The following is a 56739-nucleotide window of genomic DNA, read 5'->3' as shown; positions in this document are numbered from 1 at the left end:
AGGACGCCGCCGACGATGGCGCCGAGGAAGCCGGTGGCCGGGAGCCCGGTGGCCGGGTCGCCGCTGTCGGTGACGTTGAAGATGTTCATGGCGAGACCGCCGACGATGAAGCCGGGGGCGATGCCCGGGCGGTCGGCGATCGCGTAGGCGATGTAGCCGGCCAGCGCCGGGATGAAGAACATGAACGCCGTCTTGCCGATGATGAAGAGCAGCGCGCCGAGGTACGCCGCGAGGCCGGAGCCGAGCAGCACGTGGTCGAGCCCGTACGCCGCGGGGTCGGGCAGGTCCGCCAGGGAGTGGTCGACGGCGATGTCGCCGTACGCGTCCGTGATGTCGTAGCCGCCGAGCAGGAAGCCGAGCGCGATGAGCAGGCCGCCCGCCGCGACGAACGGGATCATGTAGGAGACGCCGGTCATGAGCACGCGCCGCGTGCGGCCGCCCCACGACTCGTTCTCGCTGCCCCGCTCGCCGGGCGACGCGCCCGGGCCGTCGCCGTCCACGCGGGCGGCGTTCGGGTCGCTGGCGGCCGCGAGGGCCTCGACGATCATCGCGTCCGCGTCGTCGATGGGGCGCTTGACCGAGGAACGGACGAGCGGCTTGCCGGCGAAGCGACCGCGGTCGCGCACCCCCACGTCGACGGCGAAGATCGCGGCGTCCGCCGCGGCGATGACGGACGGGTCGAGCGGCGTCGACCCGGCCGAGCCCTGGGTCTCCACGTGGAGCGTGACCCCGGCGCGGCGGGCCGCGGCCTCGAGGGCCTCGGCCGCCATGTAGGTGTGGGCGATGCCGGTCGGGCAGGCGGTGACCGCCACGAGCGACGGGGGGTTGCCGACGTGGCGGCCCGGGTCCGTCGCGGCGCCGCCGGCGGGGGTCGTGGCGGCGCTCGCGGCGGTGGCTCCCGTCGCGGCGGCGGGTGCCGTCGTACCGGCCGGGGTGGCGGCGGGCAGCGAGACGACCTCCTCGACGATCGTCACGACCTCCTCGGGGGTGGTCGCCGCGCGCAGCGCCTGGGTGAACGCGGGCTTGGCGAGCGCGCGGGCGAGCTGCTGCAGGATCTTCATGTGCAGCGCGCCGCCGCCGTCGGGGGCGGTGATGAGGAACGCGAGGTCGGCCCCGCCGTCCTTGGCGCCGAAGTCCACGCGCGGCGCGAGCCGCGCGAAGGTCAGCGTCGGGTGGGCGACGCCCGCGGTGCGGCAGTGGGGGATCGCGATGCCGCCGGCCAGTCCGGTGGCCGACTTCTCCTCGCGGTCGCGCACGTCGGCGAGCACCGTCTCGGGGGCGTCGGTGCGGCCGGCCTCGGCCAGCACGGCGACGAGGGCGCGGATCGCGTCGTCCTTCTCCGGCCCGAGGTCGGCGTCGAGCCGGACCAGGTCGGGGGTGATCAGCGCGGGGCTGGTGTCGTGGGTCATGAGTCACCTCGGGTGAACGGGACGGGGGAGACGGCGACCAGCTCGGGACGGACCTGGTCGGGGAGCGGAATGGTGGTGCCGGGGAGCCCGGCGGCGGCGCTGCCGTAGGCGACGCCGAGAGCGAGGCGCTGCTCGGCGGGGAGGCCCCGCCGGCAGCCGAGGAGGTAGCCGAAGAGGCTGGAGTCGCCCGCGCCCACCGTGCTGACCACGGTGGTGGGGGGCGGGGTGGCGTGCCAGGCGCCGACGGCGCCGGTCGCGTCGCGGTGCAGCAGGACGGCGCCGTTGCCGCCGAGGGTGGCGAGCACCGTGCCCACGCCCTGCTCGAGGAGCTGGTGCGCCGCCGCGGCGGTCGCGGCCGGGTCGGCCTCGAGGACGTCGGCGTCGGCGCCGGTGAAGGAGGCCAGCTCCTCGGCGTTGGGCTTCATCAGCTCGGGGGCCGAGCCGGGGAGCGCGGCCACGAGGGCCTTGAGCGGGGCGTCGCTCGTGTCCACCGCCACGCGCGTGCCGCGCGAGCGCAGCCGGGCGGTGAGGGCGGCGTACCACTCGGGCGGCGCACCGGGGGGCAGGGACCCGGCGAGCACGGTCCAGTCGGCCTGGCCGGCGTGGTGCAGCAGCACGTCGGTCAGCTCGTCCAGGACCCGGGCGTCGACCTCGGCCCCCGGGCTGTTCAGCTTGGTCGTCGTGCCGTCGGGCTCGGCGAGCGTGACGTTGACGCGCACGGGGCCGCTCGGGTGCACGGGGCGGCAGTCGACCCCGCCGGCGAGCAGCTCGAGGACGAAGGGGTCCTCCCGCAGCGCGGGGAGCACGGCGATCGAGGGCTCGCCGGCGGCGACGGCCGCGCGGGAGATGTTGACGCCCTTGCCGCCGGGCTGGGACGTCGTGGTGGCGACCCGGTGCACGGCACCGCGGGCCAGCCGCTCGGTGAGCGCGACGGTCTGGTCGACGCTCGGGTTCGGGGTGAGGGTGAGGATCATGCGAGGTCGACCTCCAGGCCGGTGGCGCGCAGGGCGGCGAGCTCGCCGGGGTCGGCGTCCGTGGTCGTGACCAGGGCGTCGACCTCGTCGAGCTCGGCGAACTTCCGGGTGTGCTCCTCGCCGACCTTCGTGCCGTCGGCGAGGGCGACGACGGAGCGGGCGGCGGCGACGAGCGAGCGCTTCACCGCGGCCTCCTCCGCGTCGGGGGTGGACAGGCCGTGCGCGGTCGAGATGCCGTTCGCGCCGACGAAGGCGACGTCGACGCGGAGCCGCTCGAGGTGGACGACGGTCTCGGGGCCCACGGCGGCCAGCGTCTGCGGGCGCACCCGACCGGGCAGCAGGTGCAGGTCCAGCTGGGGCAGGCCCGCGAGGCGGGCCGCGATCGGCACCGAGTGGGTGACCACCACGAGGCGGTGGGCCGGCGGGAGCGCGGCCGCCAGGGCCGCGGTGGTGGTGCCCGCGTCGAGCAGCACCGTGCTCCCCGGGCTCGGCAGGTAGCGGACCGCGAGGCGCGCGATGCGCTCCTTCTCGGCCGTGCGGGTGCGGCTGCGGTCCGCCACACCGGCCTCGATGACGTGGAGGGCGTCGGCGGGCACGACGCCGCCGTGCACCCGGCGCACGAGGCCCCGGCGCTCGAGGCCGGACAGGTCGCGGCGCACCGTCTCCGTCGTCACCGCGAACTCCGCGGCGAGCGCCGTCACGGACATGCGGCCCTCGGCCGCCACCCGTTGGGCGATCGCGTTCTGTCGTTCCTCGGCGTACATCTCCGCCTCCCTGGGCCGCCCGGTCGCGCCGGCGCTGATCCGGACGATCTGTGTTCGTGTTGTTCTATGCCCGTTCATGTTGACTGTCAAGGGGTCGGGGCGCAAACTCGGGGCATGGTCACCGCTGACTCCGCCGGCTCCGCTGCCGCCACCGGCCCCGCCGCTCCCGCCGCTCCCGCCGCCCCCGTCCGGACGCGCCGCGGGACGCCCGTCGTGCCCGGCGTCGCGCACGCCCCCGTGCTCCGGGTGGCGACGGAGGTCGACCCCGCGGCCGTCGCGGCCCTGCGCGCCTCGGCGCCGACCGAGGAGGAGCCCGCGCTCGCGGCGTACGACGCGGCTGCCGCAGCCGTCGCGGACGGGTACGTCGCCCGCGCCGCGCGGGTCGAGGGCGCGGCCGCCCAGGTGCTCACCGCGAGCGCCGGTCTCGCCCGCGACCGCGGGCTGCGCTCGGGCGTGCGCAAGCAGCTGCGGGGCGGGGCCGACCTGCTCGGCGCCGTCGAGTCGGCGGTCGACACCTTCGTCGCGCTGTTCGAGCAGCAGGGCGGCCTGATGGCCGAGCGCGTCACCGACCTGCGCGACATCGAGCGCCGCCTCGTCGCCCGCCTGGCCGGCGCCCCGGAGCCGGGCGTCGTGCTCCCGACCACGCCGGTCGTGCTCGTCGCCGCCGACCTGGCGCCCTCGGACACCGCCGGCCTCGACCCGGCCGTCGTGGTCGGCCTGGTGACCGAGCGCGGCGGCGCGACCAGCCACACCGCGATCATCGCCCGCCAGCTCGGGATCCCCTGCGTGGTCGGCGTCGCGGGGGCCCTCGAGCTGCCCGACGGCGAGCCCGTGCTCGTGGACGGTTCCGCCGGCACGGTCGAGCTCGCGCCCGACGCCGAGGAGGCGGGGTCCCGCGTCCGGGCCGACACCGAGCTGCGCGCCGCCACCGCGGCGTGGACCGGCCCGGCCGCCACCCGCGACGGCGTGCGGGTCAAGCTGCTCGCCAACGTCGCCGACCCCGCCTCCGCGCAGGCGGCGGCGAGCGAGCCGGTCGAGGGCGTCGGCCTGTTCCGCACCGAGCTGTCCTTCCTCGACCGCCCGACCGAGCCGACGGTGGCGGAGCAGGCGGACATCTACGCCGAGGTGCTCGCGCCGTACGCCGGCCGGGGCCAGCACGTCGTCGTGCGCACCCTCGACGCCGGTTCCGACAAGCCGATCGCCTTCGCGACCCACGAGGGGGAGGAGAACCCCGCCCTGGGCGTGCGCGGCCTGCGGCTCGCCGCCGACAACCCCGCGCTGCTGGCCCACCAGCTCGACGCGGTGGCGGAGGCCGCGCGGCGCACCGGCACCGAGGCGTGGGTCATGGCGCCCATGGTCGCCACGCGCGACGAGGCCGCGGCCTTCGCCGAGCAGGTGCACGCCCGGGGCCTGAGGGCGGGGGCGATGGTCGAGGTGCCGGCCGTCGCGGTGCTCGCCCACCGGGTGCTCGAGGTCGTCGACTTCCTGTCGATCGGCACCAACGACCTGACGCAGTACACGATGGCCGCCGACCGGCTCGCCAGCGACCTGGCCCACCTCACGGACCCGTGGCAGCCCGCGGTGCTCCACCTCGTCGCCATCACGGCGGCGGCGGGCCAGCAGGCCGGCAAGCCCGTCGGCGTCTGCGGCGAGGCCGCCGCCGACCCGCTGCTCGCCTGCGCGCTCGTCGGCATGGGCATCACGTCGCTGTCGATGGCGCCGAGCGCGGTCCGCGCCGTCGGCGCCATGCTCGCCCGCGTCACGGCCGACGAGTGCCACCAGGTCGCCGAGGCCGTGCTCGCCGCGTCCGACCCGACGGCGGCCCGCGCCGCCGCCCGGGCGGTGCTCGCCGCGGCCGAGGGCGGGCAGCCGGAGGCCTGAGCCCCGCCGTACCGCGCTGTTTTGGGGGCGTCGCGGCGCCGCTGGTACGTTTCTCCGGTTGCCGTCAGGACGGCCGCGGAACCCAGTGCCCGGGAGAACAGGCCCCGGCGCGCCGCGCAACGAGTCGAGAGGAGCCCGCATGTCGATCGGAACCGACGCGGAGACCAAGAAGAGGATCATCGCCGAGTACGGCACGACGCCGGGCGACACCGGCTCGCCGGAGGTGCAGGTCGCGCTGCTGAGCCACCGCATCGCGCACCTCACGGAGCACCTGAAGCAGCACAAGCACGACCACCACAGCCGTCGTGGCCTGCTGCTGCTGGTCGGCCAGCGCCGCCGCCTGCTCAACTACCTCAGCAAGACGGACATCAACCGGTACCGCTCGATCATCGAGCGCCTCGGCCTCCGTCGTTGATCGCGCCAGGAGCGGTCGCCCACCCGGGCGGCCGCTCCTGCTGCATCCGGCCTCCTTCGTCCAGCGGCGCCGAGCCGCTATCGTCGGAGCCGTGCGCGCCGCCCGACGGCGCGCCCCGCACCACCGGCACCACCCCGTAGGCACCACCCCGTAGGACCGCAGGACAACAGAACACCGGAACCATCCACCAGGAGCGACCCGCACCGTCCGGCCCGGTCCTCGGTAGTGGCCCTCGGATCCCCGCGTCGCACGTCGACCGGCCGGCTCCGCGGGCCTCGATCGAAGACCGGCACGCAAGCCGCGGGACCTCGACGAGGCCCCACCCGCGCGTGGACGGCCCCCGTGCATCGCGACAGGCGAGCACGCCGCGGTTCGCTCCGCACACAGAACAGGGATCTCCTTGACCGAGTCCACCCCCACCGGGCCCGTCATCTCCGCCGTCGAGACCGTCCTCGACAACGGACGCTTCGGCACCCGCACCGTCAAGTTCGAGACCGGGCTGCTCGCCCGGCAGGCCGCCGGCTCCGTGACGGCGTACCTCGACGACGACACGATGCTGCTGTCCGCCACGACGGCGGGCAAGCACCCCAAGGACCACTTCGACTTCTTCCCCCTGACGATCGACGTCGAGGAGCGGATGTACGCCGCGGGCCAGATCCCCGGCTCGTTCTTCCGCAGCGAGGGCCGCCCGGGCGAGGACGCGATCCTCGCCTGCCGCCTCATCGACCGCCCGCTGCGCCCGACCTTCAAGAAGGGCCTGCGCAACGAGGTCCAGGTCGTCATCACCGTGATGTCGCTCAACCCCGACACCCCGTACGACGTGCTGGCGATCAACGCCGCGTCCATGTCGACGCAGCTCTCCGGCCTGCCGTTCTCCGGCCCCATCGGTGGCGTCCGAGTGGCGCTCATCGAGGGTCAGTGGGTGGCGTTCCCGACCCACAGCCAGCTCGAGGACGCCGTCTTCGACATGGTCGTCGCGGGTCGCGTCACCGACTCGGGCGACGTCGCGATCATGATGGTCGAGGCCGAGGCCACCGAGCAGACCTGGACCCTGGTCCAGGGCGGCGTGCAGGCCCCCACCGAGGAGGTCGTCGCCGGCGGTCTCGACGCGGCCAAGCCGTTCATCAAGCAGCTGGTGGAGGCCCAGGCCGAGCTCGCCAAGGCCGCCGCCAAGCCGGTCGCCGACTTCCCGGTCTTCCTCGACTTCGAGGACGACGTGTACGCCGCCGTCGAGGCCGCCGTGAGCGGCGAGACCGCCGCGGCGCTGACGATCGCCGGCAAGCAGGAGCGCGAGGAGAAGCTCGACGAGGTCAAGGCCGCGCTGCTCGAGCGCATCGGCTCCGACTTCGAGGGCCGCGAGAAGGAGGTCGGCGCCGCCTACCGCGCGCTGACCAAGCAGCTCGTCCGCGAGCGCGTCCTGCGCGACAAGGTGCGCATGGACGGTCGCGGCCTCGCCGACATCCGCCCGCTGCACGCCGAGGTCGGCGTGATCCCGCGCGTCCACGGCTCGGCGCTGTTCGAGCGCGGCGAGACGCAGATCCTCGGCGTCACGACGCTCGGCATGCTCAAGATGGAGCAGCAGCTCGACACGCTGTCGCCGGAGAAGCACCGCCGCTACATGCACAAGTACGTGTTCCCGCCCTTCTCCACGGGCGAGACCGGTCGCGTCGGCTCGCCGAAGCGCCGCGAGGTCGGCCACGGCGCGCTCGCGCGCCGCGCCCTCCTGCCCGTGCTGCCCTCGCGCGAGGAGTTCCCCTACGCGATCCGTCAGCTCTCCGAGGCCATGGGCTCCAACGGCTCCACCTCGATGGGCTCGGTCTGCGCCTCCACGCTCGGTCTCCTGCACGCGGGCGTCCCGCTGAAGGCGCCGGTCGCGGGCATCGCGATGGGTCTCATCTCCGGCGAGGTCGACGGCCAGACGCAGTACGTCGCGCTGACCGACATCCTCGGCGCGGAGGACGCGTTCGGCGACATGGACTTCAAGGTCGCCGGCACGCGCGAGTTCGTCACCGCGCTGCAGCTCGACACCAAGCTCGACGGCATCCCGGCGCAGGTGCTGGCCGGCGCGCTGACCCAGGCCCGCGACGCGCGCCTGGCGATCCTCGACGTCATGGACGAGGCCATCTCCGTCCCCGGCGAGATGTCCGCCACGGCGCCGCGCATCATCACGGTGAAGATCCCCGTCGACAAGATCGGCGAGGTCATCGGCCCCAAGGGCAAGGTCATCAACCAGATCCAGGACGACACGGGCGCCCAGATCTCGATCGAGGACGACGGCACCATCTACATCGGTGCCCAAGAGGGCTCGGCCGCCGAGGCCGCCCGCTCCGCGATCAACGCCATCGCCAACCCGACGATGCCCGAGGTCGGCGAGCGCTACCTCGGCACCATCGTGAAGACGACGAACTTCGGTGCGTTCGTCTCGCTGATGCCGGGCAAGGACGGCCTGCTGCACATCACCAAGCTGCGGGCCCTCAACGACGGAAAGCGCGTCGAGTCCGTCGACGACGTCGTCTCCGTCGGCCAGAAGATCCAGGTCGAGATCGGCGAGATCGACGACCGCGGCAAGCTGTCGCTCGTCCCCGTGGTCGAGGAGGCCGGCGAGCCGGCCGCCGAGGCCGCCGAGGTCGAGGGCGACTCCGCGGAGTGACCTCCCCGCACACCACCGGTCCGGCCGGCCAGCAGTCCGCTGCTGGCCGGCCGGCCCCGTTCCCGGCCCCCTCCCCGGCCCGCGCGGGGGGCGGCGTCGAGCCGACCCCGCTGCCGGCGGGCGTCCGCCGTACCGTCCTGCCCAGCGGCCTGCGCGTCGTGAGCGAGCACGTCGCCGGCGTGCGCTCGGCGAGCATCGGTGTCTGGATCGGCGTGGGCTCGCGCCACGAGGTGCCCGCGCTGCACGGCGGCTCGCACTTCCTCGAGCACGTGCTGTTCAAGGGCACGCGCGACCGCTCGGCGCTCGACATCTCCGTCGAGCTCGACGAGGTCGGCGCGGAGGTGAACGCGTTCACCGCGAAGGAGTACACGTGCTTCCACGCGCGGGTGCTCGACGCCGACGTCCCGCTCGTGCTCGACGTCATGGGCGACATGCTGACCTCCTCGCTCATCGCCGACGCGGACGTCGAGGCGGAGCGCGAGGTGATCCTCGACGAGATCGCCATGCACGACGACGACCCCGACGACGTCGTCCACAACCTCTTCGCCGCGCAGGCGTGGGGGGACTCGCCGTACGGCCGCCCGATCGCGGGCACCGAGGCCTCCATCGAGGCCATGTCGCCCGCGGCGGTGCGTCGCTTCCACCGTCGTCACTACCGGGCGCCGCGGATGGTGGTCTCGGCGGCGGGCAACGTCGACCACGACGCGCTGGTCGCCCTGGTGACCCGCGCCTTCGGCCGCCGTGGCTTCCTCGACACCGAGGCGGCCCCCGAGACCCCGCCGCTCGCCGACGCGGCGCCGCGCCCCACCGTGCGCCGGGTGCGCCCGGGACGGGCGAGCGCGACCCGCGGCTTCGAGCAGGTCAACGTCGTGCTGGGCACGGCGGGCCTCGCACGGGGCGACGAGCGCCGCTTCGCGATGGGCATCCTCACCACGGGCCTGGGCGGCGGCACGTCGTCGCGCCTCTTCCAGGAGGTGCGCGAACGGCGCGGCCTGGCGTACTCCGTCTACGCCTTCACCACGCAGCACGTCGGCGCCGGGCTCGTCGGCGTCGCGGTCGGGTGCCTGCCCGCGAAGCTCGACGCGACCCTCGAGGTGGTGCGGGCCGAGCTGGCCGCCGTGGCCCGCGGCGGCCTCGACGCCGACGAGGTACGCCGGGGCGCCGGCCAGCTGCGGGCCGGGCTCGTGCTCGGCATGGAGGACACGGCCTCGCGGATGCACCGCCTGGGCAAGGGCGAGCTGCTGGGGGAGCGGCTGCTCGGCGTCGACGAGGTCATCGAGCGCATCGACGCGGTCACCGTGGACGAGGTGGCCGAGCTGGCCGCGACCGTCCTGGGCGGCCCCGAGGTGCTCGCGGTGGTCGGCCCCTCCTGACGCGGGCCGGCCCGGGGCCGGCCGGGGCCGGTCAGATCTGGGCGGTGACCCGCTGCCCGACGATGCCGACGGAGCCCTGCTGCGGGTTCTGCACGACCGAGACGCGGAAGCCGCCCTCGGTGAGGGCCCGGCTCGCCGACTCGACGATGCGCTGCTTGCCCTCGGGACGCGTGGCCTCGTAGAAGAGGAACAGCTTGCCGCCGGGCAGCAGCTTCTCGTGCAGCAGCGCCACCTCGTCGGCGGCGCCGCGCACCCAGAACAGGTTGACGTTGAAGGCGAACGCCTTGTGGAGCCGCTTCACGGGCACGCGCAGGGTCGCGAGGTCGATCTGGCGCACCGTCAGCCGGCCCGCGTCGACGTATGCCGCGCAGCGCCGCTTCGTGCGGTCCACGCCCGACTCCGAGCGGTCGATGGCGAAGAGCTTGCCGGTCTCCAGGCGGGAGCAGACGAGCTCCGCCGCCGCGCCGGGCCCGCAACCGACCTCCAGGAGCTGGTCGCCGGGCTGGACGTCCATGACGTCGACTCCCCAACGGATCCGGGCCGGGATGGTCTGCTGCCTCATGCGGTACAGCCTGCCACCTGCGCCGAGCGGGTGCTGGCACCGCCACGGCCGGCGGACCCCTCGACCGGGTGGGCGACGGCGGCCGCGGCCCGCGTAGGTTGTCCTGCTGTGAGCGAGAACGGGACGCAGCGGACCCGGGTCGGCGTGCTGGGCGCGCGCGGCAAGGTCGGCCAGGAGATCTGCCGGGCGGTCGAGGCCGCCGACGACCTCGAGCTGGTGGCGCAGGTGGACGCCGGGGACGACGTCGCGGTGCTGCGCACCTCGGGCGCCGAGGTGGTCGTGGACTTCACCCACCCCGACGTGGTGATGGACAACCTCGAGGTGTGCGTCGCGGCCGGCATCCACGCCGTCGTCGGCACCACCGGGTTCGACGACGAGCGTCTCGACCGGCTCCGGTCGTGGCTCGCGGACTCGCCCGGCACGGGCGTGCTCATCGCCCCCAACTTCTCCATCGGCGCGGTGCTGATGATGCGGTTCGCGGCCGAGGCCGCCCGCTTCTACGAGTCGGTCGAGGTCGTGGAGCTGCACCACCCGACGAAGGCCGACGCCCCCTCGGGTACGGCGCGCCGCACCGCCGAGCTCGTCGCCGCGGCCCGGCGCGAGGCGGGCTGCCCGCCGATGCCGGACGCGACGTCGACGGCGCTCGACGGCGCCCGCGGCGCGGTCGTGGACGGCGTGCCCGTCCACGCCCTGCGCATCCGCGGGATGGTGGCCCACCAGGAGGTCGTGCTCGGTGGCCCGGGGGAGACCCTCACGATCCGCCACGACTCGATGGACCGCGCGTCGTTCGCGCCCGGCGTGCTCGTGGGCGTCCGCGAGATCGGCGCCCACCCCGGCCTCACGGTCGGGCTCGAGGCGTTCCTCGACCTCGACTGAGCGCTGGAGCGGACCGCGCGGGGCTCAGCCCACGCCCGCCGCGCGCAGCCCCGCGGCGGTGAGCGCGGCCAGCACCACGACGAGGAGGAAGTTCGCGCGCAGAGCGAGGGCGACGACCGCCACCGCGAGCCCGGCGACCCGGGCGTCGACGACCAGCCGCGACCCGTCCGCGACGGCCTGCACCGCCACCAGGGCGGACAGCAGGGCGATGGGCAGGGCCAGGGCCACCCGTCGTACGACGGGCCGTTCCAGCACCTCCGCGGGCAGGGACAGGCCCGCGAGCTTGAGCAGGTAGCTGCCGGCCGCGAGCACCAGCAGCGCGACCCACGTGGTGCTCACGACGCGCTCCCTTCGGCGGGGACCGGGCCTGGCGGCGAGCGCCGGGGCAGGAGCGCGGCCAGGAGGGCCACGGACGCGGACGCGAGCACGGGTACGCCGGCCGGCGTGGCGGGCACGAGCAGCAGGGCCAGCGCAGCCGCCACCACGGCGACGACGACGGCCGGCCGGTCGCCCAGCCGCGGCCACAGCAGGGCGAGGAACGCGGCGGCGACGGCCGCGTCGAGACCGTAGGTACGGGGGTCGCCGATGGCCGTGCCGGCGAGCGCGCCGACGAGGGTCATGAGGTTCCACAGCACGAAGACCGACCCGCCGGTGACGAGGAAGCCGAGGCGGGCGTGGTCGGTGCGGGTGGTGGCGGTCGCCACGGCGCTGGACTCGTCGATCACGAGCTGCGCGGCGCCGGCGCGCCGCAGTCCCCGCCAGCCGAGCAGACGCACCAGGCCGAGGCCGTAGAGCATGTTGCGCGCCCCGAGCATCAGGCCGGTGGCCGCGCCCGACCAGGGGGAGCCGCCGGCGGCGAGCACGCCGACGAAGGCGAACTGGGAGGCGCCGGAGAAGACCAGCAGCGACAGTGCGCAGGCCTGCCAGACGTCGAGCCCGCCCGCGACGGCGACGGCCCCGAAGGAGGTGCCGTAGAGGCCGGTCGCGACGCCGATGGCCAGGCCCTGGCGCACCAGGGCGCGCCGCCCGTCGACCTCCTCGGCCGGGCCGCTCACCCGGTCAGCGGTAGTCGTCGCCGAGGCGGGTGCCGATCTTGACGCGCGGCTTGGGCAGGCGCCACGGCTTGATCTGCAGCGAGCGGCTTACCGCGTAGAAGGTGAGGCCCTTGAAGGGCTCGTCGGGGAAGCGGCGGCGCACCTCGCGGCGCAGGCGGAAGCGCAGGTAGAGCACGTCGAGCACGACCAGCAGCAGCATCGTCGTCAGCACCAGGGTGCCCATGGCGACGAGGTCGGCGTTGCCCGAGTACTGCAGGACGAGCGAGAGCACCATGACCGGCAGCGTCAGCTCGGTGAAGGAGAAGCGCGAGTCCACGAAGTCGCGGGTGAAGCGGCGCACCGGCCCGCGGTCGCGCTTCGGCATGAAGGTCTCGTCGCCGGTCTTCATGGCCTGGCGGACCTTGTCCTGGCGGGCCTTGCGGTCGGCGCGCTCCTTGGCCGCCAGCTCCTTGCGGGAGCGGGCGGGCTTCGCGCGGGCCCGCGCCGCCGCCTCGGCCTCGCGCCGGCTCGGCGTGGGGCGACCCTTGGCGGCGGGGTTCCTCGAGGGGCGTCCGTCCACCTCGCCCGCGGGGTCGGGGGCCTCGGTGGTCGAGGGGCCCGGGTCGACGGGGGTGGAGCTACGACGGAACAACGCTGGCCTCACAGGACGGACGGTGGGGAGCGCACGGCACGGGGCCGGGACGCTCGCGGAGGTGCCAGGGTACCGGCCCGCCGCGGGCCGCACCCACCCTCGCCCGCCTTGAGGTTTGCGCCTAGTGTTGAGCGGGAAGCCGCAGCGGGCCCCGACCGCGGTCGGGAGCACCGGACGCACCGCCGCACGAGCACCGCCCGAGGAGAGGCCACCCGATGAGTCTGATGAAGCGCATGAGCCTGATCTTCAGGTCGAAGGCCAACACCGCCCTCGACCGGGCCGAGGACCCGCGGGAGACCCTGGACTACAGCTACCAGCGCCAGATCGAGCTGCTGAGCAAGGTGCGCCGCGGCGTCGCCGACGTCGCCACGAGCCGCAAGCGCGTCGAGCTGCAGGTGAACCAGCTCGAGCAGCAGGCCCAGAAGCTCACCGACCAGGCGCAGAAGGCGATCCAGGTCGGCCGCGAGGACCTGGCCCGCGAGGCCCTCACGCGCAAGTCGGGCCTGAGCCAGCAGATCGCCGACCTCCGCACGCAGCACGCGCAGCTGCAGGGCGAGGAGGAGAAGCTGGTGCTGGCGCAGCAGCGCCTGCAGGCCAAGGTCGAGTCCTTCCGCACGCGCAAGGAGACCATCAAGGCCACCTACACGGCGGCCGAGGCGCAGACGCGCATCAACGAGGCGATGTCCGGCATCGGCGAGGAGATGGGCGACGTCGGCCTGGCCATCCAGCGCGCCGAGGACAAGACGGCCCAGATGCAGGCCCGCGCCGGCGCGATCGACGAGCTGCTGGCCTCGGGTGCCCTCGAGGACGCCTCGTCGCTCAACCGCGGCGACGACATCGCCCGCGAGCTCGACGCGCTCAGCTCGGGTGCCGACGTCGAGGCCGAGCTCGCCGCCCTCAAGGGCCTCTCGGCCCCGTCCGCCCCCCAGGCCATCGAGGGTGCGCCGGCGAGCGGCGACATCCTCCAGCCGGAGGCGGTCAAGCGCACGGAGGGCGGTCAGCAGTGATCGTCCGCATCCTGGGTGAGGGCCAGTTCGACATCACCGACGCCTGCTTCGCGTCCCTGAACGCGCTCGACGACGCCGTGGAGAAGGCGGTCGAGGACGGCGACGAGGCGGCCTTCCGCCCCGCGCTGGCCGCGCTGCTCGCCGGCGTGCGCGCCGAGGGCGTGCCGCACGCCGCCGACGCGCTCGACGAGTCCGACCTGATCCTCCCGCCGGAGGACGCCTCCCTCGAGGAGGTCCGGGCGATGCTCGGCGACGACGGTCTCATCCCCGGCTGACGCCGGGCACCGCATGGCTCGGACCCGTTTCCTCCCCGATCGGGGCCTCACCGCCCGGATGACGCTCGTGCTCTTCCTCCTCGGCGCCCTGTTCGTGGCGCTGGTGGTGGGGATCATGTACGCCGTCCGCAGCCCCGGTCTCGCGGTGGTGGTGGGCCTCGTCGGTCTCGCCATCGCGTTCTTCCAGTGGTGGTCCTCGGACACGCTCGCGATGCGCGCGATGCGCGCCCGTGAGGTCTCCCCGCAGGAGGCGCCGGAGCTGCACGGCATGATCGACCGGCTCTGCGCGCTGGCCGACATGCCGAAGCCCCGGGTGGGGGTCGCCGACATGGACATCCCCAACGCGTTCGCCACCGGGCGCTCGCCGGACCGGGCGGTGGTCTGCGTGACGACCGGGATCCTGCGCCGCCTCGACGCCGAGGAGCTCGAGGGCGTGCTCGCCCACGAGCTGTCGCACGTCGCGCACCGCGACGTCATGGTCATGACCATCGCCTCGTCCGCGGGCATCGTGGCCGGCATGGTCACCCGGGGCGCGCAGTACGGCGCGTTCATGGGCGGCGGCCGGGACCGCAACGGCAAGGGCGGGGGCGCCGCGGCCCTGCTCCTCGCGCTGGTGATCTCGCTCGTGGTCTACGCCATCAGCTTCTTCCTCACCCGGCTGCTCTCGCGCTACCGCGAGCTGTGCGCCGACCGCTCGGGCGCCTACCTGACGCTCAAGCCGGCGGCGCTGGCGTCGGCGCTGCAGAAGATCACCGGGGAGATGGCCTCGATCCCGCAGCGGGACCTGCGCACGTCGCGGGCCATGAACGCGTTCTTCATCGCTCCCGCGATCAGCGGGGCGTCGCTGTCGACCATCACCTCCACGCACCCGTCGCTGGAGCAGCGGCTCGAGCAACTGGCGCGCATCCAGGCCGACCTCGGCCGACCGGGGGTGTGACGTGGGGTTCTGGGACGCGGTCCTGGGGCGCCGTGCGCCGAAGCAGGCCGACCTCGACGCGCTGTTCGGCGTGCCGAGCGCGGCCATCACCCTGCAGACCGCCCTGGGGCTCGAGCCCACCGGCGTCGGCTCGGTCTGCTTCCGGTCGGCGGACGGAGCGGCCTTCCGGTCGACGGAGGCCGACATCGTGGCCCTCCTCGACGCGGACCCCCGCACGCCGGCCGCCGAGCGCACCGTCGACGAGTTCGGCTTCACCTGGCTCGTCGTACGACGGGACCCGGCGGACGTCGCGGGCCTGTGCACCGACCTGCACGCGGTGAACGTGCTGCTGGAGGAGCAGGGGTTCGGGCCGTCGCTGCTCTGCTCGGTCGTCGGCTTCGCCGCCCCCGGCGACGGTCCGCGCCTGGGCCTCGTGTACCTCTACAAGCAGGGCACCTTTTACCCGTTCGCCCCCACCGGCGCGGACACGCGTGACAACCTGACGGAGATCAACGTGCGCGACCAGCTCGCGACCGAGCTGCCGGTGGAGCCGAGCCTGCAGCGCTGGCTCGCGCTCTGGGGCGCACCCGGGCTCTGAACCGCTGGACCGAGGCCCCGCGCAGGCGCGGGGTGGGAGGAGGACGGGCCGATGGGCCAGCAGGCGAAGGACCTCGAGGAGGCGATCGACCGCTACGGGTTGCTCGACCCCCCGCCCCGCGAGGTGCAGGCGGTCGTCGAGATGGCGGCCTTCGTGGCCCGCGTGCCCCTGGCGACCGTCAACGTCATCACCTCGACCCAGCAGCACCAGATCGCGACGGTCGGCTTCGATGCCTCGATCTGCCGGCGTGAGGACTCCATGTGCGCCGTCACGGTCGAGCTCGGCAGCCCCGTCGTGGTGCCCGACGCCCGCCTCGACGAGCGCTTCAGCGCCAACCCGTTCGTCGACGGTCGCATCAACACGGTCCGGTTCTACGCCGCGCACCCGCTGCGGACGCAGGACGACGTCGTCATCGGCACGCTGTGCGTCTTCGACACCGAGCCGCGCGAGCTCGACGAGACCCAGCGCCTGGCGCTCTCGACGCTCGCCGACCGCGTGGTCGACATCCTCGAGCTGTCCCGGCGGGCCCGTGCGCTCGACGCGTCGCTGCGCCGTACCGAGGAGATGCGGGACGAGCTCGCGCGCTCCAACGAGCACCTCGCGGCCTTCGCCGGCCAGGTCAGCCACGACCTGCGCAACCCCCTGTCGACCGTGGCCATGTCGCTCTACCTGCTGCAGGAGCAGCTGGAGGAGCAGGGCGGCGCCCGCACGGTCGACCGCGCGCTGCGCGGCACGAAGCGGATGGAGGCCCTCATCGAGGACCTCCTGGCGTTCGCCCGCGTCGGGGGCACCCTGCGCCGCGACGACGTCGACCTGGGCCAGGTCGTCGCCGCCGTCCTGGGCGACCTGGACGGTGCGCTGTCCGGCGCGTCCGTAACGGTGGGCGAGCTGCCCACCGTGTGCGGCGACGCCACCCAGCTGCGCGCCGTGCTGCAGAACCTCGTGGCCAACGCGGCCAAGTTCACCCGGCCCAGCGAGCCGGCGGCCATCGACGTCGCCGGGCGGCGCGTGGACGGCGGCTGGCGCATCGAGGTCGCCGACCGGGGGCTGGGGATCGCACCGGAGGACGCCGGGCGCGTGTTCGAGCCGCTCGTGCGCCTCGACACCCAGGCCGACGGGTCCGGCATCGGCCTCGCCACGTGCCGACGGGTGGTGGAGGCCCACGGCGGACGCATCGGGCTGGAGCCCCGCGAGGGTGGCGGCACCGTGGCCTGGGTCGAGCTGCCCGACTCCTGAGGCCCCGGGCCGGGGCTTCAGCGCGCGGTGCGCCCCGGCAGGTCGAGCATGCGCTGCAGGGCGACCTTCGCCCACTCCTGCGTCTCGTCGTCCACCCGGATGACGTTCGGCACCTGGCCCGCGACGAGCGACTCGAGCGCCCACACCAGGTGGGGCAGGTCGATGCGGTTCATCGTGGAGCAGTAGCAGACCGTCCGGTCGAGGAACGAGATCTCCTTGTCGGGGTGCGCCGCGGCGAGCCGCTTGACGAGGTTGAGCTCGGTGCCGATCGCCCAGCGCGAGCCGGGCTCGGCCGCCTCGATGGTCCGGATGATGAACTCGGTCGAGCCGACGAGGTCGGCGCGGGTGACCACCTCGTGGCGGCACTCGGGGTGCACCAGGATCTTGACGTCGGGGATGGTGGCGCGCAGCTCGTCCACGACCTCGGGGGAGAAGCGGCCGTGCACCGAGCAGTGGCCCTTCCACAGGATCATCTTGGCGTCGCGCAGCTGCTCGACCGTCAGCCCGCCGTTCGGGCGGTGCGGGTTCCACACCACGCAGTCCTCGAGCGAGAGACCCATCTCGAGCACCGCGGTGTTGCGGCCGAGGTGCTGGTCGGGCAGGAAGAGCACCTTTCCCCGGCCCTCCGGGCGCTGCGCGAACGCCCACTCCAGGGCGACGTCGGCGTTGGACGAGGTGCACACGGCGCCCCCGTTGCGCCCGCAGAACGCCTTGATGTCGGCGGAGGAGTTCATGTAGGTCACGGGCACGACGTCGTCGGCGACGCCGGCGTCCACGAGCGCGTCCCAGGCGTCCTCGACCTGGGGCAGCAGCGCCATGTCGGCCATGGAGCAGCCGGCGGCGAGGTCGGGCAGCACGACCTGCTGGCTGTCCGAGGTGAGGATGTCGGCGGACTCGGCCATGAAGTGCACGCCGCAGAACACGATGTACGGCGCGTCGGGGCGCGCCGCCGCCTCGCGGGCCAGCTTGAACGAGTCGCCCGTGACGTCGGCGAACTGGATCACCTCGTCGCGCTGGTAGTGGTGCCCGAGCACGAAGACCCGGTCGCCGAGCGCCTCCTTGGCCGCCCGGGCGCGCGCGACCAGCGTCGGGTCGGAGGCCGGGGGCAGGTCGCCGGGGCAGTCGACGCCCCGCTCGGAGTCGAGGTCGCTGCCGCGACCCAGGGGGAGCAGGGTCAGCTCGACGGTGGTCATGGGCTCCATGGTAAGCGCCGGGCAGGATGGGCGCGTGCGTGTGCTCATCGCCCCGGGCCCCTTCGCCGGCACCCTGACCGCCGGTGAGGCGGCCCGCGCCGTCGCCGACGGCTGGCGCTCGCGCGCCCCGGGCGACGAGCTCGACCTCGCCCCGGTCGCCGACGGCGGCTCCGGCTTCGTCGAGGTGCTCCACGCCGCCCTGGGGGGCCACCTCCTCGCGGTGGCCGTCCGCGACCCGCTCGGCGGCACCGTCCCCGCCACCGTCCTGCGGGCGGGGGACACGGCGTACGTCGCGTCGGCCCAGGCCTGCGCGGTGGGGCCCGGCGACCCGGCGACGGCGGAGCGGGCGTCGTCGTACGGCGTGGGGCAGCTGGTCGCCGCGGCCGTCGGCACGGGTGCGCGGCGGGTCGTGGTCGGCGTCGGTCCCAGCGCGGCGACGGACGGCGGGGCCGGGCTGCTCGCCGCGCTGGGGGCCCGGGCCGACCGCGCGCTCGACGCCGGGCCGGTGGCGCTCGACGGCGTGCGGGAGGTGGACCTCTCGGCCGCCCGCGCGGCCGTGGCAGGCGTCGAGCTGGTCGTGGCCCACGACGTGCCCATCCCGCTCACCGGCCTGTTCGGGACGGCCAAGGCCGCCGGGGTGGAGCGCGGGATCGCCGAGGAGCGGGTGCCGGCCGTCGACGGTCTGCTCGAGGGGTGGGCGGCGGCCGCGGGCCGGCGTACCTCGCTCGAGCCGGGGGCCGGGGCCGGGGGCGGGGTCGGGTACGGGCTGCTGCTGCTCGGGGCCGCTGCGGCGCCGGGTGTCGAGCTGGTGCTCGGCGCGGTCGGTCTCGAGGACCGGGCCCGCGCGGCGGACCTCGTCGTCACGGGGGAGGGCCGGCTCGACCCCGCGAGCCGGACCGGCAAGGCCCCCCACGGCGTCGCCCAGGTGGCGACCCGTGCGGTCCGGCCGTGCGTGGTCGTCGCCGGCGAGGTGCTGGTGGGGACCCGGGAGATGCGTGCGATGGGGGTGGAGACCGCCTACGCCGTGGTCGACGTGGCGGGGCGGGAGGCGGCGACCTCGGACCCGTACGACGCGCTCGCCCGCACGGCGGCCCGCGTGGCCCGGGCCTGGTCGCGCTGACGGCCCGCCCCACGCTGACACCCCCGCCTCGCGCGGGGCGGCGCGGCCGGGCACCGTGGGAGCGAACCGGGCCGCGGTCCGGATCGCGTCCGTCCAGGCCTCGGGAATACGGCAGGGGTGTGTCACCATTGACCTCACTGCACGAACAACCGCCGAACCTCCAGGGAGTGCACATGACCGAGCAGGTGGACATCCAGACGACCACCGAGCGTCGCACCGACCAGATCAACCTGAGCGCGACCGCGGCGTCCAAGGTCAAGAGCCTGCTGGAGCAGGAGGGTCGCGACGACCTCTCCCTCCGCATCTCGGTGCAGCCCGGTGGCTGCTCGGGCCTGCGCTACCAGCTGTTCTTCGACGAGCGGACCCTCGACGGCGACGTCGTCACCGACTTCGACGGCGTGACCGTGGTCGTCGACCGCATGAGCGTCCCCTACCTCAACGGTGCCGAGATCGACTTCGTCGACACCATCGAGAAGCAGGGCTTCACGATCGACAACCCGAACGCGACGGGCTCCTGCGCCTGCGGCGACTCGTTCCACTGAGCCGCGTCCGCCGGGTCGCCGGCGGACCAGCGCGAGCGCGACGAAGGCCCCACCTCCACGGAGGTGGGGCCTTCGTCGTCCCGGCGCCCCCGGCGCCGAGAGAGGCTGGCGGCGGGTGTCAGTCCTGGTAGATCGCGGAGGCCAGGCGCGCGGCGGCGGCGCTGACGGCGATCTCGGGCTTGCGGACCTCGCGGGGCTGGTCGTCGTACGCCAGCGAGGGTGCGGGGCGCAGCGCCGCGCGGGCCAGGCGCGCGGCGGGGGTGTCGAGGCGCAGCTCGCGGGTGGCCGCCCGGCAGTCCTGGACCAGGTCGGCGGGGGCGGCGGGGTCCGCGTAGGCGGGGCGGGGGGACGGCGTGGCGGGGGTCATGTCGCGAACGTAGGCGCTACCGCCGGGTAGACCCAGGGCTACCTGACGGTAGTGTCCCGGGCCCGCGCCGCGCGACGCCGCGGGACGGGGGCTGGGTGCTCCGCCGGGCCTCGCGTAGGGTCGGGCGTCGTGTCGCTCCTCATCACGGGATCCATCGCCACCGACCACCTCATGACCTTCTCGGGCAAGTTCGCCGACTCCCTCGTCGTCGACCAGCTCGACAAGCTGTCGGTCTCCTTCCTCGTCGACGACCTCGACGTACGACGGGGCGGGTGCGCCGCGAACATCTCGTTCGGCCTCGGCAACCTCGGCCTGCGGCCGATCCTGGTCGGCGCGGTGGGCGAGGACTTCGCCGACTACCGCTCCTGGCTGGAGCGCCACGGCGTGGACTGCGACTCGGTGCACGTCTCCGACACGCGCCACACCGCGCGCTTCGTCTGCACCAACGACGCCGCGATGGCCCAGTTCGCGACGTTCTACGCCGGCGCGATGAGCGAGGCCCGCGAGATCGAGCTGCAGCCGATCGTCGAGCGCGTCGGCGCGCCCGACTACGTGCTCGTCGGCCCCAACGACCCGGCCGCGATGCAGCGCCACACCGACGAGTGCCGCCAGCGCGGCTACCGCTTCGTCGCCGACCCCTCCCAGCAGCTCGCCTTCGGCGACGGCGACCTCATCCGCCCCCTCGTCGACGGCGCGGACATCCTCTTCTCCAACGAGTACGAGGCCGCGCTCATCGTTTCCAAGACCGGCTGGACCCACGAGGAGGTCCTCGAGCGGGTCGGCACCTGGGTGATCACGCTCGGCCCCGACGGGGTGCGCCTCGAGCAGGAGGGCGCCGAGCCGGTCGTGGTCGGCGCCGTGCCCGAGATCGCGAAGGTCGAGCCCACCGGGGTCGGCGACGCGTTCCGGGCCGGCTTCCTCGCCGCGCTCAGCTGGGACCTCGAGCACGAGCGGGCCGCGCAGGTCGGCTGCCTGCTCGCCGTGTACGTCGTGGAGCAGGTCGGCACGCAGGAGTACACGCTCGGCCGCGCCGCGTTCCTCGAGCGCCTCGAGGGCACCTACGGTCCCGAGGCCGTCGCCGAGGTCGAGCCGCACCTCCAGACGTTCCGCCCCTGACCGACGTCCCGCGCCCGGCCCCTCAGGCGCCGAGCGCCACGCGGTAGCGGGCCACCCCGTCGGCCGCGCGGTCCTCGCCGAGGAACCGGTGCCCCCGCATGCGGCACCACGCCGGCACGTCGACGCGCGCCGCCGGGTCGTCGGCCACCACGGCGAGCTCCGTCCCGTCGGGCCGTCCCCGCGCGGCCTTCGCGAGCGCCAGCACCGGCGCCGGGCACGGCAGCCCCCGGCAGTCGAGCTCGGTCACATCCCCACCTCCGCCCGCAGCCGTGCGACCACGCCCGGCAGGACGTCGAGGAAGCGCTCGACCTCGTGCTCCGGCGTACCGGGGTGCAGGGAGAGGCGGACGTTGCCGTGGGTGAGCGCACCCATGGCCGCGAGCACGTGCGAGGGCTCGTGGGTCGACGCGGTGCACGCGGAGCCGCTGCCCACGCCGAAGCCGGCGCGGTCGAGCTCGGTGACGAGGGCCTCGCCGTCGACGTAGAGGCACGAGAAGGTCAGCAGGTGGGGGAGCCGGTCGTCCGGGTCGCCCACGACGTCCACGTCCGGCACGCGGGCGGCCACCTCGCGGCGTACCCGGTCGACGAGCCGGTGCAGCCGTGCGCCGGTCTGCTCGGCCTCGGACACGACGGCCCGGAGCGCGGCCGCGGCGGCGACGGCGCCGGGCACGTCCTCGAACCCGCTCGCGCGCAGGTCGCTGCGGTCGTCGGCGGGGTACGGGTCGCGCCAGCGCACGCCCTTGCGGACCAGCAGCACCCCGACCCCGGCGGGCCCGCCCCACTTGTGCGCGGACGCGGCCGCCACGCCCCACCCGGCGGGCAGCGGCTGCCAGCCCACCGACGCGCACGCGTCGACGAGCAGGGGCACCTGGCCCGCGAGCCCGGCGAGCTCGGCGGCCGCGGCGACGGGCTGCGTCGTGCCGACCTCGTGGTTGGCCGACTGCAGGGCGAGGGCGGCGACGTCGCCCGGGGCCAGGGCCTCCCGCAGCGCGTCGAGGTCGAGCCGTCCGGACGCGTCGACCGCGACGGGTCGGGCGGAGCAGCCCAGGTCCCGCACGGCCCAGTCGGTGGCGTGCAGGACGGCGGAGTGCTCGACGGCGGAGTGGGCGAGCACGGTGCCCGCGCGGCGCCGGCCGCGCGCCAGCCCGAGGAGGCCGCGGTGGACCGCCTCGGTGCCCGAGCCGGTGAAGGTGACCTCGTCGGGACGCACGCCGAGGGACCCGGCGAGCACCTCGCGTGCGTCGTCGAGCAGCCGGCGGGCCTGCCGGCCGCCGTGGTGCAGGCGGCGGGGGTCGGCGTACCCCTGCTCGTACGCCGCGAGCAGCGCCGCACGGGCGGCCGGGTGCAGCGGGCGGGCCGACGCGGCGTCCAGGTCGGTCCACGGGGGCGGGGGAGCCGCGGACGGGGGGCCCGACGGGGCCGGCGGCCCGTCCGACGGGGGCGCGCCGAGGTCCCCGGGGCCCGTCACGGCGCCGCCGGGAGCGGGTGTCTGCTCCTCGCCTTCCACGGGTACCGACGTTAGTCCTACGCTGTGTAGGAGGTGAGGCGACCCTGGGGGTCGCTCCTCCCTGTGATTCGGATAAAGTTCCCCCCGTCGTGTGATCGTCCAAGAGAGAGGCTCGTTCGTGGGTCTGCAACTCCACCGGCGGTCCGGCGCCGGCACTGTCCGCGGCGCCGCCGCGGGCAAGCCCCGACGCGCCGCGCTCGCCGCGTCGCTCGGCCTCGCCCTCCTCGTCCTCACCGGGTGCTCCGAGGAGAGCCAGTACCAGCTGCGTCACCTCGGCCTGCCCGGCCAGGCGACGGAGGAGGCGCCGTACATCGCCGACCTGTGGATCTGGTCGTGGGTCGCCGCGCTCGCCACCGGCATCATCGTGTGGGGCCTCATCCTGTGGGTGGTCGTGCGCTTCCGCCGCCGCAGCGCCGACGAGGTGCCCGTGCAGACGCGGTACAACTTGCCGCTCGAGATCTTCTACACGATCGCCCCGGTCATGATGGTGATCGTCTTCTTCTTCCACACGGTCAGCGTGCAGAACACGGTGCTCGACGACTCCGAGCCGGACATGACGCTCGAGATCGTCGGCCAGCAGTGGTCGTGGACGTTCAACCACCCCACGGACGGCGTCGGTGACACCGACAAGGAGAGCGTCGACGAGGGCGAGTACGCGTACGTGGTGGGCACCGCGTCGCAGCTGCCCACGCTCGTTCTCCCGCAGGGCGAGACGGTGCGGTTCAACCTGCACTCGCCCGACGTGGTCCACAACTTCTGGATCCCGGGCTTCCTCATGAAGATGGACGTCGTCCCGGGCCGCACGAACAGCTTCCAGGTCACCCCGACCGAGCTGGGCGTGTTCAAGGGCAAGTGCGCCGAGCTCTGCGGCACCTACCACTCCCGCATGCTCTTCAACGTCGAGGTCGTGTCCCCGGAGGACTACGACGCGTACGTAGAGGGCCTCGTGGAGGCCGGTGACGTCTCGGACGACGGGCCCATCCTCGGTGGCACCGAGTCCCGCACCTCGCTGCGCAACTTCGACGACCCCAACGGAGGCGACGAGTGACCGCCACACAAGCTCCCACGACGGGGACCGTGGTCCCCGGGAGGAAGCCTCTCGGCGAGAACGTCGTGCGTCTGCTGACCACGACGGACCACAAGCTCATCGGCAAGATGTACCTGGTCACCTCGTTCGCCTGGTTCTGCATCGGCGGACTGATGGCCCTCGTCATCCGGTCCGAGCTCGCGTTCCCCGGCCAGCAGGTCGTGAACGACGAGGTCTACAACCAGATGTTCACGATGCACGGCACGATCATGCTGCTGCTCTTCGCGACGCCCCTGTTCTTCGGCTTCGCCAACGTGATCATGCCGCTGCAGATCGGCGCACCCGACGTGGCGTTCCCGCGCCTCAACATGTTCAGCTACTGGCTGTTCCTGTTCGGCGGCCTCATCGCCGCGGCGGGCTTCCTCACGCCGAACGGCGCCGCCAGCTTCGGCTGGTTCGCCTACGTGCCGCTGTCGAACGAGGTCCGCTCGCCGGGCGTCGGCGGTGACATGTGGATCATGGGCCTCTACATGGCGGGTCTCGGCACCATCCTCGGTGCGGTCAACTTCATCACCACCATCATCTGCATGCGCGCCCCCGGGCTGACGATGTTCCGGATGTCGCTGTTCACGTGGAACACCCTGATCACGAGCCTGCTCGTGCTCATCGCCTTCCCGATCCTGGCCGGCGCGCTCCTCATGCTGGAGGCGGACCGCTCGATCGGCACCCACGTCTTCGACGCGTCGCACGGCGGCCCGATCCTGTGGCAACACCTGTTCTGGTTCTTCGGGCACCCAGAGGTGTACATCATCGCCCTGCCGTTCTTCGGCATCGTCACCGAGATCCTGCCGGTCTTCAGCCGCAAGCCGATCTTCGGCTACGTCGGCCTGGTCGGCGCGACCCTGGCGATCGCGATCCTCTCGGTCGCCGTGTGGGCCCACCACATGTTCGTCACGGGTGCGGTCAACCTGCCGTTCTTCTCCGGCATGACGTTCCTCATCGCGGTCCCGACCGGCGTGAAGTTCTTCAACTGGATCGGCACGATGTGGGGCGGGTCCCTGTCCTTCGACAACCCGATGCTGTGGTCGATCGGCTTCCTCACGACGTTCCTCTTCGGTGGTCTGACGGGCGTCCTGCTCGCGAGCCCGCCGCTGGACTTCCACGTCTCCGACTCCTACTTCGTGGTGGCGCACTTCCACTACGTCGTGTTCGGCACGGTCGTGTTCGCGATGTTCGCCGGCTTCTACTTCTGGTGGCCGAAGATGACGGGCCGCATGCTCGACGAGCGCCTCGGCAAGCTGCACTTCTGGCTGCTGTTCTTCGGCTTCCACACGACGTTCCTCGTCCAGCACTGGCTGGGTGTCGAGGGCATGCCGCGCCGGTACGCCGACTACCTCGCCGAGGACGGCTTCACCACGCTCAACCAGATCTCCACGATCGGTGCCTTCGTGCTGAGCGCGTCGCTCCTGCCGTTCTTCTACAACGTCTACGTCTCCGCGAAGGGGCCGAAGGTCGAGGTGGACGACCCGTGGGGCTGGGGCCGCTCGCTCGAGTGGGCGACGTCCTCGCCGCCGCCGCGCCACAACTTCCACTCCATCCCGCGCATCCGCTCGGAGTCGCCGGCGTTCGACCTCCACCACCCGGAGATCGCCGCCCTCGAGCTCGAGCAGAACGCCGCGGAGCACCAGGGTCGGTTCGCCGACGCCCCGGACACCCAGGGTCGTGAGGAGCTCCTCAACGACCGAGGTGTCGACGTCAGGAAGGACGACGACAAGTGAAGGCCCTGCGCGCGGAGGTCTGGATCTTCGCGATCTGCACCATCTTCCTCATCCTGGTCTCGCCGGCGTACTGGTTCGTGACCGACGCCAGCGGCGAGGGCGGGGACTGGACCGGCACGTCCGCCCTGGTCATGACCACCCTGCTGGCGGCCATGGTGACCTGGTACCTCGGCTTCCAGGCGCGCAAGCTCGACGAGCGCCCGGAGGACCGCAAGGACGCCGAGATCGTGGAGGGCGCGGGCGAGCTCGGCTTCTTCCCGCCGTACTCCTGGTGGCCGCTGTGGGCCGCGTCGACCTTCGGCGTGTGCGTGCTCGGCGTCATCTTCGGCTGGTGGCTGTTCATCATCGGGTGCGCTCTCGGCATCCTCGCCCTCTCGGGCTGGGTGTTCGAGTACTACCGGGGCGTGCACGCCCACTGATCGTCCGGGCGTCCGGCCCCTGCTCCCGCAGGGGCGAGGTCGCCGGGGTTACGCTGGAAAGCGCTCGTCGGGTCTCCCGACGGGCGCTTTTCGCGTGGTGCCCGGTGCTCGGCCGGGCCGGAGGGAGAGGGATGTCGGAGTTCCGCACGCCCCGCGGGGTGCACCTGGGACGGCGCAGCCTCGTCCGGATCGTCGGCGCTGTCGGCATCGCCGCCGTCGCCGGTGGTGCGCTGGCGGCCTGCACCTCGGACGACGACACCGGCAGCGGCTCGGCCGCGTCGGGTGACGCGTCCGCCCCCGTGCCCACCATCGTCACGAGCGTGGGCGCTGACGAGGAGGTGCCGGTCGACCACCTCCTCCGCGTGGAGGCGCAGGGCGGCCGGCTGGCCTCCGTCACCGTCACGACGGTGGAGGGCGCCGAGGTGCCCGGCGAGGTGCTCGAGGACGGCCTGAGCTGGGCCGCCACGGCCCTGCTCGACCCGGGTACGTCGTACCTGCTGCGGGCCAGCGCCCGCAGCGACGGCGGCGGCGAGGCGACGGCGGAGGTGCCGTTCTCGACCGTGGCGCTCTCGCTCGACGAGCAGACCTTCCCCTCCATCGCCCCGCTCGCCGACGAGGAGGTCGGCGTCGGCATGCCGGTGGTCGTGTCCTTCGACCTGCCCGTGACCGACCGGGCCTCCTTCGAGCGGCACATGAGCGTCACCAGCGAGCCGGCCCAGCCCGGGTCGTGGCACTGGTACGACGACACCCAGGTCCGCTGGCGCCCCGAGGCCTACTGGCAGCCCGGTACGACGGTCACCGTCGACGTGGCGGTGAACGGCGTGCCGGCCGGGGGCGGCATCTACGGCCAGGAGAGCCGCTCCGTGACCTTCCGCGTCGGCCGCTCGGTGATCCACCGCGTCGACGCGGCGACCCACACCATGACGACGGTGATCGACGGCGCGCAGGCGCGCCGGATGCCCATCAGCGCCGGCAAGCCCGGGTTCGAGACGCGCTCCGGCGTGAAGGTCGTGATGGAGAAGTTCCGCACCAAGACGATGGACGCGGCGACGACCGGCATCAGCCCCGACGACCCGGAGTACTACAACATCGAGGACGTCGAGTACGCGCTGCGCGTCACCAACTCGGGGGAGTTCCTCCACGCCGCCCCGTGGTCGTCCGGCTCGCAGGGCGTGGCCAACGTCAGCCACGGCTGTGTCGGGATGGCCACGCAGGACGCGGCCTGGGTCTACGAGAACACCCGCCGCGGCGACGTCGTCGAGGTCACGGGCACGGACCGCCGGATGACGATGGAGAACGGGTTCGGCGACTGGAACGCGACCCCCGAGGAGTACGCCGCCGGCTCGGCCCTCTGACGCGTCGCGGGGATGCGTCCCGTCAGGGGTACGCGAGCCGCTCGGGGGAGAGCACGTAGTGGGTGCGCAGCCACTCGTGCTGCAGGGCGAACCCCAGCGCCAGGACCCCGACGAGCACCAGGGCCTGCGCCGCGCGGTGCCACGTGCGTCCCAGGGTGGGGAACGGCCACCACACCACGAGCAGGAACAGGGCGTAGCGGGTGATGCTCGGCGTGGGCCGGGTCGTCAGCAGCAGGAACGCGCCGTACGACAGCACCCACGCCCGCAGCTCCGGCGCCCAGACCCGGGCAGCGGGCTGCAGGACGATCGCCAGGACGACCGCCAGGACCACGGCGACGTCGACCGCCGGGCCCACGCCCCCCGAGCCCAGCAGCAGGGCCGCCCAGGTCTGCCAGCTGCGCTCGTCGGTGAGCACCCAGGCGGCCTGCGTGCTCAGGTAGGCGTCGGGCTCGCCCGTGACCACCGCGGCCGTCAGCGGCCACAGGCCGAAGGCCGCGGTCGCCGCTGCGGCGGTCACGGCCAGCCGGACCACCTCGGCGCGGGGGAGGGGGCCCTCGGCGCGCCAGCGCAGCGCGGCGTGGACCAGGACGACGGGCACGAGGGCCAGGGCGATGGGGCGGGTGAAACCGAGGACCACGGCCCCCAGCACCACCAGGCCGTAGCGGCGCCGGGAGAGGGCGTCCAGCACGAGCACGAGCACGAGGAGGCTGACGGCCTCGGAGTAGCCGGTGACGAGGACCGCGCCGGCGGGACTGACGCTGAGCGCGGCGGTGGTGAGCAGCCCGACGTACGCGCCCGCCCGACGCGCGACCATCCGGTGCAGGAGGCAGAGCGCGACCGTGGAGGCCACGATGCCGAGGACGGCGGCGGCCAGACCGAACGACAGGCCCGTGAGCGCCATCAGCAGTCGCGTCGCGAACGGGAACAGCGGGAAGAAGGCCCAGGGGTTCTGCTGCACCTTGCCCTCGTAGCGGGGGAGGTCGGTGGGATAGCCGTCCTCCGCGATGGTGCGGTACCACTGCCCGTCCCAGTTGCTGGCGAGGTCGCCGTACCCCGGGGCGGCAGGCACGGGCTCGAGCAGGTAGAAGCCCTGTCCGACGTCGAGGGCGCTCTGCTCCCGGCCGAGCTGCCAGAGCACGACGACGTCGACGAGCCGCGTCAGCGCGACGACGAGGAGCGGCGGCAGCCACCACGGCCACCGCGCGGGCGCGGGACCGGACGGGGCGGGGCGGGGGAGGGGAGGGGCGCCCGTCGCGGCCCCGGAACGACGACGAGCGCCCGGATCCGTGGAGGATCCGGACGCTCGTGCGTCGTCCGTCGTCAAGGGCGGAGGGTCGCGGCGGGTGCCGGGACTCAGTGACCCTTGGTCAGCGTCACGTGGTCGTCGTCGTCCGCGGAGGACCCCGCCCCGAGCTCGTGCGCACCGTCGTGGTGGTGGTGCGCCTCGTCGATCTCCGCCTGGGTCGGCGGCTGGACGTTGTCGGCGAACCACAGCTTGCTGAGGCGGCCGCGGAGACCGTCGGTGCGCGACCCGGGCTTGCGCACGCCGTTGGCGTCCGTGCCCGGCTCGAGCTCCGGCAGCCGGTCGCCCTCACGACCGGTGATGACCAGCTGCTTCGCCGCCGGCAGGGGCTGGTGGCGCTCCGAGTAGGCACCGTCGGGCGAGCGCTCGATGATGCCGGTCTCGTAGCCGTGCAGCGCCTGTTCCTTCGCGTGCCGCTGCAGCGAGATGCACCAGCGACGCGTGATCATGAAGGCGATCAGCGGTCCGATGAAGATGGCTGCCCGCAGGAAGTACGTGATCTGGTTGATCGACAGGTCGAACCGGATGGCGATGATGTCGTTGCCGCCCGCGATCCACGCCATGGCGTAGAAGGTCATGAGCGACACCATCAGCGCCGTGCGCGTCGGAGCGTCCCGCGGTCGCTGGAGCAGGTGGTGCTCCCGCTTGTCGCCGGTGATCCAGTTCTCGATGAACGGGAGCAGCAGCAGGATCGTCCACATCACGCCGGGCACCACGATGATCGGCAGGAAGACGTTGAACGGGAACGTGACGCCCCAGAACTCGAACTCCCAGCCCGGCATGATGCGCAGCAGGCCGTCGGGCCAGCCCATGTACCAGTCAGGCTGCGAGCCGGCCGTCACCTTGGACGGGTCGTACGGCCCGTACATCCAGATCGGGTTGATCGTCATCAACGCACCCATGACCGCGGTGACGCCGAAGACGATGAAGAAGAACCCGCCGGCCTTCGCGGCGTACACCGGGAGCATGGGGAAGCCCACGACGTTGCCCTCGGTGCGGCCGGGGCCGGGCCACTGCGTGTGCTTGTGGTAGACGAGCAGCAGCATGTGCGCGGCCACGAGGGCCAGCAGCACGCCGGGGATCAGCAGCACGTGGATGATGTAGAGCCGCGGGATGATCGCGGTGCCCGGGAACTCGTCACCGAAGAGCAGGAACGAGCCGTACGTGCCGACCACGGGGATGGACTTGATGAAGCCGTCGGCGGCCCGGACGCCCGTGCCCGACAGCAGGTCGTCGGGGAGCGAGTAGCCCGTGAAGCCCTCGAGCGTGCCGATGAGGAGCAGCAGCGAGCCGATCACCCAGTTGAGCTCGCGGGGCTTGCGGTGCGCGCCCGTGAAGAACACGCGCATCATGTGGATCATCATCGAGGCGATGAACAGGTGCGCCGCCCAGTGGTGCATCTGGCGCACCAGCAGACCGCCGCGGACCTCGAACGAGATGTGCATCGAGGAGTTGAAGGCCTCCGACACGTAGCTGCCGCGCAGCGGGGCGTAGGAACCCTGGTACTCGACCTCGACCATGCTGGGGTTGAACCAGAAGGTCAGGAAGACGCCGGTGAGCAGCAGGACGACGAAGCTCCACAGAGCGATCTCGCCGAGCATGAAGGACCAGTGGTCCGGGAAGACCTTGCGGAGGTTCTTCTTGGCCAGTCCCGCGAGGCCCAGGCGCTCGTCGGCCCACTGGGCCCCGGCACCGATCCTCGACGGCTTGCCCCCGGCGACGGCGGTGGCGCCGTTCGTCGAGGCGACCTTGGACGTCGTGCTCATGGTCAGCCACGCTCCCAGTAGCTCGGTCCGACGGGTTCGCTGAAGTCGTCCACGGCGTACAGGAAGCCGTCCTCGTCCTCCGCCAGGTGCATCTGGGGGAGCGCGTGGCCCGCCGGCCCGAAGATGACCTTGCCGCTGTCGGCGAGGTCGAACGTGGACTGGTGGCAGGGGCACAGCAGGTGGTGGGTCTGCTGCTCGTTGAGCGCGATGGGGCACCCGACGTGCGTGCAGATCTTGGAGTAGCAGACGATCCCGTCGACGTCCCAGTTCTCCCGGTCGGGAGCGCGGACGATGTCACCGGGGGACATGCGGAGCAGGATGACCGCAGCCTTGGTCTTCTCGATGTTGAGGCGCTCGTGCTCCAGCGCCGGGCGCAGCTCCTCGCCGTTGGCGTCGAGCGGCGGCGGCAGGTGGCCCTCGCTGTCCGCGACGAGACCCTCGGGCTCGCCGTTGACGAGGTCACCGATCTGGAGGTCCGCCTTGTTGATGCGCGTGCCGACGACGTCGCGCACGACGTACATGCCCGGCATCCAGAACGTCTTCTCGAGCTGCGCGGGGCTCATGTCGTTCGGTCCGAGGTCGCGGAAGGCCACCACGAGAGGCACGCCCGCGAGACCCAGCGCGCCCAGGAGGGTGTTGCGGATGAGCGGGCGGCGACCGATGCCCGACTCGTCGAGGCCGGCGTTCAGCGCGGCGAGCGTCGTGTCGCGGTCCTCCGCCGACGAGCTGGCCGGGTGGCGCAGCTCGGAGATCTCCTCGTCCGCCATCAGCTTGCGGGCCCAGTGGATGACGCCGACGCCGATGCCCAGCATGACGCCGCCGAGCGTGAGGCCGAGGAACAGGTTCGAGGCGCCGAGGCCCAGGAACGTGTCCATCTCGTCGCCGATGGAGAAGGCGAAGTAGGCGACCACGAAGAGGACCGCGCAGATCATCGAGAAGACGAAGAACGCGGCGACCTGGCGCTCGGCGCGCTTCTCGGCCTTGCGGTCCACGTCGGTGGGGCGCCACAGGTGCGCCGGCAGGCCGGGGGCCTGGTCCTCGAGCGGGCGCGAGGTGGGCGTGGTGTCCGTGCCGCCCTGCTGCGCCGGGAGGTTGTCGTGCTCGCTCACGCCTGTCCCTTGCCCTTCTGGGTGCGAGTGGTGTGCGCCGCGATCCACACGGCGAAGCCGACGAGGCCGCCGATGCCGAGCAGCCACGCGAAGAGGCCCTCGCTCACGGGGCCGAGACCGCCGAGGCTGAAGCCGCCCTGCTGGGGCTCCTCCTCGAGGGTCGTGAGGAACGCGATGACCTCGCGCTTGTTCTCCGGCGGGATGTTGCCGTCGGAGAAGACGTCCATCTGGCCGGGGCCGGTGAGCATGGCCTCGTAGATGTGCTTCTCGCTCGTCTCGCGCAGGCCCGGGGCGTAACCGCCGCGCGGCATGGCGCCACCGCGGCCGTTGAAGTTGTGGCACGCCGTGCAGTTCGTGAGGAAGATCTGCTGGCCGCGGTTGATGGCGGCGTCGCGCTCCTCCGCGCTGAGGCTGTCGAGGTAGTCGCTCGAGTACTGCTCCTCCTCCGGGATGCCCGGGCCGGGGCCCAGGGAGGCGACGAAGGCGGCGAGCGCCTCGATCTCCTCGTCGGAGTAGGCGACGTTCTTGCTCGGGTTCTGCTGGCCGGGCTGGACCATCGGCATGCGGCCGGTGCCCACCTGGAAGTCGACGGAGGCGGCGCCCACGCCCTGCAGCGAGGGGCCGAGCTGGTTGCCGTTGACGTCGAGCACGCCTTCGCCGTTCTGGCCGTGGCACGTGGCGCAGCCGACGAGGAAGAGCTCACGGCCCTGCTCGACGAGCTCCGCGTTGTCAGCGGCCTCCTCGGCCTGACCGGCGGGCGCGAACGCGGCGTACGCCGTGCCCGTCAGGACGAGGCCGAGCAGCAGCACGACGAGGCCCGCGAGCGGGCCCCGGCGGTGGCGGGAGAGCCGGCCGGCGGATCGGTTCAGGAAACGCAACGTGATGTCCCTTGTTCTGGTCCGGACGATTCGGTCGTGCGGTGGGTCGGGGGAGGGGTCGGTGACCGGTGGGTCACTGGATCCAGTAGATGGTGGCGAAGAGGCCGATCCACACGACGTCGACGAAGTGCCAGTAGTACGACACGACGATCGCCGAGACCGCCTGCTCGTGGGTGAAGCGGCGCGCGATGAACGTGCGGCCCAGGACGAGGAGGAAGGCGACGAGGCCACCGGCGACGTGGATCCCGTGGAACCCGGTCGTCAGGTAGAACATCGAGCCGTAGGCGGAGCTCTGCAGCGTCAGTCCGGCGTGGACGAGCTCGGCGTACTCCAGCGCCTGGCCGGCGAGGAAGACGGCGCCCATGACGTACGTGAGGATGAACCACTCACGCATGCCCCACTGGCCGACCTGCCAGACCTTGCCGCTGCGGCCGACCTTCGGGCCGCCCTGGGCGGCGGTGCGCTCGACGGCGAACACGCCCCACTGGCAGGTGAAGGACGACAGCACGAGGATCGCGGTGTTCGCGAAGGCGAACGTCACGTTCAGGTGCTGGGTCTCTTCGGCCCACAGGCCGGGCTCCGCGGCACGGATCGTGAAGTACGCCGCGAACAGCGCCGCGAAGAACATCAGCTCGCTGGAGAGCCAGATGATCGTTCCGACGCTGACCATGTCGGGCCGGCCGTGCTGCCCACGCAGACGGGAGGCCGGGATCGCTGCAGTTGCTGTCGCCACGCGGTCATTATGTCCTGTCCACCGAGGCTTGTGACCCCACCCCCCGGAAGAAGTCTTACGCAGCGTCGTAGACGCCTCGGGGCCGCTGGGGATCGGGCGCCCGGCGGGCGCCCGGCGGGCCCCCTGCGGGCCCCGTCGGCAGCGGGTAGCATCGCGCGAGTGAGCGCGACGACGACTGCCTCGACCGAGGGCCACGGGCCCGGCGCGACCCGGCTGCGCGTGCTGGTCTACAGCGACGACGTGCGCACGAGGGAGCAGGTCGTGCTCGCGCTGGGTCGCCGGGTGCACCCCGACCTCCCCGAGCTGGAGTACGTCGAGGTGGCGACCGCCGCCGTGGTGCGCCAGCAGCTGGACACCGGCCGGATCGACCTCGCCGTCCTCGACGGCGAGGCCGTGCCCGCCGGCGGCATGGGGATCGCGAAGGAGCTGAAGGACGAGATCTACGCGTGCCCGCCCGTGCTCGTGCTGACCGGCCGCCCCCAGGACGCGTGGCTCGCGACGTGGTCGCGCGCCGAGGCGGCGGTGCCCCACCCGCTCGACCCGGTCCTGCTCGCCGAGACGGTCGCCGGCCTGCTGCGCGGGCGCCCGGCCGTCGCCGCCCGCTGACCCGCGATGGGCACCCACAGCTGGCCCGAGGTCCTCTCCGCGCTCGTCGCCCGGCGTGACCTGACGCCCGACCAGGCCTCCTGGGCGATGGCGGAGGTGCTGGCCGGGGAGGCCACCCCGGCCCAGGTCGCCGGGTTCGCCGTGGCGCTGCGCGCCAAGGGCGAGACCATCGACGAGGTCGCCGGTCTGGCGGACGCGATGATGGCCGCCGGCACCCGGCTGGAGGTGCCCGGCCGCCTGCTCGACGTGGTCGGCACCGGCGGAGACCGGTCGATGTCGGTCAACATCTCGTCCATGTCGGCCATCGTGGCCGCCGGTGCGGGCGCCCGGGTCGTCAAGCACGGCAACCGCTCCGCCTCCTCGAAGTCGGGGAGCGCGGACGTGCTGGAGGCCCTCGGCGTCCGCCTCGACCTCGCCCCCGAGCGGGTGGGCGAGCTCGCCACCGAGGTCGGCATCACCTTCTGCTTCGCCGCCGCCTTCCACCCCGCGATGCGGCACGCCGCCGTGGCCCGCCGCGAGCTCGGCATCGGCACGACCTTCAACTTCCTCGGCCCCCTGACCAACCCGGCCCGCCCGGCGGCCCAGGCCATCGGCTGCGCCGACCCGGCCATGGCCCCGGTCATGGCCGGCGTCTTCGCCCGCCGCGGCGTCGACGCGTGGGTCTTCCGCGGTGACGACGGCCTCGACGAGCTCACCACGACGACCACGTCGCGGGTCTGGGTCGTGCGGGGCGGCGAGGTCGTGGCCGCCACGGTCGACCCCGCCGACCTCGACCTGCCGCGCGCTACCACCGAGGACCTGCGCGGCGGCGACGTCGACCACAACGCCGACGTGGTGCGCCGCGTGCTCGCCGGCGAGCGGGGGCCGGTGCGGGACGCGGTGCTGCTCAACGCGGGCGCGGCGCTCGCCGTGCACGCGGAGTCGCCGGCGACGGACGACGTCGTCGAGCAGCTGCGGGTCGGCACGGAGGCCGCCGCGGTCGCGATCGACTCCGGTGCTGCGGCCGCGACGCTCGAGAAGTGGGTCGCGGCCTCCCGCTGACGGCCGGTGCCCGGAGCGACCCGAGGGCGCGTCAGACCGAGGCGAGGTCGAGCACGTACGCGCGCCCGTTGCGGCGGAAGCCGAGGCGCTCGTAGTAGGGGTCCTTCATGTTGGGCGGCGTGATCACGTGCCGGATCCCGCGGTGGCGCAGGATGTCGCTGCGCAGCCACACGTACTCGCCGGCGGCGCAGTCGCGGAAGCCCGGGGTGACCCAGTCGAGCTCGACCTGCGCCACGTCACCGTCGGTGCGCAGCACGACCACGCCGACCGTCTCGTCGCCCTTCTGCACCAGGTAGGCCTGACGGTCTGTGTCCGACGGGCTCCACGCGAAGTCGGGCTGGTGGCGGTGGATGTCGACGTCGTGGGCGCGCAGCACGTGGTTGAGGTAGGCGTCACCGGAGCCCACGGCCAGCACCGTGAAGTCGCGGTGCGACTCCGGCTGCCGCAGGACGCGCGCGAGGAACCACACGTTGATGGCCAGCAGCACCACGTTCATGGCCACCATCGGCCAGACGCCGATGAGGAGGTTGAAGACCGCGAGGGTGACGGTGGCGGCGGCGTTGAGCACGCGGAACCGCAGGACCCGCGTCTGGAGGATGGAGCACACCAGCAGCGCGGAGCCCGTCCAGCCCAGGAGGGGGAGCCAGTGCTCCAGAAGCCACGTCACCCTGGAATGTTACGAGCGTGTTGCGCGCCGGACCGGGGTCGTGGCTGTGAACTCACTCACCCGGGTGGCGCAGCAGGACGTGGTCCCCCCCGGCGTCGACGCGCTCCCAGCCGAGGTCGCGCTCGACCGCGTAGCCCAGCGACGAGTCCTCCTGCAGGAGCGCCCACCGCGCCCCGGTCTCCGCCACCATCTCGTCCCACCGCGGCTCCACGTCGGTGATGTCGGCGTTGCGACGCAGCTCGGCGACCGTGAACGTGTCGCCGTACCCGTGCATGACGAGGTCGAGCTGCGGGTGGCGCCACATGAGGTACCCGCCCGAGCCCCAGTCGTCGAGCAGGACCGTGCCGGCGGGCAGCGCCTCGAGCACGGGCGCGGCCCACGCGAGGTCGTCGTCGGGCTCGTCAGCCGTGCGCAGGGCGAGCACGACCACGGCGACCACCGCGAGCGCGACCGCCGCGCCGCCGGCGGCCCGCTCGAGCCGGCTCGGTGCGCCGTGGCCCGGCTCGTCGGGGTCGTCGGGGTCGTGGGGGTCGGTACGCCGGAGCGCGTGCGCCAGGACGGGCGCGAGCACGGCTGCGCTCACGGGGACGGTGCGGGCCGAGTAGAGCGCCCAGGCGAGGGCGAGGAGCGCGAGGAGGCACGTGGTCCAGGACGGGCGCCGCCGCCGACGGGCCAGCACCGCGACCAGGAGGGCGAGGAGCAGGGCCAGCGCCGCCGGGCTGAGCACGGTGAAGTCGGTGGGCCCCCACTCGGCGAAGAACTCGGAGCGCCCGCCGACGGCGACGACGGCGCCGTACGCCGCGGGCCCCACGGGGGTGAGGGCGGCGACGACCGCCCCGGCGAGCGGGACGGTGGCGAGGCGCAGGACCGTGCGCCCGTCACGGGTGTCGAGCCACGCGCCCGCGCAGGCCAGCACCCCGACGAGGAGGCCGACGGGCCACATCCCGTGGCAGGTCACCCACAGCCAGGTGAGGGGCACGAGGTGGTACGGCGCGCGCCGGTCCGCGACCGCCCGCAGCCACGCGGCGGTGAACCAGGCGGTCAGGACGTAGCTGATGACCTGCGGGCGTGCCGTGAGGTGCCCGGCGCTGGCGAGCATGACGGCGAGCACGAGGGCGGCGGCGGCGACGGGCCCGAGGTGGCGACGCACGAGCGCCCACAGCAGGCCCAGGTAGGCCACGACGAGCGCACCTGAGGCGGCGGCGACCGCCCCGAGCCCGCCGTGCCGCTCCAGCCAGGCCATCGCGACCTGGGGGAGCCACTGGGTCGGGACCCAGGACTGGGTCGCGAAGGTCGAGACGCTGCCCGGCGAGCGCAGGCTCCAGGCGCCGTCGAGGAACTCCCGCCCGAAGCGCAGGTGGAAGTAGGTGTCGTCGTTCGGCAGCGGCCCCTGGCTGCCGGCCACGACCAGGGCGAGCCCGGCGAGGAGCAGCAGGAGGCCGACGCTCGGCCCGAACCACGCGGGCGCGGCCCCGGGGGTCCGCGCCACGGGTCAGTCCAGCCCGAGCGAGAAGGCCGACTCGAGGTCGTGGCGCGAGTAGGCCCGGAACGCGATGTGGGTCTCGGTCGACAGCACGCCGTCGACCTTGTTGAGGCGGTCGGCCACGACGGCCGCGATGTCGTCGTGGTGACGCACCCGGACCAGCGCGATCAGGTCGATCTGCCCGGTCACCGAGTAGACCTCGCTGACGCCCTCGAGCGCTGCTATCGCCTCGGCCACCTCGGGGATGCGGTCCACCTCGGCGTTGACGAAGACGATGGCCGTGATCATGGCCGGTGAGCCTAACGGGCCGGACGGTGCTGCGGGGAGAGCGAGCGCGCGTCCTCGAATGGCGCGGCGGCCGTGCGCGCCTGCTCGCCCGCCTCCCCGATCCACAGGTGCCGGGCGGCGCCCGCGACGGGGCAGCTCCACTCGCCGTCGACGTCGACCAGGCGGACCCCGGGCGTCTCGAGCCACGACAGCACGGCCTCGCTCTCCTCGGCGCTGGCGGCCGGCACGGGCCCGGGGGCGGGACGCACGGTCTCGGCGCCGGCGCGCAACGACGCGACGTACGCGTGCGCGTCCTGCCCCGGCGGGATGACGCCCGCGGCCGCGAGCCGACCGTGGCGCACGACGTGCACCGCCCAGCGGCCGTCCGGGCCGCGGTGGGCGGCGACCAGCTCGGCGCAGCGGGTGAGGGCGACGAGCCGCTGCGTGCGCGACGCGCCGCGCACGAGGGCGGCCAGCCGGTCGCGGTGGGTGCCGGCCTCCTCGAAGCGCTCCTCGGCCGCGAACCCCGCCATCCGGGCGGTGAGGTGGTCGACCACGGGGGTCGGGTCGGCGACCAGGCTGGTGCGCACCCGGGTGACCACGGCGTCGTACGTCGCGGGGTCGACGCTGCCGTCGCACGGCGACAGGCAGCGCCCCATCTCCGCGAGCACGCACGCGCTGCGGGAGGGCTCGAGGGGCAGGCGCCCCGCGCACTGGCGCAGGGGGAACGTCTCGTGGAGGGCGTCGAGGCAGCGCTCGGCGGTGCGCCGGGAGCCGAAGGGGCCCAGGTAGGTCGCGTCGTCGGCCAGCACCTTGGTGACCAGGGAGAGCCGCGGCCAGGGCTCCCGGGTGAGCTTCACGTAGTGGGTCTTCTCGGGGAACCGGGAGCGCCGGTTGTAACGCGGCTTGTGCTGCGCGATGAGGCGCAGCTCCCGCACGCGGGCCTCGAGGGGGGTGGCGCACTCGACGGCCTTCACGGCGGTGGCGATGCCGATCATCTCGCCCATCCGGGACCGGGTCTCCGACGCCGTGAAGTAGGACCGCACCCGGGTGCGCAGGTCTTTCGACGTGCCGACGTACAGCACCCGGGCGGCGTCGTCGGTGAAGAGGTAGACGCCCGGCGCGTGGGGGAGGCCCTCGGCGAGGTGGCGCTTGCGGCGCTGCGCCTCGGTCACGCGGGAGCTGAACTCCTGCAGGTCCTCCAGCGTGTGCACGCCCAGGTTGCCCAGTCGCGCCATCAGGCCGTGGAGGACGTCGACCGTCGCGCGGGCGTCGTGCAGCGCCCGGTGGTCAGGGGTCGTGGCCGCGCCGAAGAGCCGGGCGAGCGACGACAGCTTGCAGTTCGGGGCGTCGTCCTTCGTGATGACGCGGCGGGCGAGCCGGGCCGTGTCGAGCACCTCGAAGCCGGGCCACGGCCGCCCCAGCTCGCGGGCGTAGTGCTGGAGGAACCCGACGTCGAACGGCGCGTTGTGGGCGACGAGCACGCAGCCGCGGGCGAACTCGAGGAAGGCGGGCAGGACGGTGTCGATGCGCGGGGCCTGCACGACCATGGCGTCGGTGATGCCGGTCAGCACCGAGATGAAGGCGGGGATGGCCTCGTCGGGGTTGACCAGCGTCTGGAACTCGCCGAGCACCTCCCCGCCGCGCACCTTGACGGCACCGACCTCAGTGATCTTCGAGCCGGCCGCCGCGGAGCCGCCCGTGGTCTCGAGGTCCACCACGCAGAACGTCACGTCGCGCAGCGGGCGCCCGAGGGTGTCGAACCCCCGCTGCTCCTCCCACCGGGACGGGGCGGACGACGGGGCGCGCGGGGGGTTCCTGCTCATGGGCGGGGACGCTAGGGGGTGGCGCCGACGTTCTCGGTCGGACGGGCCGTCCGTCGCGGCACTAGGCTCGAGGACGCCATGACCCCCGACGACGCACCGGCCGAGCGGCCCGACCTCCCCCCGCCGTGGGAACCGCTGCCCGATCCGGTGCGCGCCAGGGTGGGCCAGCTGGCCGCCCAGGTGCTGCCCGCGGTGGGCGTCCTGCCGCCGGCGCTGCGACCGGTGGCCGCGTTCACGCCGCAGCGGCGCGCGCGGCTGGGCGGGACGCAGATCCTGGCGGCCCTCCTCGACGATCCCGACCTGCGGGAGCGAGTGGGCACCCAGGTCGCCGCGCGGGGCCCGTTGGCCGAGGTCGGGCGCCTGGTCGCGGCGACCGGTGCAGCCGAGGGGGCGGCCGACGAGCTCGGGGCGCTCGACCCCCTCGACGTTGCCGCCCTCCTCTGGCTGCTGCGCCCCGAGGGCGGTGAGGAGCCGTACGGCGCCGCGCTGGCCCGCCACGCGGCGTCGCTCGAGGACGCGAACCGTCAGCAGGACGTCCGCGACCGCGACCGCCTGGAGCGTCGTGTCGCCGACCTCGAGGACGAGCTGGTCCGCCAGCGCGACGAGGCCAAGGAGCAGCTCGACGCGGCGCGGGCCGAGAACACGGCGTTGCGCCGCAAGCTGGGGGAGGCCCGGGCGGAGGCCCGGACGGCTCGCGCCGAGGCGGAGGTCGCCCGGTCGGGCCTCGCCGACGTGGAGGCGCGCGCGGGCTCGGCGACCACCGCCGCCCAGGGCGACGTCCGCCGCCTGCGCAAGCAGGTCGAGGAGCTGCAGGCCGAGCTCGCGTCCCGCCGTACCGACGAGCGGTCGGGCGCCCGCGCCGGCCGGGAGGCCGCGACCGTCCGCACGCGGCTGCTGCTCGAGACCCTGACCGCGGCCGCCCAGGGCCTGCAGCGCGAGCTCGCCCTCCCGCCCAGCGAGGGCACCCCGGGCGAGCGGCTGGAGGCCGCGATGGCCGCCGAGGGGACGCGTACGACCTCGGCGGCCGGGGCCATGGGCACCGGCAGCCCCGCCCTGTTGGAGCAGCTTCTGTCCATGCCCCGGGCCCGCCTGCTCGTCGACGGCTACAACGTCACGAAGCAGACGTGGGGGAGCGCCTCGCTCGAGGTGCAGCGGATGCGCCTCGTGAACGGCCTCGCCCCCGTCGTGGCCCGCACCGGGGCCGAGACCACCGTCGTCTTCGACGCCGCGTCCTCGCCCGTGCGCCCGGTCGTGGCGGCGCCGCGTGGGGTGCGCGTCGCCTTCAGCCCCGAGAACGTGATCGCCGACGACGTCATCCGTGACCTCGTGGCCCTCGAGCCGGCCGGGCGCGTGGTCGTCGTGGTGACGAGCGACCAGGCCGTCGCCCGCGACGTGCGCCGCGCCGGGGCGACCGTCATGGACGCCGTGGCTCTGGCCGGGCTGCTCGTCCGGTGAGGACACCGGCCGCCAGGTAGCAGACCACGACCACCAGACCGGTCCACGTGGCGACGACGAGGGGCTGCTCGACGAGCGCGTGGACGAACGCGTTGGCACGCCACGCATCGGCCTGGCTCATCCCGCCCAGGTCGAAGACGGCGCCGAGCGAGACGGCAGCCACCTGGAGACCGATGACGGGGGCGAGGGCCGCCCGTGCCCACCTACCGGCATCCGGGACCGCCAGGGCGTAGAGCGGCGCCACGCAGGCCAGCGTCTCCAGGGGGAGTCGATAGCCCCAGAAGGCGTCGCCCCCGTGGAAGACGTTCAGCTGCCCCTGGACGAGGAGGTACCCGAGCCCGCCCAGTGCCAGCCAACGCGCCCAGTCCGGTTGCCGGGGCCAGGACCGTACGACCGCCGGGAGGAGCAGCAGCAGGAGTGGCGTCCACACGAGCAGCCCCCGATCGGGAGACGCCCAGAAACCCAGGTGGTTCACGGCGGTGGCCCACCAACCGTCCTCACCGGCGCCCAGCGCGACGGTCCGGCTCCGGTAGCCGCCGAGCGGCGACCAGGACCCGTAGGCCCACCTCGTCCAGATGCTCGCAGCGGCCAGGAAGCCGCCCGACACGCCACCGATGACGAGCGCGACACGGGGCGACCGGCGGGACCACGCCAGTCCCAGGCCCACCGCGGCGACGATCAGCGCCGTGTGGGCCCGACCCCACACGGCCACCCCGCCGAAGGTCCCCGCGAGCCACCACGCCTCGCGACGGGCCGCCCACGCGAGGCCGACGATGCCGACGACGGTGACGGAATGGGTCCACGTCGCGCTCCCGGCCACGGACCACAGCGGTGTGCCGAGGGCCAGGACGAGGGTCGCGAGCGCCGCCGTCGGACGGCCGACCGGCCCGGCCAGGAGGAGGAAGAAGAGCGTCATGGCGCTGGCGGTGAGGAGCGCCGCGGTGAGGGCCTGCGGGACGAAGGAGAACTCGTCGACCCCGACGGCCGCCGCGACGACGTAGGCGGGCACGCCCGCAGCGATGACACCCGGGCTGCGGTGGGGCACGCGATGGCCGTTGGGCGCCTCGCCGATGAACAGCGCCTGCTCGAGGTCGGCGACGTCGTCGGTGCCGGCGCGTTCCAGTCCGATCCCGGCCAGGTCCACGTCCTCCACCCACGGGTCCCCGGTCGTGGCGATGCTCCAGGAGGCCAGCGAAGCCGATGCGACGTCGACGCTCGTGCCGGACCGGTCGCTCGTGGCCCCGTAGCAGAGGACGAGACCGACGAAGAGAGCCACCGCCCACGCGGCCGTGCGCTGGCGGATGGAGGTCACGGCACTCATGCGGTCATGATCGGCCGCCGGCGCTCCGGATGCAGGGGTTCGGGGGATCTGCACGCCCGTGACGCGCCGGGTTCGGCTGCCGTTCAGGTGCGGACGCGAGAACGGCCTGGTCCGTCGTCCGACCGGGAGGTCATCGTGCTGCTCTGGGTCGTCATCCCTGCCCTGAACGAAGCCGAGAACCTCCGGGTCCTCGTGCCGCGCGTCGTCGACCACGCCGCTGCGCTCTCGCCCGACGCCCGCGTCCTCGTCGTCAACGACGGCTCCACGGACGACACCGCGGCCGTGATGCGCGAGCTCGCCGCGGCCCACCCGGCCGTCGAGCTCGAGATGCTGCGCCACAACATGGGCAAGGCCGCCGCGCTGCGCCGCGGCTTCGAGCGCGCGCTCGAGGGTGGCGCCGACGTCGTCGTCATGATGGACGCCGACGGCCAGGACGACCCCGCCGAGCTCCCGCAGCTCGCGGCCGCGCTCGAGGCCGGCGCCGACCTCGTCACCGGCGCGCGCCTCACGCGCCGCGACCGGTTCGTCAAGCGCACGACGTCGCGGCTCTACAACCGCACGACCGCCGTGCTCTCCGGCGCCCCGGGCAAGGACTTCAACTCGGGCTTCAAGATGATGCGCGCCGAGGTCGCCGCCGACGTGGCGCCGATGCTGTACGGCGAGATGCACCGCTACCTCACCGTCGTCGCGCACGACCTCGGGCACCGGGTCGCGGAGGTGGCCGTCGAGCACCACCCCCGGATGTCCGGGTCGAGCAAGTACGGCCTCGCCCGCTTCTGGCGCGGGTTCGCCGACCTGGTGACCATCCGCTTCCTGCTCTCGTACGAGAACCGGCCCTCGCACCTGTTCGGCGGCATCGGCGGCGCGGCCCTCGGGCTGGGCACCCTCGTCCTCGGCTACCTCACGGTGCTGAAGGTGCTGACCGGCGCGACCATCGGCGACCGTCCGCTGCTCCTGGCCGGCGTGCTGCTGGTGCTCGTGGGCCTCCAGCTGCTGCTCTTCGGCCTGCTCGCCGAGCTCGTCGTGCACGCGCGGCACCAGACGGCGCCCGCGCCGAGCGTCCGCCCGACGTACGACGCGCGCCGCCTCGTCGACGCCCCCGCATCACCGGCGCCTGCTCCCGTCGGGTCGGCGGTGCCGGCCGCGGCCGAGCGCCCCGCGTGACCGAGGTCGTCGACCGCCCCCGCGCCCCGCACGCACCCGCGGCGCCGCGGCCCGCCGTACCCCCGGTGCCCCGGCCGCTGCTCGCCGTGGCCGCCCTGGTGGTGGCGACCACGACGGTCGTCGCGGTCCTCGGCGCCTGGCAGACGGGGGTCTCGTGGGACGAGACCTACCACGTGGCGCGGATGCGCAGCTTCCTCGAGCACGGGTGGTACCTGCTCGAGGGCGACCTCGACGGCGACCGGCCCGGGGCCTGGGAGGACCAGGCCTACGTCTACGCCCCGGTGACCGCGCTGCTCATGCACGCCGCCGTCGTGCTGGCCGGCCTCGAGGGGCCGGGCGAGGTCGTCGCGACGGGGGAGGCCTACGCCGTGCGTCACCTCGTGGTCGTCACGATCGCCCTCGTCGGCACGGCGGCCGTCGCGCTGACCGCCCGCGTCCTCCTGCGCTCGTGGGGCTGGGGACTCGTCGCCGCCGCGGTGCTCGGCAGCATCCCCATGTGGACCGGGCACGCGATGTTCAACGTCAAGGACGTGCCCGTCGCGACCGGCTGCACCCTCGTGACCGCCGGCCTCGTCCTGCTCGTCACCCGGGCACGCGGGGCCGGGACGGCCCGGTACGGCGTGCCCGCCGCGGTGCTGCTCGTGCTGCCGGCCGCGCTGCTCGTCCTCGCCGGGTGGGTGCTGGCGCTGGGCACGAGGCCCGGCATCTGGCCGACCCTCGTGGCCAGCCACGTCGCGGCCGCCGTCGTGCTCCACCCGCGCCTGCGGTCGGCAGCGCCGCTGCGGTCCGCTCCCTGGGTGCTCGCCACGACGCCGGTGGCGGCGTGGCTGGTGCTGCTGGCCGTCTACCCCGCGGTGTTCGCGACGCCGCTCACCACGCTGTGGGAGTCGGCCGCGTCGTCGTCGCGCTTCGACGACGCGCGCGGGGAGTGGTTCTACGTGCCGGCCCTGCTCGTCGGCGAGGTGCCGCTGCTGCTGCTCGTGCTGGTGCTCGCCGGGAGCGTCGTGGCCCTGCGGCGCGTGCTCACCGGGCTGCGGCTGCCGGCCGGCGACACCGCCACCAGCGCCTGGCTGCTCGTGGGCGTGCAGGCGTGGACGCTGCCGCTGCTCGCCGTCGTGCGCGAGTCGAACCTCTACAACGGGCTGCGCCAGCTGCTGTTCATGGTGCCCGCGATGGCGCTGCTGGCGACGCTGGCCGTCGCCGCGCTCGTCGGGTGGGCGGCGCGGGCCCGGGAGGCCGCGCAGACCGCGGCGCCCGCCCGCCCGTCCCGGGTGCGGCCCCGGGTCCTGCCCGGGGCACTGCTCGCGCTCGTCGTCGTGGGCCTCGTCGCGCCCACGCTCGACCAGCTCCGCCTGCACCCCTACGGCTACACGTTCGCGACCCTCCCGTCGTACGGCGTCGCGCAGGCCGCGGACTCCGACTACTGGCGCACCAGCGTGCGCGAGCTCGCCCCCTCGGTGCCCGCGGGCTGGGTGACGTGCTCGCCCGCGCTCGACGAGGAGCGCCGCTCGCTGCGCCGCTCGCTCGACGGCGACGAGAACTGTGCCGTCGACCTCATCGGCCCGCTCTCGGCGTACGCCGACGTGCGCGGCACCGACCCGGTCGCGGGGCCGGCGCTGGGACCGACGGAGTTCTGGGCCGTCACCGCCGGGCCGCGTCGCCCGGGCACGAACTGCACCGAGGTGGCGAGGGTGGACCGCCCGGGGCCGCTGCCGGGAGTGGGCACCCTGCTGGGGCTCCCGGAGCGCGACGTGATGAACCGGCTCGCGCGGTGCGAGCTCGTGCTGCCCGACCACGACGGGTCGTTCCTCACCTTCGGGCCGGGCGGCGACGGCGGCGACCTCGAGCTGGGGGGCTGGACGGCGCACACCGCGCAGCCCGGCATCCGGCTCGACGGCGAGCGCGCCGAGGTCGGGTTCACGCTGCCCGGCACCGGTGAGCGGGTGCTGCGGGTCGGCCTCACCGACGCCGCGGGCATCCGCGTGCTGGTCAACGGCACCGAGCTTGACGCCCGGGTCGAGGGCGGCGCGCTCGTCGCCACGGTGCCGGGCTCCGTGCTCGCGGCGTACGGCGAGGGCCGCGTCGTGGTGGCGCTCGAGCGCGAGGGCGGGGCCGACGGGTACGCGGACGACGGGGGCGGGGACGACCGTCCCCGCCTGCTGACGATGGAGCTGACCGGCGGCGCCGGCGGCGCAGGAGGTGACGGGTGACGTGAAGGGTCTCTACGTGCGGGTGCTGCGGGCGCTGCGGGGCGTGCTGCGGGTGACGGGGCTGCTCGGCCTGCTCGACCGGTGGGCCGCGCGCTCGCGGACGGGTCTGTGGGTGCGCTCCTGGCTGTCGATCTACGACCTCGACGAGCTGGTGCGCCACGACGTGCCCTGGTGGACCTTCGAGGCCGCCGACGCCGTCGACGCCTTCCTGCGGGAGCGGCCGGGGGCCCGGGCGCTCGAGTGGGGGTCGGGCGCCTCGACGGTGTGGCTCGCGGCGCGCTGCGCCGAAGTCGTCTCCATCGAGCACGACGCCGCGTGGGCGCGCGCGATGGAGCGGGTGCTGCCCGCCAACGCGGAGCTGCGCGTCGTACCCCCGCGGGACGCGCGCACCCGCCTCACCCGCGAGGTCGTGCCGTCGCGCAAGCGGGGGTTCGAGGACCTCGACTTCGCGGACTACGTCGCCGAGGTCGACCACGTGACCGGCCAGCTGGACCTCGTCGTCGTGGACGGGCGGGCCCGGGAGGCGTGCCTGCTGCGGGCCGTCGACCGCGTCGCGCCGGGCGGTGTCGTGGTCGTCGACAACGTGGACCGGGAGCGCTACCGCGACGCGATCGACGAGGTGCGGGCCGTGCTGGGCGACACCGTCAGCGTGACGTGGACCCGCGGGCGCACCCCGACCCTGCCCTACCCCACGCGCACGGCGCTGCTCCGGCTCGCCCCCGCCGCCCGGGCCGCGTGAGCGCCGGCCGGGCGCGGGCCTGGGCCGTCCGCCTCCTCTTCCTCGCCGTCGTCCTCGGGTGCGCGGCGTGGAGCCTGGACGGCCGCTGGCACGAGGTGGGCGACGCCGTGCGCCGCGTGCACCCGGTCCCGCTGGCCGGCGCCGTCCTGCTGACCTGCGTCGGGCTGCTCGCCACCTCGGTGGTGTGGCGCCGCACGCTGGCGGCGTTCGGGTACGCCGTGCCGCCCCGCGAGGCGCGGTCGGTCTTCTTCACCAGCCAGCTCGGCAAGTACGTGCCCGGGGCGGTGTGGGCCATCGGTGTCCAGGCGCGCCTCGCCGCCCGTCACCACGTGCCGGTGCGCGTCACGATCACGACCGCGCTCGTCTTCACGGGCATCCACCTGCTGACCGCGGGGCTGCTCGGCGGGGTGCTGGTGGCGGCGGACCTGGCCCCGGCGCCGGGACCGCGCTGGCTGGGGGTGCTGGCCGCGGCGGGCTGCGCGCTCGGCCTGGTGCCTGCGGTGAGCCGCCGGCTGCTGCGCCGCGCCGCCGGCGCCGACCTCGCGGTGGGGTGGCGCGAGCCCCTCGCCGTCGTCGGGCTGATGGCGCTGACCTGGACGGCCTACGCGCTGGCGCTGCTGCTCCTCGTCGAGGACCGGTCCCCGCGCTCCCTCGCCGCGCTCGCGGGGGCGTTCGCCCTCGGGTACGTCGCGGGCGTGCTCGTCGTCGTGGCGCCGGCCGGGCTCGGGGCGCGGGAGGCCACCTTCGTCGCGGTGCTCTCGCCCCTGACCGGGCTGCCGATGGCCACCGCCGTGGCGCTGCTCGCGCGGGTCGTGCACACGGTCGCCGACCTGCTCGTGGCCGCGGCCACGTGGCGCCCGGCGCGACCCGCCGCGACGCCGGTGGGTGAGGCGGCAGGGGCCACGACGGGGGTCGCCGGGGCGGTCCCGGGCGGGGCCGGACGGGAAATGTCGGTGGCCACCGGCAGGGTCCCGGCACATGACGACGATCGACTGTGACACCTGCCAGGTCCGCGGGCTCCACTGTCACGACTGCGTGGTGACGGCCCTGCTGGGGCCGCCTCCCACGACCGGCTTCGACGTCGAGGAGCGCCGCGCGCTCGAGACCCTCGCCGCGGGCGGGCTCGTGCCGCCGCTGCGCATGGTCACGCCCCTGACCGGGCCCGACGTCGAGACGGGCTGAGGGGCCGGCGGCCCGTCGGGCCCGGTGTGATCCGTGCCACGTCGCGCCCGTGGACGGGCGGTTTGCCGGGTCGCGGAGGCCGCGACTACCCTCGCCCGAGGCGTCCGTGGCAGTGGTCCAACCAGGTCCGCGCGGACGCCGCGCCGAGTCCGGCCCATCTCGCGGTGGTCCGGAGCCGGGGACCCGGTCTCCCTGGGGTGAATCGCGCACGAGCCGCCGCCGACCGGTGGTGGGGAGTGCGTGTAGGGCAAGTCGTGCCCGAACCCGTCAGCTCACCTGGTAGGCGTACGACGTTGTGAGGAGAGCGCCCGCTCGTGCTCGACGGACGGAAGCGGATCAAGGTCGGCCTCGCGGCCGCAGCGGTGGTGGGGATCTCCCTCCTGCCGAGCACCCCGGCCCAGGCCGAGCCCGACGTCGACGACGTCCGGGCCCAGGTCGAGGACCTCTACCACGCGTCCGAGCAGGCCGCGGAGCGTCGCAACGACGCCGAGCTCGAGCTCGAGCGGCTGACCGAGGAGCTCGCGCTCCTGCAGGCCGACGAGCAGGCCCGGGCTGCCGGCTTCGCCACGGTCCGGGAGCAGGTCGCCGACGCCGTCGTCGCCCAGTCGCAGGGCACCGGCGTCTCGCCGCTCGCCGAGGCCGCGCTCTCCGACGACCCGGCCGGCTTCCTCGCCCAGATGTCGACCATCGCGTCGTACAACGACGTGCAGGGCCGCATCGTCGACACCTACACCACCGAGCTCCAGGCCCTCGAGATCCGTCGCGAGGCCACCGAGCAGCGCGTCGAGCAGATCCGCGCGATCGAGGAGCAGGCCGCGGCCGAGAGCCGCGAGATCGACGCGAACGTCGCCGAGGCCGAGGAGCTGCTCCAGCGCCTCGAGGCCGAGGAGCAGGCCGAGATCTTCGCGGCCGAGGCCACGACCACCGACCCGGGCGAGGCCGCCGAGATCGCCGCGGGCGCCCCCGACGTGCCCGTCTCCGGCCGCGCCGCCGCCGCCGTGCAGTACGCGCTCGCGCAGGTCGGCGACAGCTACGTGTACGGCGCCTCGGGCCCGGACGCCTTCGACTGCTCCGGCCTGACCTCGATGGCCTGGGCCCAGGCCGGCGTCTCGCTGCCCCACTCGTCGTCCGCGCAGTACAGCTCGGGCCGCAAAGTGGGCCGCGACGAGCTGCAGCCCGGCGACCTGGTCTTCTACTACAGCCCGATCAGCCACGTGGGCATCTACATCGGCGGCGGCCAGATCGTGCACGCCGCCAACCCGCGCTCCGGCGTGGCCGTGGCCGGCGTCGGCTCCATGCCCTACACCGGCGCCGTCCGCCCGGGCTGAGCCGCCGCGGCAGTTGCCGTCGGCTGGCACAGTTGGCCGTCGTGACCGAGACCCCCGCCCTCCGCGCACCCGCGCGGGAGCGGGGGTCTCGTCGTACCGGGCTGGTGGTGGCGGCCGTCGGCGCGGTCGCGTTCGTGGCCCTGGCCGCCCTGCTGGTGCCGTGGCACCCGGTGCCCGGGGGAGTGCCGGACCCGGTCGACCCGACGACCGTGCTGAGCGCGGAGCAGGTCGCACGGGGCGAGGCGCTGGGTGCCTACAGCCGCGCGGTCAGCTGGACCTCGCTGGCCGTGTCGACGCTCCTGGCCCTGTGGCTGGGGCTCGGCCGACGTGGGGCGGCGCTCGTCCGTCGCCTGCCGGGGCCGTGGTGCGTGCAGGTGCCCCTGGGCGTGCTGGCGCTGGCGGTCATCGGCCGGCTGGTGACGCTGCCGTTCGGCATCGCCCTGTGGCGGCGGCGGGTCTCGGAGGGGCTCTCGACGCAGGGGTGGGGCGACTACCTGCGGGACGTGGCCACGGGTGTCGGGGTGAACGTGGTCGGCACCTCCGTCGTGCTCCTCGTCGTCGTGGCCTGCGCCCGGCGGTGGCCCCGGGCGTGGCCCGGGGTGGCCGCGGGCCTGGCGGCCGTGCTGGTGGGTCTGGGCTCGTTCGCCTACCCCGTGCTCGTCGAGCCGCTGTCGAACGACTTCACGCCCCTGCCCGCCGGCGAGCTGCGCACGCAGATCGAGGAGGTGGCCGCCACGGAGGGCGTCCCCGTCGACGACGTGCTCGTCGCCGACGCGTCGCGGCGCACCACGACGCTCAACGCCTACGTCTCCGGCCTGGGCGGGACCCGCCGGGTCGTGCTCTACGACACGGCCGTGCAGGCGCTGCCGCGCGAGGCGCTGCTGTCGGTCGTCGCCCACGAGCTGGCGCACGCGAAGAACCACGACGTCGCGGTCGGCACCGCCCTCGGTGCCGCCGGCGCGGTGGTGGGCGTCGGCCTGCTGGCCGCCCTCGTCGGTACGCCGGCCCTGCGCCGCCGGGGCGGGGCCTCCGGCATGGCCGACCCGGCCGTCGTGCCGCTCGTGCTGGCCCTGCTCGCCGTCGGCACCGTCCTGGTGGCGCCCGTGCAGAACGGCATCAGCCGGCAGGTGGAGCGGCGGGCCGACGTGGTGGCCCTGGAGACGACCGACGCCCCGGAGGCGCTCGTGGCGCTGCAGCGCGAGCTCGCCGTCCGGGCCGTCGCGGACCCCACGCCGTCGACCTGGGGCCAGTTCTGGTTCGGCAGCCACCCGACGACCATGGAGCGGATCGCGGTGGCGCGGGGATGGGACCGGGACTAGGGCAGGTCGGAGACGCGCGAGCCCGAGGTGTCGAAGAGGCCGTCGACGGCGCCGCCGAACACCAGCACTGCGGCGATGAGGGCGACGGCGACGAGCGAGACGAGGAGCGCGTACTCGGCGCTCGTGGCGCCGCGCTGGTCGCGGCGCGTGGCAGGCTTCCGTGGTGGGTTCAACGTGGCCTCACTCGAGTCGTCTCCGCTCGGAAATGCAGAGCGGGGCGGACCCCCTACCGGGTGTGGTCCGCCCCGCTCCAGCCGAGCTCAGGTCACTTGATGGAGCTGCTGGCCTTGGTGAAGATGCCGGAGATGGAGCCGCTGAGGAGGACCACCGCGGCGATGATGGCCACCGCGATGAGGGCCACGAGCAGGCCGTACTCGACGGCGGAGGCGCCGCGCTGGTCCATCTTGGACTTCTGGGCGCCGAGGAGGATGGAGAGGAACTCGATCATGGGGGTGCCTTTCGGGGAGGTGGAGCTTCGGGGGTTCGACCGGGTCTCCCCGGCGTTGACCCAATCCTGCGACGCGACGACCCCCCGGGACATCGAGTGAACGTCCGCACCTCGCTGACGCGGAATGACTAGGACCTTCGGCCCACGTCCCGCCCCTTCACCGACCGGGGGGCCATAGGTCCCACCACCTAGGTCCCGCCCCTGGCGCGCGCGGGCGACCTACCGGACACCCGTGTGCGGGCTCGGTGTCCGCAGCGGTGGCGCCGGCGCTCTCAGGCGCGCGGCGGCTGCACGCTGGACAGCAGCCCGATCCGCATGGCCGTCACCACCGCCTGGGCGCGGTTCGTGGCGCCGAGCTTCTGGTAGATCCGGGCGATGTGGGACTTCGCCGTCGACTCGCTGACGTGGAGCCGGCGGGCGATCTGCTGGGTGCCGAGGCCGTCGGCGAGCAGCACGAGGATGTCGTGCTCGCGCTCGGAGAGCCGCGTCGACTCGCCCGACATGCGGCGCACCATGGCCTGGGCCAGGCCGGCGCACACGAACGTGCGCGGCGAGCGGGCGGCGTGGGCAGCGGTCCGCACGACCTCGGCCGCCGGGGCGTCCTTGCCGACGAACCCGGAGGCCCCCGCTTCCATGGCCGCGAAGATCTGGTCGTCGCCCGAGTGCATCGTGAGCAGCACGAGGCCGATCTCGGCGGAGTCGCCCCGGCACCGGCGCACGATGTCGATGCCGGTGCCGTCGGGCAGCTGGAGATCGGTGACGACGACGTCGGGCTCGGTGGCCGCGATGACGTCCAGCGCCTCCGTCACCGAGCCCGCCTGGCCGACCACCCGCATGCCGGGGTCGCGCATGAACGCGGCGGCCAAGCCGGCCCGGATGAGCTCGTGGTCGTCCACCAGCACGACCCGGATGGCCTCACCCGCCGCCTCCCCGGGGACGCCGGACCGGACCTCGTCGGGGTGTGCGGTCATGACAGTGCTCCTTCCGGTGCTCCTCGGATCGCGCCGCGGCGCGACCCGAGGGAAACGTAGACGACGGTGCCGAGGTGGCTGCTGTCGATGGTCAGCGACGCGCCGACGAGCGTGGCCCGCTCCCGCATGATGGTGAGGCCGTGCGAATCCGCCCGGCGGGGCCCCAGGCCTCGCCCGTTGTCGCGCACCACGATGCGGGCACGGGGTGCGTCGACGAGGCACTCGACGTCGATCTCCGAGGCCTCGGAGTGCTTGACCGCGTTGGTCATCGCCTCCTGGGCGATGCGGAGCAGCTCGGCCTCGACCTCGGGGCGCAGGCGGGCCGTGCGCTCGTCGACGGTGCAGCGGATGGAGATGCCGGAGGAGTCGCTCAGTCGTCGGGCCAGGCCCGAGATGGCCTCACCCAGGCTCTGGTTGGCGTCGACGTCCATCCGCAGCGCGGTGACGGACGCCCGCACCTCGCTGACGACGCGGCTGATCGTGGCGCGCAGCAGCTCGACCTGGGGACGTACGTCGTCGGGCAGGTCCCCGGCGGCGACGGCGTCGAGGAGGTAGCCCATCGACGCGATGTCCTGGGCCACGCCGTCGTGCATCTCGCGGGCCAGCCGCCGCCGCTCGTTGCGGGTCGCGGCCAGGTTGACCTCGCCGAAGATGAGCGCGGTGTCGAGCTGGGCGGTGAGCCGCCGCAGCCCGTCCGCAGCGGCCTGCAGCTGCTGCTCGAGCGAGCGCCGGGTCGTCGGCAGGGTGGGGGAGCACTCGCCCTCGAGCAGCACCGCCCGTCCCGCCACCCCGACGGGGCGCACGGCGAACCGGCTTCCCAGCACGACGGGACGGCCGCTCGACAGGACCTGCGTGAGATCGAGCGGGGCGTCCGCGGCGGTGCGGGAGCCGTGGTCGGGGGCCTCCAGGAGGGAGCCCGTGACGAGCGGCCGGATCTCCCCGTCGACCACGACCCACAGCGAGACCCTGGTCGCCGGGACTGCATCCTGGAACGCGGAGATCACCCGGGCCCCGATCGAGGGCGCGTCGAGCCCGGCGTCGAGCACGTCGGAGAGCTCGAGCAGCTGCTCCAGGAGCACGCGAGCGTCGCGGTAGGGCGTCAGCTCCTCGCTCGAGGCTTGGGCGTTGCGCACGAAGCAGCCGAGGAGGCCCAGCCCCAGGGCCACGACGTACCCCGCGACGAGCTGTGCCAGCAGCCCCGCGTCGACGGTGCCGACGAGGGCCGCGACGACGCTGAGCAGCGTCCCCACCTGGACGAGGATCACCAGGACCAACCCCCGGACGCCCTTTCGCAGGCCACCGAGGAACGGGACGACCGCCAGCGCGGCGGCGTGGATGAGGCCCGTGCGGTCGAGGGCGAAGCCGCAGGCGGCGGAGACCGCGACCGCCTCGGCGGTCAGCGCGGCGAGGACGGGGATGCGCGTCGTCGCCGAGAGGGTGATGGCGACCGCCCAGATGACGGCGAAGGCCATCACGACGACGAGGCCGTCGGTGTCGCCCGCGACGACCGCGGGGACCCCGATGGTGACGAGGCCGAGCACACGGGTCAGGGCGCCCGTCGCGAAGTGGACGGGCGCGGGACGGGTGATGCCCCTAGCCACCGAATCCCGAGTCGATGATGGACAGGGCCGCCGGCCCGATGACGACGATGAACAGGCACGGGAGGATGAAGAGCACGAGCGGCACCATGATCTTGACGGGCACCTGCTGGGCCCGCTTCTCGGCGTGCTGACGGCGCTTCACGCGGATCTCGCCCGCCTGGGTGCGGAGCACCTGGCCGATGGGGGCACCGAAGGCGTCGGCCTGCACGAGGGCCCCGACGAATGCGTTGAGGTCCTCGATCGGCGACCGGTCGCGTAGTGCCTCGAGGGCCGCTCGCCGGCTCTTGCCCAGCTGCATCTCCCGCAGCATGCGGGCGAACTCCTCGGCCACCGGCCCGTCCGTGTTGCGCGCGACCTGCTGCAGCGCGGCGTCGAAGCCCAGGCCGGCCTCGACGCTGATGGTGAGGAGGTCGATGGCGTCCGCCAGGTCCCGCTGCATCCGCTCGCGCCGGTCGTAGGCGCGCTGGTAGAGCCAGAGGTCCACGGCGTAGAAGCCGAGCACGCCGGCGCCGACGACGAGCAGGAGGGCCAGGGCAGGCCGGGGGCTCAGCAGCAGGGCGAGCAGACACCCTCCGACGAAGCCGGCCACGGCACCGCCCACCTTGCTGGACGCGACCTTGTCGACCGTCCAGCCCACGGGTCCTCCGGCGAGGTCGAGCTTGCGCTGGATCCGCCCCCGGGACTCGCCCCCCGTCAGGCGGCGCCCGACCCGGTTGAAGCGCTCGAGGAGAGGTGTCAGCACGCGCTCGTCGAACGACTTGTCGACGTCCTGCTTCAGCTCGTCCGGGGCGCTACCCATGGCCTCGAGGAGGGCCAGCGAGCGCGTGATGCCCCCGGCCTCGGCCTCGGCGCGTCCGACGGCCAGCCAGGCCACGACGAGGGCGGCGGCGAGGAGCACCCCGCCGAGCACGAGGAGCATCGTCATCTCAGACCTCCACCTTGACCATGCGGCTCATCCAGAACACCCCGAGGGCCAGGAGCAGCACACCGGCCCCGAGGACCACCCACCCGCGCGGGTCGACGAAGAGCGGCATGATGTACGCCGGCTGGGCGACCAGCTGGAACAGCATGAACCCGGGCGGCAGCACGGCCAGGATGACGGCCGACATCCGCCCCTCCGCCGACAGCGACTGCACCTGGCGGCGCAGGTACTCCCGCTCGCGCATCGTGCCCGCCACCGTCTGCAGCAGCTCCGACAGGTTGCCGCCGACCTCGCGCTGGATGCGGATCGCCATCACCACCCATCGGAAGTCCTTGCTCTCGAAGCGGTCGGCCACGTCGGTCAACGCGTCCTCGACGCCCACACCGAGGCGTGTCTCCACCAGTACCCGCTTGAACTCGCTCGCGACGGGCTCCTGGCCGTCGCGCGCGATCGTGTCGCAGGCCTGGGCCAGCGAGAGGCCCGCGGAGAGGGCGCCGGACATGAGCTGCAGCGTGTCGGGCAGGGCGGAGTCGAACCGCTTGCGCCGCTTCGTCCGTCGCCGCCCGAGGTAGACCCACGGGAGCACCGCCCCGGCCGCCAGGAACAGCAGGCCGATCAGCAGGTTGCCCCCGCCGACGAGCAGTCCGACGATGCCCGCGCCCACGAACACGGCCACGTGCACGAGCAGCCACTCGGCGGGCTTGAGCGCGCTGCCGGCGCCCTCGAGGCGGGCCGAGATCGCCGACTCGAGCCCCTGGTTGCGTCGCAGCACCTGGGTGGCGGCGTCCTTCGCCTGGGTGAGGGCCGCGTCGGGGTCGCGTCGGGTGCTCTCCGCCGGGCGGCCGGGGCTCGTGGCGCGGACGGCCTCGGTGTACGTCGTGACCCGCTCCTCCGCGGTCATCGGTCCCCGGCGCCGGGGCGCGGCGGCGAGGGCGAGCGCGCCGAGGATGCCGACCCCGAAGACGCCGACGCCGGCGTACATGGCCCAGGAGGGGAGCGTCGTGCCGGAGCCCGAGGACGGTGCCGCGGCGAGGTCGGGGCCCTGCGGGGCCGCCGCGGAGCCGAGGTCGCCGAGCGGGGCGAGGGCGGAGGCCGCGAGCGCCTGACCCCCCGTCGTGCCGACGCTGACGGCGATGGGCGCCGTCGCGGAGTCCACGCCCGGCGGGACGGTGACGTCGAGGACGAGCTGGTTGGCGAGCGTCTCCGCCTGCCCGGCGAAGACGCCGGCGAGGCTGTCGGGGTCGGCGGCCACCAGCGTGCCGCCGGACGCGACGGCGAGGTCGGTCAGCGCCTGCGGCGAGGCGTCGTCGTCGAGCGCGACGGCGTCGACGCGCACGCCGGACGAGCGCAGCGTCTCGACCGCGGCGGGCAGCGAGCCGCCCACGCTGTCCTGGCCGTCGGAGAGCAGGAGCACCTGCCGGGCGCCCTCGGTGCCGGTCAGCGCGACGGCGGCCTGGACGCCGTCGTACAGGGCGGTGTCCTCGTCCATCTCCAGGTCGGTGACGGCCGCGGTGGCCGCCGCCCGGTCCTGGGTGGGCTGCAGGACGGTGCGCGCCTCGCCGTCGAACGTGACAACGCCGACGAACAGGTCGTCGGGGACCGACGCGACGAAGGTGCGCGCGGCCGCCTCGGCGGCCTCGATCCGCTCGCCCGCCATCGAGGTGCTGGTGTCGATCGCGAGCACGGCGGTACGACGGACCTGGTCGCCCGCGACGGAGGCCGCCACCTCCGCGTCCTCGCCGTCGAGGGTGACCGCGACCTCGTCCAGGTCGGCCACGGCGCCGTCGGGCAGGGAGACGAGGACGCGCAGCGAGTCCTCGCCGGCCTCCATCAGGTCGATCGAGACCTCGCCCGGCTCGGCCGCGCCGGCGGACGGGGGGGCCGCGCCGAGCGCGAGCACGCCGAGCAGCACGGCGCCGGTCAGCGTCGCGGCCCGCGGGAGGGAGCGGGGGTGGGGCATCAGAACCTGTCCATGGCGAAGAGCATGGGGTCGACGGTGACGTCGTGGTACGTCATCTTCTCCAGGAACTTCGGCCGCAGGCCGGTCGACCTGAGGCGCCCCAGCGAGCGACCCGTCGCGTCGAACCCGGCGCCGTGGTCGTAGACGAAGATGTCCTGGAGCGTGACGACGTCGCCCTCCATCCGCTCCACCTCGGTGATGTGGGTGATGTGGCGCGAGCCGTCCTTGAGGCGGGTCTGGTGCACGATCAGGTCGATCGCCGAGGCCATCTGCTCGCGGATGGCGCGCATCGGCAGGTCCATGCCCGCCATCAGCACCATGGTCTCGATCCGGGACAGCGTGTCGCGCGGGCCGTTGGAGTGGGCGGTGGCGATGGAGCCGTCGTGGCCCGTGCTCATCGCCTGCAGCATGTCGAGCGCCGAGGCGTCGCGGACCTCGCCGACGATGATGCGGTCGGGGCGCATGCGCAGGCTGTTCTTCATGAGGTCGCGGATGGAGACCTCGCCCTTGCCCTCCACGTTCGGCGGCCGCGACTCCAGGCGCACGACGTGATCCTGTTTGAGCTGCAGCTCGGCGGCGTCCTCGATCGTCACGATGCGCTCGTCGCTGGGGATGAACGAGGAGAGCACGTTGAGCGTCGTGGTCTTCCCGGCGCCCGTCGAGCCCGACACGATGATGTTGAGGCGACCCCGCACGCAGGCCTCGAGGAAGTCCGCCGTGCGCGGCGTCAGCGAGCCGAACGCGATGAGGTCGTCGACCGTCAGCGGGTCGGCCGCGAACTTGCGGATCGTCAGCGCGGACCCGTCGATCGCCAGCGGGGGCACGACGGCGTTGACGCGGCTGCCGTCCGGCAGCCGGGCGTCGACCATCGGGCTGGACTCGTCGACGCGTCGACCGAGCCGCGACACGATCTTGTCGATGATGCGCCGCAGGTGGGCCTCGTCGACGAACGTCGACTCCACGGGCACGATCCGGCCGCTGCGCTCGACCCACACCTGGTGCGGACCGTTGACCATGATCTCGGAGACCTCGGGGTCGCGCAGGTGCACCTCGATGGGGCCGTAGCCGAGGATGTCGTCGCTGATCTCCTGGGTGACCCGCACGCGGTCCGCGTTGCTCAGCGGCCGCTCCTGCGTGGCCAGCACGTCGTGCAGGACCGAGCGCACCCGGGCGTCGAGCTCGGCCTGGTCCATCTTCGCGTCGTACAGCTGCGGGCCCAGCTGCTGCAGCAGCTGGGCGTGGACGCCGGCCTTGACCTCCTCGATCCGGTCGTTCTGCTGGGCGGCGAGCACGCGCCGGGCGCCCGAGGGGGCCGGGCCGGCCTCGGGGCGCGCCGGGGCGGCGGGCAGCTGCGGCTTGTGGCGCCCGGGCGTCTCGCCCGCCCGGCCCGCGGCC

At 74.1% G+C, this 56739-nt stretch carries 55 protein-coding genes and 1 riboswitch (1 of these 56 only partly in view); of the genes, 27 read left to right on the top strand and 28 right to left on the bottom strand.

The window, feature by feature from the left end; translation table 11 throughout:
* The 3 genes in view from INN71_RS16465 to INN71_RS16455 are tightly spaced (each overlapping or abutting the next) and all read right to left on the bottom strand, a layout consistent with a single transcriptional unit that may run on beyond the window.
* Positions 1–1409, bottom strand: the 5' portion of a protein-coding gene (locus tag INN71_RS16465; RefSeq protein ID WP_277499156.1) for a fructose-specific PTS transporter subunit EIIC. Its footprint begins 802 nt before the window's first position; 1409 of the gene's 2211 nt are visible here — the first part of the coding sequence; the start codon lies at positions 1407–1409; its stop codon lies off the left edge, out of view.
* A complete protein-coding gene (locus INN71_RS16460; protein ID WP_277499153.1) occupies positions 1406–2383 on the bottom strand; it encodes a 1-phosphofructokinase family hexose kinase in 978 nt (325 codons plus the stop codon). The genes INN71_RS16465 and INN71_RS16460 overlap by 4 nt, the downstream gene beginning before the upstream one ends.
* A complete protein-coding gene (locus INN71_RS16455) occupies positions 2380–3252 on the bottom strand; it encodes a DeoR/GlpR family DNA-binding transcription regulator (protein WP_301801233.1) in 873 nt (290 codons plus the stop codon). The genes INN71_RS16460 and INN71_RS16455 overlap by 4 nt, the downstream gene beginning before the upstream one ends.
* 9 nt (positions 3253–3261) lie before the next feature.
* Between INN71_RS16455 and ptsP the strand changes: the two genes are divergently transcribed.
* From ptsP to INN71_RS16435, 4 genes are all read left to right on the top strand, one after another.
* Positions 3262–5028 carry a phosphoenolpyruvate--protein phosphotransferase gene (gene ptsP, locus INN71_RS16450; protein ID WP_277499149.1) on the top strand — a complete coding sequence of 589 codons (1767 nt, stop codon included), beginning with the start codon at positions 3262–3264 and terminating at the stop codon, positions 5026–5028.
* A 139-nt stretch (positions 5029–5167) separates the two neighbouring features.
* On the top strand, positions 5168–5443 hold the full coding sequence (rpsO, locus tag INN71_RS16445; RefSeq protein ID WP_277499148.1) for a 30S ribosomal protein S15: 276 nt from the start codon (positions 5168–5170) through the stop codon (positions 5441–5443).
* Positions 5444–5843: 400 nt separating this feature from the next.
* Entirely contained in the window at positions 5844–8093 is a 2250-nt protein-coding gene (locus tag INN71_RS16440) for a polyribonucleotide nucleotidyltransferase (protein ID WP_301801231.1), read from the top strand.
* Positions 8090–9466, top strand: a complete 1377-nt coding sequence (locus INN71_RS16435; protein WP_277499147.1) for a pitrilysin family protein — start codon at positions 8090–8092, stop codon at positions 9464–9466. The genes INN71_RS16440 and INN71_RS16435 overlap by 4 nt, the downstream gene beginning before the upstream one ends.
* Positions 9467–9497: 31 nt before the next feature.
* Here the strand turns inward: INN71_RS16435 and INN71_RS16430 are convergent, their stop codons facing one another.
* Complete coding sequence (locus tag INN71_RS16430) at positions 9498–10028, bottom strand: trans-aconitate 2-methyltransferase (protein ID WP_277499144.1); 531 nt, start codon at positions 10026–10028, stop codon at positions 9498–9500.
* Between the two features lie 108 nt (positions 10029–10136).
* Between INN71_RS16430 and dapB the strand changes: the two genes are divergently transcribed.
* Complete coding sequence (gene dapB, locus INN71_RS16425; protein WP_277499142.1) at positions 10137–10904, top strand: 4-hydroxy-tetrahydrodipicolinate reductase; 768 nt, start codon at positions 10137–10139, stop codon at positions 10902–10904.
* A 24-nt stretch (positions 10905–10928) separates the two neighbouring features.
* On the opposite strand, the gene INN71_RS16420 is transcribed toward dapB, so the two are convergent.
* The 3 genes from INN71_RS16420 to INN71_RS16410 are packed head-to-tail and all read right to left on the bottom strand — an operon-like array spanning position 10929 to position 12602.
* Entirely contained in the window at positions 10929–11243 is a 315-nt protein-coding gene (locus INN71_RS16420; RefSeq protein ID WP_277499140.1) for an AzlD domain-containing protein, read from the bottom strand.
* On the bottom strand, positions 11240–11959 hold the full coding sequence (locus tag INN71_RS16415; RefSeq protein WP_277499137.1) for an AzlC family ABC transporter permease: 720 nt from the start codon (positions 11957–11959) through the stop codon (positions 11240–11242). Before INN71_RS16415 ends, INN71_RS16420 begins: the two co-directional genes overlap by 4 nt.
* A 4-nt stretch (positions 11960–11963) precedes the next feature.
* Entirely contained in the window at positions 11964–12602 is a 639-nt protein-coding gene (locus INN71_RS16410; RefSeq protein ID WP_277499136.1) for a DUF3043 domain-containing protein, read from the bottom strand.
* Between the two features lie 203 nt (positions 12603–12805).
* Here INN71_RS16410 and INN71_RS16405 point away from each other — a divergent pair, with 203 nt between their 5' ends.
* The 5 genes from INN71_RS16405 to INN71_RS16385 are packed head-to-tail and all read left to right on the top strand — an operon-like array spanning position 12806 to position 16622.
* A complete protein-coding gene (locus INN71_RS16405) occupies positions 12806–13597 on the top strand; it encodes a PspA/IM30 family protein (RefSeq protein ID WP_277499135.1) in 792 nt (263 codons plus the stop codon).
* Positions 13594–13872, top strand: a complete 279-nt coding sequence (locus tag INN71_RS16400) for a hypothetical protein (protein WP_277499134.1) — start codon at positions 13594–13596, stop codon at positions 13870–13872. The genes INN71_RS16405 and INN71_RS16400 overlap by 4 nt, the downstream gene beginning before the upstream one ends.
* Positions 13873–13885: 13 nt before the next feature.
* Positions 13886–14809 (top strand): zinc metalloprotease HtpX, encoded by a 924-nt coding sequence (htpX, locus tag INN71_RS16395; RefSeq protein ID WP_277499133.1) that lies wholly within the window; start codon positions 13886–13888, stop codon positions 14807–14809.
* A gap of 1 nt (position 14810) precedes the next feature.
* Positions 14811–15386, top strand: coding sequence for a hypothetical protein (locus INN71_RS16390; protein ID WP_277499131.1), 576 nt, complete (start codon positions 14811–14813; stop codon positions 15384–15386).
* A 51-nt stretch (positions 15387–15437) separates the two neighbouring features.
* Positions 15438–16622, top strand: coding sequence for a GAF domain-containing sensor histidine kinase (locus tag INN71_RS16385; RefSeq protein WP_301801225.1), 1185 nt, complete (start codon positions 15438–15440; stop codon positions 16620–16622).
* A gap of 17 nt (positions 16623–16639) precedes the next feature.
* On the opposite strand, the gene nadA is transcribed toward INN71_RS16385, so the two are convergent.
* Complete coding sequence (gene nadA, locus INN71_RS16380; RefSeq protein ID WP_277499128.1) at positions 16640–17815, bottom strand: quinolinate synthase NadA; 1176 nt, start codon at positions 17813–17815, stop codon at positions 16640–16642.
* 34 nt (positions 17816–17849) lie between these two features.
* On the opposite strand from nadA, the gene INN71_RS16375 reads away from it, so the two are divergent.
* Positions 17850–18935 (top strand): glycerate kinase, encoded by a 1086-nt coding sequence (locus tag INN71_RS16375; RefSeq protein WP_277499127.1) that lies wholly within the window; start codon positions 17850–17852, stop codon positions 18933–18935.
* A gap of 173 nt (positions 18936–19108) precedes the next feature.
* Complete coding sequence (gene erpA, locus INN71_RS16370) at positions 19109–19477, top strand: iron-sulfur cluster insertion protein ErpA (protein WP_277499125.1); 369 nt, start codon at positions 19109–19111, stop codon at positions 19475–19477.
* Positions 19478–19595: 118 nt separating this feature from the next.
* On the opposite strand, the gene INN71_RS16365 is transcribed toward erpA, so the two are convergent.
* A complete protein-coding gene (locus INN71_RS16365; RefSeq protein ID WP_277499123.1) occupies positions 19596–19844 on the bottom strand; it encodes a hypothetical protein in 249 nt (82 codons plus the stop codon).
* Between the two features lie 129 nt (positions 19845–19973).
* Between INN71_RS16365 and INN71_RS16360 the strand changes: the two genes are divergently transcribed.
* Positions 19974–20960 carry a carbohydrate kinase family protein gene (locus INN71_RS16360; protein WP_277499120.1) on the top strand — a complete coding sequence of 329 codons (987 nt, stop codon included), beginning with the start codon at positions 19974–19976 and terminating at the stop codon, positions 20958–20960.
* 22 nt (positions 20961–20982) lie between these two features.
* Here the strand turns inward: INN71_RS16360 and INN71_RS16355 are convergent, their stop codons facing one another.
* Both INN71_RS16355 and INN71_RS16350 read right to left on the bottom strand, forming a co-directional pair.
* The gene (locus INN71_RS16355) at positions 20983–21207 is read right to left on the bottom strand and encodes a sulfurtransferase TusA family protein (RefSeq protein WP_277499119.1); all 225 of its coding nucleotides are present in this window, start codon (positions 21205–21207) and stop codon (positions 20983–20985) included.
* On the bottom strand, positions 21204–22466 hold the full coding sequence (locus INN71_RS16350; protein ID WP_277499118.1) for a cysteine desulfurase family protein: 1263 nt from the start codon (positions 22464–22466) through the stop codon (positions 21204–21206). Before INN71_RS16350 ends, INN71_RS16355 begins: the two co-directional genes overlap by 4 nt.
* A gap of 118 nt (positions 22467–22584) precedes the next feature.
* Here INN71_RS16350 and coxB point away from each other — a divergent pair, with 118 nt between their 5' ends.
* The 4 genes from coxB to INN71_RS16330 all read left to right on the top strand — a co-directional run bounded on the left by coxB (position 22585) and on the right by INN71_RS16330 (position 27045).
* Positions 22585–23514, top strand: coding sequence for a cytochrome c oxidase subunit II (gene coxB / locus INN71_RS16345; protein WP_277499116.1), 930 nt, complete (start codon positions 22585–22587; stop codon positions 23512–23514).
* On the top strand, positions 23511–25271 hold the full coding sequence (gene ctaD, locus INN71_RS16340) for a cytochrome c oxidase subunit I (RefSeq protein ID WP_277499114.1): 1761 nt from the start codon (positions 23511–23513) through the stop codon (positions 25269–25271). Before coxB ends, ctaD begins: the two co-directional genes overlap by 4 nt.
* On the top strand, positions 25268–25690 hold the full coding sequence (locus INN71_RS16335; RefSeq protein WP_346812910.1) for a cytochrome c oxidase subunit 4: 423 nt from the start codon (positions 25268–25270) through the stop codon (positions 25688–25690). The genes ctaD and INN71_RS16335 overlap by 4 nt, the downstream gene beginning before the upstream one ends.
* Positions 25691–25821: 131 nt before the next feature.
* Entirely contained in the window at positions 25822–27045 is a 1224-nt protein-coding gene (locus INN71_RS16330) for an Ig-like domain-containing protein (protein WP_277499112.1), read from the top strand.
* 22 nt (positions 27046–27067) lie between these two features.
* On the opposite strand, the gene INN71_RS16325 is transcribed toward INN71_RS16330, so the two are convergent.
* The 5 genes from INN71_RS16325 to INN71_RS16305 all read right to left on the bottom strand — a co-directional run bounded on the left by INN71_RS16325 (position 27068) and on the right by INN71_RS16305 (position 32798).
* Positions 27068–28369, bottom strand: a complete 1302-nt coding sequence (locus INN71_RS16325; protein ID WP_277499110.1) for a hypothetical protein — start codon at positions 28367–28369, stop codon at positions 27068–27070.
* 29 nt (positions 28370–28398) lie between these two features.
* A complete protein-coding gene (locus INN71_RS16320) occupies positions 28399–30114 on the bottom strand; it encodes a cytochrome bc complex cytochrome b subunit (RefSeq protein ID WP_277499108.1) in 1716 nt (571 codons plus the stop codon).
* A gap of 2 nt (positions 30115–30116) precedes the next feature.
* Entirely contained in the window at positions 30117–31223 is a 1107-nt protein-coding gene (locus tag INN71_RS16315) for a ubiquinol-cytochrome c reductase iron-sulfur subunit (RefSeq protein ID WP_277499107.1), read from the bottom strand.
* Positions 31220–32101 carry a cytochrome c gene (locus INN71_RS16310; protein WP_277499106.1) on the bottom strand — a complete coding sequence of 294 codons (882 nt, stop codon included), beginning with the start codon at positions 32099–32101 and terminating at the stop codon, positions 31220–31222. The genes INN71_RS16315 and INN71_RS16310 overlap by 4 nt, the downstream gene beginning before the upstream one ends.
* A gap of 73 nt (positions 32102–32174) precedes the next feature.
* Complete coding sequence (locus INN71_RS16305; RefSeq protein WP_277499166.1) at positions 32175–32798, bottom strand: heme-copper oxidase subunit III; 624 nt, start codon at positions 32796–32798, stop codon at positions 32175–32177.
* A gap of 195 nt (positions 32799–32993) precedes the next feature.
* On the opposite strand from INN71_RS16305, the gene INN71_RS16300 reads away from it, so the two are divergent.
* Together INN71_RS16300 and trpD are read left to right on the top strand one after the other, a co-directional pair.
* Positions 32994–33440 (top strand): hypothetical protein, encoded by a 447-nt coding sequence (locus tag INN71_RS16300; protein WP_277499105.1) that lies wholly within the window; start codon positions 32994–32996, stop codon positions 33438–33440.
* 6 nt (positions 33441–33446) lie between these two features.
* Positions 33447–34481: an anthranilate phosphoribosyltransferase gene (gene trpD / locus INN71_RS16295; protein WP_277499104.1), complete on the top strand. Its 1035-nt coding sequence runs from the start codon at positions 33447–33449 to the stop codon at positions 34479–34481.
* Between the two features lie 31 nt (positions 34482–34512).
* Here trpD and INN71_RS16290 read toward each other — a convergent pair whose 3' ends face one another.
* Genes INN71_RS16290 through INN71_RS16275 form a run of 4 tightly spaced genes read right to left on the bottom strand, consistent with a single transcriptional unit; the run spans position 34513 to position 38724 of the window.
* Positions 34513–35148, bottom strand: coding sequence for a hypothetical protein (locus INN71_RS16290; RefSeq protein ID WP_277499102.1), 636 nt, complete (start codon positions 35146–35148; stop codon positions 34513–34515).
* A 52-nt stretch (positions 35149–35200) separates the two neighbouring features.
* The gene (locus tag INN71_RS16285) at positions 35201–36637 is read right to left on the bottom strand and encodes a transglutaminaseTgpA domain-containing protein (protein ID WP_277499100.1); all 1437 of its coding nucleotides are present in this window, start codon (positions 36635–36637) and stop codon (positions 35201–35203) included.
* Between the two features lie 3 nt (positions 36638–36640).
* Entirely contained in the window at positions 36641–36919 is a 279-nt protein-coding gene (locus INN71_RS16280) for an Lrp/AsnC family transcriptional regulator (RefSeq protein WP_277499099.1), read from the bottom strand.
* An 11-nt stretch (positions 36920–36930) separates the two neighbouring features.
* Positions 36931–38724, bottom strand: a complete 1794-nt coding sequence (locus tag INN71_RS16275) for a DEDD exonuclease domain-containing protein (RefSeq protein WP_277499097.1) — start codon at positions 38722–38724, stop codon at positions 36931–36933.
* Positions 38725–38802: 78 nt separating this feature from the next.
* Between INN71_RS16275 and INN71_RS16270 the strand changes: the two genes are divergently transcribed.
* Positions 38803–40179 carry an NYN domain-containing protein gene (locus tag INN71_RS16270; RefSeq protein ID WP_277499096.1) on the top strand — a complete coding sequence of 459 codons (1377 nt, stop codon included), beginning with the start codon at positions 38803–38805 and terminating at the stop codon, positions 40177–40179.
* Here the strand turns inward: INN71_RS16270 and INN71_RS16265 are convergent.
* Entirely contained in the window at positions 40139–41500 is a 1362-nt protein-coding gene (locus INN71_RS16265) for a hypothetical protein (protein WP_277499095.1), read from the bottom strand. The genes INN71_RS16270 and INN71_RS16265 overlap by 41 nt on opposite strands.
* A gap of 135 nt (positions 41501–41635) precedes the next feature.
* On the opposite strand from INN71_RS16265, the gene INN71_RS16260 reads away from it, so the two are divergent.
* The 7 genes from INN71_RS16260 to INN71_RS16230 all read left to right on the top strand — a co-directional run bounded on the left by INN71_RS16260 (position 41636) and on the right by INN71_RS16230 (position 49442).
* A complete protein-coding gene (locus INN71_RS16260) occupies positions 41636–42664 on the top strand; it encodes a glycosyltransferase family 2 protein (protein WP_277499092.1) in 1029 nt (342 codons plus the stop codon).
* Entirely contained in the window at positions 42661–44874 is a 2214-nt protein-coding gene (locus tag INN71_RS16255; protein ID WP_277499089.1) for a hypothetical protein, read from the top strand. Before INN71_RS16260 ends, INN71_RS16255 begins: the two co-directional genes overlap by 4 nt.
* A gap of 1 nt (position 44875) precedes the next feature.
* Entirely contained in the window at positions 44876–45613 is a 738-nt protein-coding gene (locus tag INN71_RS16250; RefSeq protein ID WP_277499088.1) for a class I SAM-dependent methyltransferase, read from the top strand.
* A complete protein-coding gene (locus INN71_RS16245; protein WP_277499086.1) occupies positions 45610–46611 on the top strand; it encodes a lysylphosphatidylglycerol synthase domain-containing protein in 1002 nt (333 codons plus the stop codon). Before INN71_RS16250 ends, INN71_RS16245 begins: the two co-directional genes overlap by 4 nt.
* The gene (locus tag INN71_RS16240) at positions 46592–46795 is read left to right on the top strand and encodes a hypothetical protein (protein ID WP_277499085.1); all 204 of its coding nucleotides are present in this window, start codon (positions 46592–46594) and stop codon (positions 46793–46795) included. The genes INN71_RS16245 and INN71_RS16240 overlap by 20 nt, the downstream gene beginning before the upstream one ends.
* Positions 46796–46926: 131 nt before the next feature.
* A riboswitch (cyclic di-AMP (ydaO/yuaA leader) is annotated at positions 46927–47097 on the top strand.
* A 12-nt stretch (positions 47098–47109) separates the two neighbouring features.
* A complete protein-coding gene (locus INN71_RS16235; protein ID WP_277499084.1) occupies positions 47110–48123 on the top strand; it encodes an NlpC/P60 family protein in 1014 nt (337 codons plus the stop codon).
* A 41-nt stretch (positions 48124–48164) separates the two neighbouring features.
* On the top strand, positions 48165–49442 hold the full coding sequence (locus INN71_RS16230; RefSeq protein ID WP_277499082.1) for a M48 family metallopeptidase: 1278 nt from the start codon (positions 48165–48167) through the stop codon (positions 49440–49442).
* Here INN71_RS16230 and INN71_RS16225 read toward each other — a convergent pair.
* The 7 genes from INN71_RS16225 to INN71_RS16195 all read right to left on the bottom strand — a co-directional run.
* Positions 49439–49615: a Flp family type IVb pilin gene (locus tag INN71_RS16225; protein ID WP_277499080.1), complete on the bottom strand. Its 177-nt coding sequence runs from the start codon at positions 49613–49615 to the stop codon at positions 49439–49441. The genes INN71_RS16230 and INN71_RS16225 overlap by 4 nt on opposite strands.
* 92 nt (positions 49616–49707) lie before the next feature.
* Entirely contained in the window at positions 49708–49890 is a 183-nt protein-coding gene (locus tag INN71_RS16220; RefSeq protein ID WP_277499078.1) for a Flp family type IVb pilin, read from the bottom strand.
* A gap of 272 nt (positions 49891–50162) precedes the next feature.
* Entirely contained in the window at positions 50163–50861 is a 699-nt protein-coding gene (locus INN71_RS16215; RefSeq protein ID WP_277499076.1) for a response regulator transcription factor, read from the bottom strand.
* Positions 50858–52462 carry a sensor histidine kinase gene (locus INN71_RS16210; RefSeq protein WP_277499074.1) on the bottom strand — a complete coding sequence of 535 codons (1605 nt, stop codon included), beginning with the start codon at positions 52460–52462 and terminating at the stop codon, positions 50858–50860. Before INN71_RS16210 ends, INN71_RS16215 begins: the two co-directional genes overlap by 4 nt.
* Positions 52455–53387, bottom strand: a complete 933-nt coding sequence (locus INN71_RS16205) for a type II secretion system F family protein (protein WP_277499072.1) — start codon at positions 53385–53387, stop codon at positions 52455–52457. Before INN71_RS16205 ends, INN71_RS16210 begins: the two co-directional genes overlap by 8 nt.
* Before the next feature lies 1 nt (position 53388).
* Positions 53389–55344, bottom strand: a complete 1956-nt coding sequence (locus INN71_RS16200) for a type II secretion system F family protein (protein ID WP_277499070.1) — start codon at positions 55342–55344, stop codon at positions 53389–53391.
* Positions 55344–56739: CpaF family protein (locus tag INN71_RS16195; protein WP_367619046.1), on the bottom strand; the 1396-nt coding region annotated here is incomplete at its 5' end. The genes INN71_RS16195 and INN71_RS16200, both read right to left, overlap by 1 nt.

The organism is Nocardioides sp. ChNu-153 (assembly GCF_030466625.1).
Classification (GTDB): domain Bacteria; phylum Actinomycetota; class Actinomycetes; order Propionibacteriales; family Nocardioidaceae; genus Nocardioides.
Note: the sequence above shows the minus strand (reverse complement) of the source record. Positions and strands in the feature narration are given on the sequence as shown.

Bases quoted from the DNA above. Each gene is read 5' to 3' on its own strand.
- INN71_RS16240 (WP_277499085.1), top strand. From the start codon at position 46,592: ATGACGACGATCGACTGTGACACCTGCCAGGTCCGCGGGCTCCACTGT.
- INN71_RS16280 (WP_277499099.1), bottom strand. From the start codon at position 36,919: ATGATCACGGCCATCGTCTTCGTCAACGCCGAGGTGGACCGCATCCCC.
- erpA (WP_277499125.1), top strand. From the start codon at position 19,109: ATGACCGAGCAGGTGGACATCCAGACGACCACCGAGCGTCGCACCGAC.
- INN71_RS16275 (WP_277499097.1), bottom strand. From the start codon at position 38,724: ATGAGCAGGAACCCCCCGCGCGCCCCGTCGTCCGCCCCGTCCCGGTGG.
- INN71_RS16270 (WP_277499096.1), top strand. From the start codon at position 38,803: ATGACCCCCGACGACGCACCGGCCGAGCGGCCCGACCTCCCCCCGCCG.
- INN71_RS16405 (WP_277499135.1), top strand. From the start codon at position 12,806: ATGAGTCTGATGAAGCGCATGAGCCTGATCTTCAGGTCGAAGGCCAAC.
- nadA (WP_277499128.1), bottom strand. From the start codon at position 17,815: ATGACCACCGTCGAGCTGACCCTGCTCCCCCTGGGTCGCGGCAGCGAC.
- INN71_RS16385 (WP_301801225.1), top strand. From the start codon at position 15,438: ATGGGCCAGCAGGCGAAGGACCTCGAGGAGGCGATCGACCGCTACGGG.
- INN71_RS16205 (WP_277499072.1), bottom strand. From the start codon at position 53,387: ATGACGATGCTCCTCGTGCTCGGCGGGGTGCTCCTCGCCGCCGCCCTC.
- INN71_RS16220 (WP_277499078.1), bottom strand. From the start codon at position 49,890: ATGATCGAGTTCCTCTCCATCCTCCTCGGCGCCCAGAAGTCCAAGATG.
- INN71_RS16430 (WP_277499144.1), bottom strand. From the start codon at position 10,028: ATGAGGCAGCAGACCATCCCGGCCCGGATCCGTTGGGGAGTCGACGTC.
- INN71_RS16265 (WP_277499095.1), bottom strand. From the start codon at position 41,500: ATGAGTGCCGTGACCTCCATCCGCCAGCGCACGGCCGCGTGGGCGGTG.
- INN71_RS16365 (WP_277499123.1), bottom strand. From the start codon at position 19,844: ATGACCCCCGCCACGCCGTCCCCCCGCCCCGCCTACGCGGACCCCGCC.
- trpD (WP_277499104.1), top strand. From the start codon at position 33,447: ATGGGCACCCACAGCTGGCCCGAGGTCCTCTCCGCGCTCGTCGCCCGG.
- htpX (WP_277499133.1), top strand. From the start codon at position 13,886: ATGGCTCGGACCCGTTTCCTCCCCGATCGGGGCCTCACCGCCCGGATG.
- INN71_RS16200 (WP_277499070.1), bottom strand. From the start codon at position 55,344: ATGCCCCACCCCCGCTCCCTCCCGCGGGCCGCGACGCTGACCGGCGCC.
- rpsO (WP_277499148.1), top strand. From the start codon at position 5,168: ATGTCGATCGGAACCGACGCGGAGACCAAGAAGAGGATCATCGCCGAG.
- ptsP (WP_277499149.1), top strand. From the start codon at position 3,262: ATGGTCACCGCTGACTCCGCCGGCTCCGCTGCCGCCACCGGCCCCGCC.
- INN71_RS16215 (WP_277499076.1), bottom strand. From the start codon at position 50,861: ATGACCGCACACCCCGACGAGGTCCGGTCCGGCGTCCCCGGGGAGGCG.
- INN71_RS16320 (WP_277499108.1), bottom strand. From the start codon at position 30,114: ATGAGCACGACGTCCAAGGTCGCCTCGACGAACGGCGCCACCGCCGTC.
- INN71_RS16460 (WP_277499153.1), bottom strand. From the start codon at position 2,383: ATGATCCTCACCCTCACCCCGAACCCGAGCGTCGACCAGACCGTCGCG.
- INN71_RS16330 (WP_277499112.1), top strand. From the start codon at position 25,822: ATGTCGGAGTTCCGCACGCCCCGCGGGGTGCACCTGGGACGGCGCAGC.